This window comes from Methylobacterium sp. FW306-05-D, from assembly GCF_058782155.1.
This window is the reverse complement of the sequence record NZ_JBYSXL010000005.1, coordinates 44861-102236: the sequence shown is the minus strand read 5'-3', so window position 1 is coordinate 102236 and position 57376 is coordinate 44861. Positions and strand designations below refer to the sequence as shown.

Annotated in this window: 50 protein-coding genes and 1 tRNA gene (1 of these 51 only partly in view); 19 read left to right on the top strand and 32 right to left on the bottom strand. The window is 67.8% G+C overall.

Annotated features, from left to right (window positions below):
- From tuf (AC3WLN_RS03870) to AC3WLN_RS03825, 10 genes are all read right to left on the bottom strand, one after another.
- A protein-coding gene (gene tuf / locus AC3WLN_RS03870; protein WP_055949261.1) for an elongation factor Tu crosses the window boundary here: on the bottom strand, positions 1 to 946 show its 5' portion. 245 nt of this gene lie to the left of the window's left edge; the window shows 946 of its 1191 coding nt (coding positions 1–946); its start codon is at positions 944 to 946; its stop codon lies beyond the left edge, outside the window.
- 69 nt (positions 947 to 1015) lie between these two features.
- On the bottom strand, positions 1016 to 3091 hold the full coding sequence (fusA, locus tag AC3WLN_RS03865) for an elongation factor G (RefSeq protein WP_463779999.1): 2076 nt from the start codon (positions 3089 to 3091) through the stop codon (positions 1016 to 1018).
- Between the two features lie 30 nt (positions 3092 to 3121).
- Positions 3122 to 3592, bottom strand: coding sequence for a 30S ribosomal protein S7 (gene rpsG / locus AC3WLN_RS03860; RefSeq protein ID WP_056183508.1), 471 nt, complete (start codon positions 3590 to 3592; stop codon positions 3122 to 3124).
- A gap of 105 nt (positions 3593 to 3697) precedes the next feature.
- Entirely contained in the window at positions 3698 to 4069 is a 372-nt protein-coding gene (rpsL, locus tag AC3WLN_RS03855) for a 30S ribosomal protein S12 (protein WP_018044234.1), read from the bottom strand.
- 447 nt (positions 4070 to 4516) lie between these two features.
- Positions 4517 to 8725, bottom strand: coding sequence for a DNA-directed RNA polymerase subunit beta' (gene rpoC / locus AC3WLN_RS03850; protein ID WP_492479664.1), 4209 nt, complete (start codon positions 8723 to 8725; stop codon positions 4517 to 4519).
- A gap of 172 nt (positions 8726 to 8897) precedes the next feature.
- The gene (gene rpoB, locus AC3WLN_RS03845) at positions 8898 to 13022 is read right to left on the bottom strand and encodes a DNA-directed RNA polymerase subunit beta (RefSeq protein WP_492479662.1); all 4125 of its coding nucleotides are present in this window, start codon (positions 13020 to 13022) and stop codon (positions 8898 to 8900) included.
- 249 nt (positions 13023 to 13271) lie between these two features.
- Positions 13272 to 13646, bottom strand: coding sequence for a 50S ribosomal protein L7/L12 (gene rplL / locus AC3WLN_RS03840; protein ID WP_056183502.1), 375 nt, complete (start codon positions 13644 to 13646; stop codon positions 13272 to 13274).
- 57 nt (positions 13647 to 13703) lie between these two features.
- Positions 13704 to 14234, bottom strand: coding sequence for a 50S ribosomal protein L10 (rplJ, locus tag AC3WLN_RS03835; protein WP_243912332.1), 531 nt, complete (start codon positions 14232 to 14234; stop codon positions 13704 to 13706).
- 578 nt (positions 14235 to 14812) lie between these two features.
- The gene (locus tag AC3WLN_RS03830; RefSeq protein WP_492479659.1) at positions 14813 to 16438 is read right to left on the bottom strand and encodes a B12-binding domain-containing radical SAM protein; all 1626 of its coding nucleotides are present in this window, start codon (positions 16436 to 16438) and stop codon (positions 14813 to 14815) included.
- Between the two features lie 198 nt (positions 16439 to 16636).
- Positions 16637 to 17005: a hypothetical protein gene (locus tag AC3WLN_RS03825; RefSeq protein ID WP_492479657.1), complete on the bottom strand. Its 369-nt coding sequence runs from the start codon at positions 17003 to 17005 to the stop codon at positions 16637 to 16639.
- 299 nt (positions 17006 to 17304) lie between these two features.
- Here AC3WLN_RS03825 and AC3WLN_RS03820 point away from each other — a divergent pair, with 299 nt between their 5' ends.
- Both AC3WLN_RS03820 and AC3WLN_RS03815 read left to right on the top strand, forming a co-directional pair.
- Positions 17305 to 18261 (top strand): sulfurtransferase, encoded by a 957-nt coding sequence (locus tag AC3WLN_RS03820; protein WP_492479655.1) that lies wholly within the window; start codon positions 17305 to 17307, stop codon positions 18259 to 18261.
- Positions 18262 to 18285: 24 nt separating this feature from the next.
- Entirely contained in the window at positions 18286 to 19509 is a 1224-nt protein-coding gene (locus AC3WLN_RS03815; RefSeq protein WP_492479653.1) for a YeeE/YedE family protein, read from the top strand.
- A gap of 73 nt (positions 19510 to 19582) precedes the next feature.
- Here AC3WLN_RS03815 and rplA read toward each other — a convergent pair whose 3' ends face one another.
- The 8 genes from rplA to AC3WLN_RS03775 form a co-directional block, all read right to left on the bottom strand.
- A complete protein-coding gene (rplA, locus tag AC3WLN_RS03810; RefSeq protein ID WP_463780018.1) occupies positions 19583 to 20281 on the bottom strand; it encodes a 50S ribosomal protein L1 in 699 nt (232 codons plus the stop codon).
- Between the two features lie 12 nt (positions 20282 to 20293).
- Entirely contained in the window at positions 20294 to 20743 is a 450-nt protein-coding gene (gene rplK, locus AC3WLN_RS03805; RefSeq protein WP_018044245.1) for a 50S ribosomal protein L11, read from the bottom strand.
- Between the two features lie 219 nt (positions 20744 to 20962).
- Entirely contained in the window at positions 20963 to 21496 is a 534-nt protein-coding gene (gene nusG, locus AC3WLN_RS03800) for a transcription termination/antitermination protein NusG (protein WP_056183491.1), read from the bottom strand.
- 66 nt (positions 21497 to 21562) lie between these two features.
- Positions 21563 to 21865 (bottom strand): preprotein translocase subunit SecE, encoded by a 303-nt coding sequence (secE, locus tag AC3WLN_RS03795; RefSeq protein ID WP_492479649.1) that lies wholly within the window; start codon positions 21863 to 21865, stop codon positions 21563 to 21565.
- 216 nt (positions 21866 to 22081) lie between these two features.
- Positions 22082 to 22158: transfer RNA gene (locus tag AC3WLN_RS03790), tRNA-Trp, on the bottom strand.
- A gap of 215 nt (positions 22159 to 22373) precedes the next feature.
- Positions 22374 to 23564: an elongation factor Tu gene (gene tuf, locus AC3WLN_RS03785; protein WP_055949261.1), complete on the bottom strand. Its 1191-nt coding sequence runs from the start codon at positions 23562 to 23564 to the stop codon at positions 22374 to 22376.
- A 144-nt stretch (positions 23565 to 23708) separates the two neighbouring features.
- A complete protein-coding gene (locus AC3WLN_RS03780) occupies positions 23709 to 24170 on the bottom strand; it encodes a tellurite resistance TerB family protein (RefSeq protein WP_492479647.1) in 462 nt (153 codons plus the stop codon).
- A gap of 98 nt (positions 24171 to 24268) precedes the next feature.
- Positions 24269 to 24712 carry a DMT family transporter gene (locus AC3WLN_RS03775; RefSeq protein WP_492479645.1) on the bottom strand — a complete coding sequence of 148 codons (444 nt, stop codon included), beginning with the start codon at positions 24710 to 24712 and terminating at the stop codon, positions 24269 to 24271.
- A gap of 236 nt (positions 24713 to 24948) precedes the next feature.
- Between AC3WLN_RS03775 and AC3WLN_RS03770 the strand changes: the two genes are divergently transcribed.
- The gene (locus AC3WLN_RS03770) at positions 24949 to 25518 is read left to right on the top strand and encodes a biliverdin-producing heme oxygenase (RefSeq protein WP_492479643.1); all 570 of its coding nucleotides are present in this window, start codon (positions 24949 to 24951) and stop codon (positions 25516 to 25518) included.
- On the opposite strand, the gene AC3WLN_RS03765 is transcribed toward AC3WLN_RS03770, so the two are convergent.
- The 7 genes from AC3WLN_RS03765 to AC3WLN_RS03735 all read right to left on the bottom strand — a co-directional run bounded on the left by AC3WLN_RS03765 (position 25515) and on the right by AC3WLN_RS03735 (position 33596).
- Positions 25515 to 28076 (bottom strand): HWE histidine kinase domain-containing protein, encoded by a 2562-nt coding sequence (locus AC3WLN_RS03765; RefSeq protein WP_492479641.1) that lies wholly within the window; start codon positions 28074 to 28076, stop codon positions 25515 to 25517. The genes AC3WLN_RS03770 and AC3WLN_RS03765 overlap by 4 nt on opposite strands.
- 164 nt (positions 28077 to 28240) lie before the next feature.
- Positions 28241 to 28522: a hypothetical protein gene (locus tag AC3WLN_RS03760; RefSeq protein WP_492479639.1), complete on the bottom strand. Its 282-nt coding sequence runs from the start codon at positions 28520 to 28522 to the stop codon at positions 28241 to 28243.
- A gap of 22 nt (positions 28523 to 28544) precedes the next feature.
- Positions 28545 to 30509, bottom strand: a complete 1965-nt coding sequence (locus AC3WLN_RS03755; RefSeq protein WP_492479637.1) for an OmpA family protein — start codon at positions 30507 to 30509, stop codon at positions 28545 to 28547.
- Between the two features lie 90 nt (positions 30510 to 30599).
- Positions 30600 to 32423, bottom strand: a complete 1824-nt coding sequence (locus tag AC3WLN_RS03750) for an ABC-F family ATP-binding cassette domain-containing protein (protein ID WP_492479635.1) — start codon at positions 32421 to 32423, stop codon at positions 30600 to 30602.
- An 81-nt stretch (positions 32424 to 32504) separates the two neighbouring features.
- Entirely contained in the window at positions 32505 to 32732 is a 228-nt protein-coding gene (locus tag AC3WLN_RS03745) for a hypothetical protein (RefSeq protein ID WP_056480471.1), read from the bottom strand.
- Between the two features lie 121 nt (positions 32733 to 32853).
- Positions 32854 to 33168, bottom strand: a complete 315-nt coding sequence (locus AC3WLN_RS03740) for a polyhydroxyalkanoic acid system family protein (RefSeq protein ID WP_492479632.1) — start codon at positions 33166 to 33168, stop codon at positions 32854 to 32856.
- A 77-nt stretch (positions 33169 to 33245) separates the two neighbouring features.
- Positions 33246 to 33596, bottom strand: coding sequence for a septal ring lytic transglycosylase RlpA family protein (locus tag AC3WLN_RS03735; protein WP_431739903.1), 351 nt, complete (start codon positions 33594 to 33596; stop codon positions 33246 to 33248).
- 598 nt (positions 33597 to 34194) lie between these two features.
- Between AC3WLN_RS03735 and AC3WLN_RS03730 the strand changes: the two genes are divergently transcribed.
- Positions 34195 to 35406: a site-specific DNA-methyltransferase gene (locus AC3WLN_RS03730; RefSeq protein ID WP_492479630.1), complete on the top strand. Its 1212-nt coding sequence runs from the start codon at positions 34195 to 34197 to the stop codon at positions 35404 to 35406.
- Between the two features lie 10 nt (positions 35407 to 35416).
- Here AC3WLN_RS03730 and mutY read toward each other — a convergent pair whose 3' ends face one another.
- The gene (mutY, locus tag AC3WLN_RS03725; RefSeq protein ID WP_492479628.1) at positions 35417 to 36772 is read right to left on the bottom strand and encodes an A/G-specific adenine glycosylase; all 1356 of its coding nucleotides are present in this window, start codon (positions 36770 to 36772) and stop codon (positions 35417 to 35419) included.
- A gap of 159 nt (positions 36773 to 36931) precedes the next feature.
- Between mutY and AC3WLN_RS03720 the strand changes: the two genes are divergently transcribed.
- From AC3WLN_RS03720 to AC3WLN_RS03680, 9 genes are all read left to right on the top strand, one after another.
- Complete coding sequence (locus AC3WLN_RS03720) at positions 36932 to 37417, top strand: DUF721 domain-containing protein (protein WP_492479626.1); 486 nt, start codon at positions 36932 to 36934, stop codon at positions 37415 to 37417.
- Positions 37418 to 37506: 89 nt separating this feature from the next.
- Complete coding sequence (locus tag AC3WLN_RS03715) at positions 37507 to 38160, top strand: thioredoxin domain-containing protein (protein WP_492479624.1); 654 nt, start codon at positions 37507 to 37509, stop codon at positions 38158 to 38160.
- A 252-nt stretch (positions 38161 to 38412) separates the two neighbouring features.
- On the top strand, positions 38413 to 38787 hold the full coding sequence (locus AC3WLN_RS03710) for an AtpZ/AtpI family protein (RefSeq protein WP_492479622.1): 375 nt from the start codon (positions 38413 to 38415) through the stop codon (positions 38785 to 38787).
- A 115-nt stretch (positions 38788 to 38902) separates the two neighbouring features.
- A complete protein-coding gene (locus tag AC3WLN_RS03705; protein WP_463780069.1) occupies positions 38903 to 39658 on the top strand; it encodes a F0F1 ATP synthase subunit A in 756 nt (251 codons plus the stop codon).
- A gap of 109 nt (positions 39659 to 39767) precedes the next feature.
- The gene (locus AC3WLN_RS03700) at positions 39768 to 39995 is read left to right on the top strand and encodes a F0F1 ATP synthase subunit C (RefSeq protein WP_018044493.1); all 228 of its coding nucleotides are present in this window, start codon (positions 39768 to 39770) and stop codon (positions 39993 to 39995) included.
- A gap of 109 nt (positions 39996 to 40104) precedes the next feature.
- The gene (locus tag AC3WLN_RS03695; protein ID WP_492479619.1) at positions 40105 to 40668 is read left to right on the top strand and encodes a F0F1 ATP synthase subunit B family protein; all 564 of its coding nucleotides are present in this window, start codon (positions 40105 to 40107) and stop codon (positions 40666 to 40668) included.
- A gap of 93 nt (positions 40669 to 40761) precedes the next feature.
- Entirely contained in the window at positions 40762 to 41247 is a 486-nt protein-coding gene (locus AC3WLN_RS03690) for a F0F1 ATP synthase subunit B family protein (protein ID WP_492479702.1), read from the top strand.
- A gap of 128 nt (positions 41248 to 41375) precedes the next feature.
- Positions 41376 to 42302, top strand: coding sequence for an ABC transporter ATP-binding protein (locus AC3WLN_RS03685; RefSeq protein WP_492479617.1), 927 nt, complete (start codon positions 41376 to 41378; stop codon positions 42300 to 42302).
- Positions 42299 to 43060 carry an ABC transporter permease gene (locus tag AC3WLN_RS03680; protein ID WP_492479615.1) on the top strand — a complete coding sequence of 254 codons (762 nt, stop codon included), beginning with the start codon at positions 42299 to 42301 and terminating at the stop codon, positions 43058 to 43060. Before AC3WLN_RS03685 ends, AC3WLN_RS03680 begins: the two co-directional genes overlap by 4 nt.
- 16 nt (positions 43061 to 43076) lie before the next feature.
- Here the strand turns inward: AC3WLN_RS03680 and AC3WLN_RS03675 are convergent, their stop codons facing one another.
- Positions 43077 to 43841, bottom strand: coding sequence for an alpha/beta fold hydrolase (locus AC3WLN_RS03675; protein ID WP_492479700.1), 765 nt, complete (start codon positions 43839 to 43841; stop codon positions 43077 to 43079).
- A 151-nt stretch (positions 43842 to 43992) separates the two neighbouring features.
- Complete coding sequence (locus AC3WLN_RS03670) at positions 43993 to 45240, bottom strand: outer membrane beta-barrel protein (protein ID WP_492479613.1); 1248 nt, start codon at positions 45238 to 45240, stop codon at positions 43993 to 43995.
- 344 nt (positions 45241 to 45584) lie between these two features.
- Between AC3WLN_RS03670 and AC3WLN_RS03665 the strand changes: the two genes are divergently transcribed.
- Complete coding sequence (locus AC3WLN_RS03665; RefSeq protein ID WP_492479611.1) at positions 45585 to 46415, top strand: FkbM family methyltransferase; 831 nt, start codon at positions 45585 to 45587, stop codon at positions 46413 to 46415.
- A gap of 10 nt (positions 46416 to 46425) precedes the next feature.
- Here the strand turns inward: AC3WLN_RS03665 and sfsA are convergent, their stop codons facing one another.
- Positions 46426 to 47133: a DNA/RNA nuclease SfsA gene (gene sfsA, locus AC3WLN_RS03660; protein WP_492479609.1), complete on the bottom strand. Its 708-nt coding sequence runs from the start codon at positions 47131 to 47133 to the stop codon at positions 46426 to 46428.
- A gap of 164 nt (positions 47134 to 47297) precedes the next feature.
- Here sfsA and AC3WLN_RS03655 point away from each other — a divergent pair, with 164 nt between their 5' ends.
- Both AC3WLN_RS03655 and lexA read left to right on the top strand, forming a co-directional pair.
- Positions 47298 to 48065 (top strand): DUF937 domain-containing protein, encoded by a 768-nt coding sequence (locus AC3WLN_RS03655; RefSeq protein WP_492479607.1) that lies wholly within the window; start codon positions 47298 to 47300, stop codon positions 48063 to 48065.
- 253 nt (positions 48066 to 48318) lie between these two features.
- Positions 48319 to 49071, top strand: a complete 753-nt coding sequence (gene lexA / locus AC3WLN_RS03650; protein WP_492479605.1) for a transcriptional repressor LexA — start codon at positions 48319 to 48321, stop codon at positions 49069 to 49071.
- On the opposite strand, the gene AC3WLN_RS03645 is transcribed toward lexA, so the two are convergent.
- On the bottom strand, positions 49065 to 51335 hold the full coding sequence (locus AC3WLN_RS03645; protein WP_492479603.1) for a ComEC/Rec2 family competence protein: 2271 nt from the start codon (positions 51333 to 51335) through the stop codon (positions 49065 to 49067). The two genes, lexA and AC3WLN_RS03645, sit on opposite strands and share 7 nt — an antisense overlap.
- Before the next feature lie 174 nt (positions 51336 to 51509).
- On the opposite strand from AC3WLN_RS03645, the gene gltX reads away from it, so the two are divergent.
- Both gltX and gltA read left to right on the top strand, forming a co-directional pair.
- Entirely contained in the window at positions 51510 to 52931 is a 1422-nt protein-coding gene (gltX, locus tag AC3WLN_RS03640) for a glutamate--tRNA ligase (RefSeq protein ID WP_492479601.1), read from the top strand.
- A 248-nt stretch (positions 52932 to 53179) separates the two neighbouring features.
- A complete protein-coding gene (gene gltA, locus AC3WLN_RS03635) occupies positions 53180 to 54469 on the top strand; it encodes a citrate synthase (RefSeq protein WP_108037393.1) in 1290 nt (429 codons plus the stop codon).
- An 83-nt stretch (positions 54470 to 54552) separates the two neighbouring features.
- Here the strand turns inward: gltA and cmk are convergent, their stop codons facing one another.
- A complete protein-coding gene (cmk, locus tag AC3WLN_RS03630) occupies positions 54553 to 55185 on the bottom strand; it encodes a (d)CMP kinase (RefSeq protein ID WP_492479698.1) in 633 nt (210 codons plus the stop codon).
- Positions 55186 to 55190: 5 nt separating this feature from the next.
- Positions 55191 to 56540 (bottom strand): 3-phosphoshikimate 1-carboxyvinyltransferase, encoded by a 1350-nt coding sequence (gene aroA / locus AC3WLN_RS03625; RefSeq protein ID WP_492479598.1) that lies wholly within the window; start codon positions 56538 to 56540, stop codon positions 55191 to 55193.
- 276 nt (positions 56541 to 56816) lie between these two features.
- On the opposite strand from aroA, the gene AC3WLN_RS03620 reads away from it, so the two are divergent.
- The gene (locus tag AC3WLN_RS03620) at positions 56817 to 57209 is read left to right on the top strand and encodes a TIGR02300 family protein (protein ID WP_463780110.1); all 393 of its coding nucleotides are present in this window, start codon (positions 56817 to 56819) and stop codon (positions 57207 to 57209) included.
- Positions 57210 to 57376: the final 167 nt, after the last annotated feature.

Here is a 57376-nt window from a genome sequence, read left to right as displayed (position 1 = left end):
TGGTCAGGATGTAGGCCTCGGCCTTGAACTTGGTGTGGGGCTTGACCGAGCCGGGCTTGCACACGACCTGGCCGCGCTCCACGTCCTCGCGCTTGGTGCCGCGCAGCAGCACGCCGACGTTGTCGCCCGCCTGGCCCTGGTCCAGCAGCTTGCGGAACATCTCGACGCCCGTGACCGTCGTGGTCTGGGTGTCGCGGATGCCCACGATCTCCACCGTCTCGCCGACCTTGACGATGCCGCGCTCCACGCGACCCGTCACCACCGTGCCGCGGCCCGAGATCGAGAACACGTCCTCGATGGGCATCAGGAACGGCTTGTCGATCGGACGCTCCGGCTGCGGGATGTAGGCGTCCACAGACGCCATCAGGGCCAGCACGGCGTCGTGGCCGATCGCCTTGTCGCCGTTGTCCAGCGCCACCTTGGCCGAACCCTTGGTGATCGGGATGTCGTCGCCGGGGAAGTCGTACTTGGAGAGGAGCTCGCGCACCTCCATCTCGACGAGCTCGAGAAGCTCGGCGTCGTCGACCAGATCCACCTTGTTCAGGAACACCACCAGCGCCGGAACGCCGACCTGGCGGGCCAGCAGGATGTGCTCGCGCGTCTGCGGCATCGGGCCGTCGGCCGCCGACACCACCAGGATCGCGCCGTCCATCTGCGCCGCGCCCGTGATCATGTTCTTCACGTAGTCGGCGTGGCCCGGGCAATCCACGTGCGCGTAGTGCCGGTTCGTCGTCTCGTACTCCACGTGCGCCGTCGAGATCGTGATCCCGCGCGCCTTCTCCTCCGGCGCCTTGTCGATCTGGTCGTAGGCCGTGAACGTCGCCCCGCCCGTCTCGGCCAGAACCTTCGTGATCGCAGCCGTCAACGACGTCTTGCCGTGGTCCACGTGACCGATCGTGCCAATGTTGCAGTGCGGCTTCGTACGCGCGAATTTCTCTTTGGCCATGATAGCCTCCGTCTGATCTGATGTTGCGTCTGAAGGGGTGCGGGAGGCGCCCCGAGGGGCGCCGCCGGCTTAGGCGTACTTGGCGACGACCTTCTCGGCCTCGCCGCGCGGCACCTCTTCGTAATGGTCGAACTGCATGGTGAAGTTGGCGCGGCCCTGCGAGAAGGACCGGAGCTGGTTCACGTAGCCGAACATGTTGGCCAGCGGCACCATCGCGTTGATGACGTTCGCATTGCCGCGCATGTCCTGGCCCTGGATCTGGCCACGGCGGGAGTTGAGATCGCCGATCACCGAACCGGTATACTCTTCCGGCGAGACGACCTCGACCTTCATCACCGGCTCGAGGAGCACCGAGCCGCCCTTCTGAAGGGCCTCACGGAGCGCCGCCCGGGAGGCGATCTCGAAGGCGAGGGCTGACGAGTCGACGTCGTGGTAGGCGCCGTCGACGAGCTCGACCCGGATGTCCACCACGGGGAAGCCCGCCAGGATACCGGCGCCCAGCACCGAGTTGAGACCCTTCTCGACGCCCGGGATGTATTCCTTGGGCACCGCGCCGCCGATGATCTTCGAGGCGAACTCGAAGCCCTTGCCGGGCTCGTTCGGCTCGACCACGAACTTCACCCGGGCGAACTGACCGGTACCGCCGGTCTGCTTCTTGTGGGTGTAGTCGATCTCGGTCCGCTTCGTGAGCTTCTCGCGGTACGCCACCTGCGGCTGGCCGATATTCGCGTCGACCTTGTAGGTGCGGCGCAGGATGTCGACCTTGATGTCCAAGTGGAGCTCGCCCATCCCCTTCAGGATGGTCTGGCCCGATTCCTGGTCGGTGGAGACGCGGAAGGACGGGTCTTCGGCGGCGAGCTTCGAGAGCGCGATGCCGAGCTTCTCCTGGTCGGCCTTCGACTTTGGCTCGACGGCGATCTCGATGACGGGCTCGGGGAACTCCATCTTCTCGAGGATCACGGCCTTGACCGGGTCGCACAGGGTGTCGCCGGTGCGGGTGTCCTTGAGGCCGGCCAGGGCGACGATGTCGCCGGCATAGGCTTCCTTGACGTCCTCGCGGTTGTTGGCGTGCATAAGGAGCATGCGGCCGACACGCTCCTTCTTGTCGCGCGTCGAGTTGATGACGTTGGCGCCCGAGTCGATCTTGCCCGAGTAGACGCGGCAGAAGGTGATCGTGCCGACGTGCGGATCGTCCATGATCTTGAAGGCGAGCATGGAGAAGGGATCCGAATCCGTCGGGTGACGGACGGTCTCTTCCTCGGTCTTGAAGTCGATGCCCTTGATCTCGCCGCGGTCGGCTGGGGACGGCAGGTAGTCGACGACCGCGTCGAGCAGGGGCTGCACGCCCTTGTTCTTGAAGGCCGAGCCGCAGAGCACGGGATGGAAGGCGCGGCGCTGAACGGCCGTGCGGACGAGGCGGTGCATCGTTTCCTGGTCCGGCTCGACCCCGTCCAGATACGCGGCCATCGCGTCGTCATCCATCTCCACGCAGGCCTCGACGAGCTTGACGCGGTATTCGGCGGCCTGGTCGGCGAGGTCGGCCGGGATCTCGGTCTCCGAGAAGTCGGCGCCGAGCTGCTCGGACGTCCAGACGACGGCCTTCATCTTGATCAGGTCGATGACACCCTTGAAGGTGTTCTCGGCGCCGATCGGCAGCTGCAGGCAGACCGGCTTGCCGGCGACACGGTCGATGATGTCGGCCACGCACTTGAAGAAGTCCGCGCCGATCTTGTCCATCTTGTTGACGAACACCACGCGGGGAACGTCGTACTTGTCGGCCTGGCGCCAGACGGTCTCGGTCTGCGGTTCGACGCCCTGGTTGCCGTCGAGCACGCAGACGGCGCCGTCGAGCACACGGAGCGAGCGCTCTACCTCGATGGTGAAGTCCACGTGGCCGGGGGTGTCGATGATGTTCAGGCGCTTGTCGCGCCAGAAGCAGGTGGTGGCAGCCGAGGTGATCGTGATGCCACGCTCCTGCTCCTGCTCCATCCAGTCCATGGTCGCGGCGCCGTCGTGGACTTCGCCGATCTTATGGGACTTGCCGGTGTAGTAGAGAATCCGCTCGGTGGTCGTGGTCTTGCCGGCATCGATGTGAGCCATGATGCCGAAGTTGCGGTAGTCCTCGATCGCGTGCGTGCGGGGCATCGGATTGCTCCTGAAAGGGTCCGGGTCCGCTTACCAGCGGTAGTGCGAGAAGGCGCGGTTGGCTTCCGCCATCCGGTGCGTGTCTTCACGCTTCTTGACGGCGTTGCCGCGGTTGTTGGCGGCGTCGAGCAACTCGGCGGAAAGACGCTCGACCATGGTGCGGTCGTTGCGGCCGCGGGCGGCCTGGATCAGCCAACGGATGGCCAGCGCTTGGCGACGCTCGGTGCGCACCTCGACGGGGACCTGGTAGGTCGCGCCGCCGACGCGGCGGGAGCGGACTTCGATCGCCGGAGCGACGTTGTCGAGGGCGGCGCGGAAGACCTCGATCGGGTTGGCGCGGGCACGGTTCTCGACGATGTCGAAGGCACCGTAGACGATGCGCTCAGCGGTCGACTTCTTTCCCTCGTACATGATCGAGTTCATGAACTTGGTCAGCACGATGTCCCCGTACTTCGGGTCCGGGATGATCTCACGCTTCTCGGCAGAATGGCGGCGGGACATCGCTCGCTCCGTCTTAAACTTGGTCTTCTTGAAACCACCCTGCGCAGGCCGCCTTGAGCCTCTCCGAGGCCGGCGACATCCTTACAGGGTGCGCGAATATCGATCTTACTTCGGGCGCTTGGCGCCGTACTTGGAGCGGCGCTGCTTGCGACCCTTGACGCCCTGCGTGTCGAGCACGCCGCGCAGGATGTGGTAGCGCACGCCCGGAAGGTCCTTCACGCGGCCGCCGCGGATCATCACCACGGAGTGCTCCTGAAGGTTGTGACCCTCGCCCGGGATGTAACCGATGACCTCGAAACCGTTGGTCAGACGAACCTTGGCGACCTTGCGGAGCGCGGAGTTCGGCTTCTTCGGGGTCGTCGTATAGACGCGGGTGCAGACGCCACGCTTCTGCGGGCAGGCGTCGAGCGCCGGCACCTTGTTGCGGCTCTTCTGCGCCTTGCGCGGCTGAGCGATCAGCTGGTTGATCGTCGGCATGCCAATCCTCTCGAAACGCGTCACCTGCGTCGGTGACCGTCGAAATCCAAATCTCGTTCTGGCCGGCCCCGGCATCGCACATGAGCGTGCGACGAAACGCAAAACCGCGCCCCAGGCTGAATTCAGCCTTTGGCGCGCCGTTGCAAGCAGAGGATCACCTGCATCGAAGCAAGCGATCGTGCCGGGCTGACACGTGTTCGTCTGTTGAAGTCGAATGCGTTTAGGAAGCCTGGATCGAGGCTCTGGGCCTCACGATCGATTGCTGCCTACGGCCATCCGTTCAATGAGGGCCTGATAGAGGCGGATTCGCCCCGCGTCAACCCATTCCGTTACAAGTTCATGAAGTTGCGGGGCTCGGAGGCGCCGCAAATCCGGTTCTCGCGACCGCGCGAAAAAGGGGCCGCCCGGTGGGCAGCCCCTTTCCCTCAACGCGATGCTCCGTCGGGCCTATTCCGCGGCGGGCGGCAGCTCGGAGAGGGGCTGGGCCCCGCTCTCGGCGGCCTTCTGCTGGAGGATGAGGTTGTCGCGACGCCGCGCCACGGCGCGGATCTCGGCAGCCATGGAGCCCGTACCGGCGGGGATGAGAGACCCGACGATGACGTTCTCCTTGAGACCCTCAAGGTAGTCGATCTTGCCGTTGACGGCCGCCTCGGTGAGCACGCGGGTGGTTTCCTGGAACGAGGCCGCCGAGATGAACGACTTCGTCTGCAGGCTCGCCTTGGTGATGCCGAGGAGGACCGGCACGCCGATGACCGGCTTCTTGCCTTCGGCAAGCAGCTTCTCGTTGACCTCCGCCAGCTCCGTCCGGTCGATCTGGTCGCCGGTCAGGATGTCGGAATCGCCGCCATCGGTGATCTCGACCTTCTGCAGCATCTGCCGGACGATGACCTCGATGTGCTTGTCGTTGATCGACACGCCCTGAAGCCGGTAGACCTCCTGGATCTCGTTGACGAGGTAAGCCGCGAGTTCCTCCACGCCCTTGATCGCCAGGATGTCGTGCGGTGCCGGGTTGCCGTCGACGATGTAATCGCCGAGCTCGACCACGTCCCCGTCCTGAAGGTGGATGTGCTTGCCCTTCGGGATCAGGTACTCGACCGCCTCGGACCCGTCATGCGGCGTCAGCGTCAGGCGACGCTTGTTCTTGTAGTCGCGCCCGAACTGGATCGTGCCCGACTTCTCCGCGATGATGGCCGCGTCCTTCGGACGACGGGCCTCGAACAGCTCCGCCACCCGCGGCAGACCGCCGGTGATGTCGCGCGTCTTGGCCGAGTCGGCGGAGACGCGGGCGAGGATGTCGCCGGCCTTCACCTTCGCACCCGGGTCGTAGCCGATGATGGCATCGACGGGCAGGAAGTAGCGGGCGTCCGAACCACGCGGCAGCTTCATCGGCTTGCCGTCGGCATCGAGCACCAGCATCGCCGGCTTGAGGTCGGCGGTGCGGGCGGTTCCGCGCCAGTCGATGACGACGCGCTTGGCGATGCCGGTCGACTCGTCGGTGGTCTCGGTGATCGACTGACCGTCGATGAGATCCTCGTAGGCCACTACGCCGTCCGTCTCGGTGATGATCGGACGGGTGTAGGGGTCCCATTCGGCGATGCGCTGGCCGCGCTTGACGGTGTCGCCCTCGTCCACGCGCAGCTTCGCGCCGTATTGCAGGCGGTGGTTCGCGCGCTCGGTGCCGTCGGACCCGACGATGACGATGGAGACGTTGCGGCCGGTGGCGATGAGATCGCCATCCGAGTTCCGCGCCAGGGCGCGGTTCCGGATCTTGATCGTGCCCTCGAAGCTCGACTCGATGAAGGACGAGTCGGAGATCTGGGCGGCGCCGCCGATGTGGAAGGTGCGCATGGTGAGCTGTGTGCCCGGCTCGCCGATCGACTGCGCCGCGATGACGCCGACGGCCTCACCCATGTTGACGGGCGTGCCGCGGGCGAGATCGCGCCCGTAGCAGGTGGCGCAGACGCCGCTCTTGGTGGCGCAGACGAGCACCGAGCGGATCTTGACCTCCTGGATCCCGGCGGCCTGGATGGCCGGCAGGTGCTTCTCCTCGATGGTCTCGTTGGTCTTGACGATCACCGTGCCGTCGAGGGCCACCAGGTCCTCGGCGGTCGCCCGGCCGAGGATGCGGATGGCGAGCGGGGCCACGACCTGGCCCGCATCCACGATGGCGCGCATGCGGATGCCGTTGGTAGTGCCGCAATCGACTTCGCGGATCACGGCGTCCTGGGCCACGTCGACGAGACGACGGGTCAGGTAGCCCGAGTTCGCGGTCTTCAACGCCGTGTCCGCGAGGCCCTTGCGGGCGCCGTGGGTGGAGTTGAAGTACTCGAGCACGTCGAGGCCTTCCTTGAAGTTCGAGATGATCGGCGTCTCGATGATCTCGCCCGAGGGCTTGCTCATCAGGCCGCGCATGGCGGCGAGCTGGCGCATCTGCTCGCGGGAGCCGCGGGCGCCGGAATTCGCCATCATGTAGACCGAGTTGACCTGCTTGTCGGTCCCGTTCTCGTCCTTCTGGACCGCGGAGATCGCGGCCATCATCTCGTCGGCGAGGCGGGCCGAGCACTTGCCCCAGGCATCGACGACCTTGTTGTACTTCTCACCCTGGGTGATCAGGCCGTCGTTGAACTGCTGCTCGAACTCCTTGACCAGGTCGCGGGTCGACCCGACGATCGACCACTTGTTCGCCGGCACGACCATGTCGTCCTTGCCGAACGAGATGCCGGCCTTGAACGCGTGGTTGAAGCCCAGCGCCATGATCCGATCACAGAAGATCACCGACTCCTTCTGACCGCAGTGACGGTAGACGGTGTCGATCATCGCGGAGATCTCCTTCTTGGTCATCAGCTTGTTGACGACGTCGAAGGGCACCTTGGCGTGCTGCGGCAGGGCCGTGGACAGGATCACCCGGCCCGGCGTGGTGTCATAGGTCTTGGTCAGCGGCTCGCCGTCCGGGCCGATGCCGTTCCAGCGCCAGCGGATCTTCGTGTGCAGCTTGACGGTCTTGGCCGCCAGGGCGTGCTCGAGCTCACCGATGTTGCCGAAGACGCCCTGCATCGGGTTCTGCTTGTTGGTCGGGTCGAAGGCGCCGATCGCCCCCTCGGCCACGATCGACAGGTAGTAGAGACCGAGCACGATGTCCTGCGACGGCACGATGATCGGGTGACCGTTCGCCGGGTGCAGGATGTTGTTGGTCGACATCATCAGGACGCGCGCCTCCAACTGAGCCTCGAGGCTCAGGGGGACGTGCACGGCCATTTGGTCGCCGTCGAAATCCGCGTTGAAGGCGGTGCAGACCAGCGGGTGCAGCTGGATCGCCTTGCCCTCGATCAGCTTGGGCTCGAAGGCCTGGATGCCGAGGCGGTGCAGGGTCGGTGCGCGGTTCAGCATCACCGGGTGTTCGCGGATCACCTCGTCCAGGATATCCCAGACCTCGGGCTTCTCCTTCTCGACGAGTTTTTTCGCCTGCTTCACCGTGGCGGAGAAGCCCTTGGCGTCGAGGCGCGCGTAGATGAACGGCTTGAACAGCTCGAGCGCCATCTTCTTGGGCAGGCCGCACTGGTGCAGCTTCAGCTCCGGACCCACCACGATGACCGAGCGACCGGAATAATCGACGCGCTTGCCGAGCAGGTTCTGGCGGAAGCGACCCTGCTTGCCCTTCAGCATGTCGGCGAGCGACTTCAGCGGACGCTTGTTGGCGCCCGTGATCACGCGGCCGCGGCGACCGTTGTCAAACAGCGCGTCGACCGCCTCCTGAAGCATGCGCTTCTCGTTGCGGATGATGATGTCCGGCGCACGCAGCTCGATCAGCCGCTTCAGGCGGTTGTTGCGGTTGATGACGCGGCGGTAGAGGTCGTTCAGGTCGGACGTGGCGAAGCGGCCGCCGTCCAGGGGAACGAGCGGGCGCAGGTCCGGCGGGATCACCGGGACCACGGTGAGGATCATCCACTCGGGCTTGTTGCCCGACATCTGGAAGGCCTCGATGATCTTCAGGCGCTTGAGGAGCTTCTTGGGCTTCAGCTCGGAGGTGGTGGTGGCGATCTCCTCGCGCAGGGCGTCGGCGATGCCGTCGAGGTCGAGCTCCTGAAGGATCCGGCGGATGGCCTCGGCGCCGATCATGGCGGTGAAGCTGTCCTCGCCGTACTCCTCCTGGGCGCGCAGGTACTCCTCCTCCGACAGGAGCTGACGCTCCTTAAGGGGGGTGAGGCCCGGCTCGATCACGCAGTAGGACTCGAAGTAGAGGATCCGCTCGAGGTCCTTCAGGGCCATGTCGAGCAGCAGGCCGATGCGCGAGGGCAGCGACTTCAGGAACCAGATGTGGGCGACGGGCGCGGCGAGCTCGATATGGCCCATGCGATCGCGCCGGACGCGGGCCAGGGTGACCTCGACGCCGCACTTCTCACAGATGACGCCCTTGTACTTCATACGCTTGTACTTGCCGCACAAGCACTCGTAGTCCTTGATCGGTCCGAAGATGCGTGCGCAGAACAGGCCGTCACGCTCGGGCTTGAACGTGCGATAGTTGATCGTCTCGGGCTTCTTGATCTCGCCGAAAGACCACGAGAGGATCTTCTCCGGAGACGAGATCGAGATCTTGATCTGGTCGAAGCTCTGGGGCTGAGCCTGCTGGTTGAAAAGATTCATGACCTCTTGGTTCATGATCTACTCCTGCTGACGAGGCGCACCCTCCGCCGAGGGGCTGACCGCGTGCTGAAAACGGGTGCGGCGCGACGACCGGCCGGATCGTCGCTGACCGTAGAACGGGAGGCCCTGCCCCTCCCCGCTCCGACCGCGCCGGGGTCGAACCCGGCGCGGGAGCGTGATGCGGTGGTTATTCGGCCGCCTCTGCGGGCGGCTCGATCTGGTCGTTGGCGAGCTTCTTCGAGGAGGTGAGCTCCACGTTGAGGCCGAGCGAACGCATCTCCTTGACGAGCACGTTGAACGATTCGGGGATGCCGGCCTCGAAGGTGTCGTCGCCGCGCACGATGGCCTCGTAGACCTTGGTGCGGCCGGCGACGTCGTCCGACTTGACCGTGAGCATCTCCTGCAGCGTGTACGCCGCACCGTAGGCTTCGAGGGCCCAGACCTCCATCTCGCCGAAACGCTGACCGCCGAACTGCGCCTTTCCGCCCAGCGGCTGCTGGGTGACCAGGGAGTACGGGCCGATCGACCGGGCGTGGATCTTGTCGTCCACGAGGTGGTGCAGCTTCAGCATGTAGATGTAGCCCATCGTTACCTTGCGGTCGAAGGGCTCGCCCGTGCGGCCGTCATAGAGGGTCGACTGGGCCGACCGGTCGAGACCGGCCATCTCCAGCATCTGCTCGATGTCGGCTTCCTTGGCGCCGTTGAACACCGGAGTCGCCATCGGCACGCCGCGACGCACGTTGTTGGCAGCCTCGGCCAGCTCCTCGTCGGACAGGCCTTCGAGTTCGGACGGCGAGTAGATCGCCTTCATCTCGTCGCGGAGCGGCTCGATGTCCTGGCTGCGCAGGTAGGCATCCACCGCCTGGCTGACCTTGCGGCCGAGCCCGGCCGCGGCCCAACCGAGGTGGGTCTCGAGGATCTGACCGACGTTCATGCGCGAGGGCACGCCGAGCGGGTTCAGCACGATGTCGGCATGCGTCCCGTCCTCCAGGAACGGCATGTCCTCGATCGGCACGATCCGCGAGACGACGCCCTTGTTGCCGTGCCGTCCGGCCATCTTGTCGCCGGGTTGGATCTTGCGCTTCACCGCCACGAAGACCTTGACCATCTTCATGACGCCGGGCGGGAGCTCGTCGCCGCGCTGCAGCTTCTCGACCTTGTCGAGGAAGCGCTGCTCAAGGCGCTTCTTCGACTCGTCGTACTGCTTCTGCATCGCTTCCATCTCGGTCATGAGACGGTCGTCGATGACGGCGAACTGCCACCACTGCGAACGCGGGTACTCGCTCAGGAGTTCACGGGTGAGCGTAGTCTCCTTCTTGAAGCCCTTCGGACCGGCGATGGGCGCCTGGCCGATGAGCACCGTGGCGAGACGCGCGTAGGTGTTGCGATCCAGGATCGCCTGCTCGTCGTCGCGGTCCTTGGCGAGGCGCTCGATCTCCTCGCGCTCGATCGCCTGGGCGCGCTCGTCCTTGTCGACGCCGTGGCGGTTGAACACCCGGACCTCGACGATCGTGCCGGTCACGCCCGGGGGAACCCGGAGCGAGGTGTCGCGCACGTCGGACGCCTTCTCGCCGAAGATGGCGCGGAGGAGCTTCTCCTCCGGCGTCATCGGGCTCTCGCCCTTCGGCGTGATCTTTCCGCACAGGATGTCGCCGGCGTGGACCTCGGCGCCAATGTAGACGATGCCGGCCTCGTCGAGGTTCTTGAGCGCCTCCTCGGAGACGTTCGGGATGTCGCGGGTGATCTCTTCCGGTCCGAGCTTGGTGTCTCGGGCCATCACCTCGAACTCCTCGATGTGGATCGAGGTGAACACGTCATCCTTCACGATCCGCTCGGAGAGCAGGATCGAGTCCTCGAAGTTGTAGCCGTTCCACGGCATGAACGCGACGAGCACGTTCCGGCCGAGGGCGAGTTCGCCGAACTCCGTCGAGGGACCGTCGGCGATGATCTCGCCCTTCTTCACGGCCTCGCCGACGCGCACCAGCGGCTTCTGCGTGATGCAGGTCGACTGGTTGGAGCGCTGGAACTTCTGCAGGCGATAGATGTCGACGCCGGGCTTGTTGGCGTCGGCCTCCTCGGTGGCCCGGATGACGATACGGGTAGCGTCCACCTGATCGACGATACCGGTGCGGCGCGCCGCGATGGCGGCACCGGAGTCGCGGGCGACCACGGCCTCCATGCCGGTGCCGACGAAGGGCGCGTCGGCGCGGACCAGCGGCACCGCCTGGCGCTGCATGTTCGAGCCCATCAGCGCGCGGTTCGCGTCGTCGTTCTCGAGGAACGGGATGAGCGCGGCCGCGACCGAGACGAGCTGCTTCGGCGACACGTCCATGAGGTCGACGCGATCCGGCGGCACGACGATGACGTCGCCGGCCCGACGGCAGACCACGAGATCCTCCGTCAGCTTGAAGCTCTCGTCCATCTGCGCGTTGGCCTGGGCGACGTAGTACTTCGCCTCCTCCATCGCCGAGAGGTAGGCGACGTCAGTGGTGACGACGCCGTCCTTCACCCGCCGGAACGGGGTCTCGATGAAGCCGTATTTGTTCACCCGCGCGAAGGTGGCGAGCGAGTTGATCAGGCCGATGTTCGGGCCTTCCGGCGTCTCGATCGGGCAGATGCGGCCGTAATGGGTCGGGTGCACGTCGCGCACCTCGAAGCCGGCGCGCTCGCGGGTCAGGCCGCCCGGGCCAAGCGCCGAGAGGCGACGCTTGTGCGTCACTTCCGAGAGCGGGTTGGTCTGGTCCATGAACTGCGAGAGCTGCGACGAGCCGAAGAACTCGCGCACGGCGGCGGCGGCCGGCTTCGCATTGATGAGGTCCTGCGGCATCACCGTGTCGATGTCGACGGAAGACATCCGCTCCTTGATGGCGCGCTCCATGCGGAGCAGGCCGAGGCGATACTGGTTCTCCATCAGCTCGCCGACCGAGCGCACCCGGCGGTTGCCGAGATGGTCGATGTCGTCGATCTCGCCCTTGCCGTCGCGCAGGTCCACCAGCGCCTTGACGACCGCGAGCATGTCCTCGCGGCGCAGGGTGCGCACGGTGTCCTCGGCGTCGAGGTCGAGGCGCATGTTCATCTTCACGCGGCCGACGGCCGAGAGGTCGTAGCGCTCGGGGTCGAAGAACAGCGAGTGGAACATCGCCTCGGCGGTGTCGAGGGTCGGCGGCTCGCCGGGACGCATGACCCGGTAGATGTCGAACAGCGCGCCTTCGCGGCCGGAGTTCTTGTCCACCGCGAGGGTGTTGCGGATGTAGGGACCGACATTGATGTGGTCGATGTCGAGCACGGGCAGCTCGGACACGCCGACGTCCTCGAGGCTCTTGAGGAGCTTGTCGGAGATCTCGTCGCCGGCCTCGGCCCAGATCTCGCCGGTCTTGGCGTTGACCAGGTCCTCGGCGATGTACTGGCCGATCAGGTCCTCGTCGGTGGCCTTCAGGAACTGTACGCCGCGCTCGGCGATCTGCCGGGCGTTGCGGGCGTTCAGCTTCTTGCCGGCCTCGAGCACGACTTCACCGGACTCCGCATCGATCAGGTCGACGGAGGCCTTGAAGCCCTTCAGGCGCTCGGCGTCGTAGGGAACGCGCCAGTCGGCGCCGTCGCGGTCATAGACCACGCGATTGTAGAAGGTCGACAGGATCTCCTCGCCGTCGAGGCCGAGGGCGAACAGCAGCGACGTCACGGGGAGCTTGCGCTTCCGGTCGATGCGGACGTGCACGATGTCCTTGGCGTCGAACTCGACGTCGAGCCACGAGCCGCGATACGGAATGATGCGGGCGGCGAACAGCAGCTTGCCCGACGAATGGGTCTTGCCCTTGTCGTGGTCGAAGAACACGCCCGGGCTGCGGTGCATCTGGGAGACGATGACGCGCTCGGTGCCGTTGACGATGAAGGTCCCGTTCTCCGTCATCAGGGGCATGTCGCCCATGTAGACGTCCTGCTCCTTGATGTCCTTGACGGACTTCGCGCCGGTATCCGGGTCCACGTCGAACACGATCAGGCGGAGCGTGACCTTGAGCGGGGCCGCGAAGGTGATGCCGCGCTGGCGGCACTCGTCGACGTCGTATTTCGGCTGCTCGAACGTGTATTTCACGAATTCGAGGAGAGCCGTCGAGGAGAAGTCCGAGATCGGGAAGACCGACTTGAACACGGTCTGCAGGCCTTCGTCGCCCCGTCCGCCTTCTGGCTCATCCATGATCAGGAACTGGTCGTAGGACGCCTTCTGAACCTCGATGAGGTTCGGCATCTCGGCGACTTCCTTGATCTTGCCGAAGAATTTGCGAATCCGCTTGCGACCGACCAGCGTGTTGGCCATGGGTGACCTCGCTCCTACGTCCCGCGTACCGGGTGCCCGGGGAAGGCGTCTGCCTCCCGCAACCAGGCTTCGGGCCCGCCCCGCCGGACGACGCCTTCCCGAACTAAAAATCCCGTGGCCCTTGCGTGGGCCGGTCGGGCCGCCTGAAGCGACCATGGCCCACGGGCATGAACCCGCGGGCCGGTGGTGCCGTCAGGTCCGGAGGAACCCGACGGAAGACGATGGGCCGGACCGGCCCACCGACGTGTCTTACTTGAGCTCGACCTTGGCGCCAGCCTTCTCGAGCTGGGCCTTGAGCTTCTCGGCCTCTTCCTTGTTGACGGACTCCTTGACGGCCTTCGGAGCGCCCTCGACGAGGTCCTTGGCTTCCTTCAGGCCGAGGCCGGTGATCGCGCGGACCTCCTTGATGACCTCGATCTTCTTGTCGCCGGCCGCGGTGAGCATGACCGTGAACTCGGTCTGCTCCTCGGCGGCAGCGGCCGGGCCGGCGGCCGGGCCGGCGGCCACGGCGACGGCGGCGGCAGCCGAGACGCCCCACTTCTCTTCGAGCATCTTGGCGAGGTCGGCGGCCTCGAGAACGGTCAGCGAGGACAGGTCGTCGACGAGCTTGGCAAGATCAGCCATGTTAGTATTTCCTCAGATATCGATTTGAACGGATGGGTTGATAAGGGCGATGCGGCCTCAGGCCGCTTCGCTCTGAGCCTCGTCCTTGGTGGCATAGGCCCCGAACACGCGGGCGAGCTTGGCCGCCGGTGCGTTGACGACCTGGGCGATCTTGGTCGCGGGAGCCTGGATGAGGCCCACGATCTTGCCGCGCAGTTCGTCGAGGGACGGCAGCGAGGCGAGCGCCTTCACACCGTCCGGGTTCAGGGCAGTCGTGCCCATGGCGCCGCCGAGGATCACGAGCTTGTCGTTGGCCTTGGCGAAGTCCACCGCAACCTTGGCGGCCGCGACCGGGTCGCTCGAATAGGCGAGCAGGGTCGGGCCCTTCAGGAGGGGCTTGATGGAGGCGACGTCCGTGCCATCGAGAGCGATGTTGGCGAGGCGGTTCTTGGTGACCTTCACGGTGGCACCGGCCTGCTTCATCTGCGAGCGCAGCTTCTGCATGTCGGCGACCGTGAGGCCCTTGTAGTGGGCCACGACGACGACGGCGGTGTTCGCGAACACGCCGTTGAGCGTCGAGACGAGATCAGCTTTGGCTGTCCTGTCCACTCGGGCTCTCTCCGGTTGGCGGAACCCGAGAACGGGTCCGCCGGTTGCACATGCCGCCCGGGACGGAACTCGGCTTAACACGAAGCCGGAACGTCCTTGGCGACGCTTCACGGCCCTGTCCCCTACCGCCCCCCGGAACGGGTGGACGACATGGGTGAGATGGTTCAAACCGATGCCTGGCCCTGTCCGCGAGGAGCGAACCGGGCAAGGGCAATAGAATTTCGGTCTTCCCAGTCTGTGCAGGCTTGGGGATTAAGCCGGTGACCCGGCGCCTGCAGTCTCGGACAGGACATGGCCGGACAAAGCTCAGAAGGGGTTTTATGCCCCTCGAAGCCTTCCGGCCAACACCACCTGGTTGCCCAGGCGATCTCTCAATCGGAATGCGACCGATCGGCCGATTCCTTTCTCATGTATGAAAACGTTGAGCGGGGTCTATAGAGCCTTGCAAACAGCCTGCCAAGTGCCACCGAGCGATTATTCCGTCGCAGGAGACGCTTTTTCCTTGACGCCGTTGGTCGTCCCGGACCGCGATCCGGGACGATGGGGGCGGAGCCCATGCGACTTGTCAGGTCCGGTTGTCAGGTCGGCAGGAACCTGCGCGCTGCCCGCCACCAGGGCTCGCGCGCGTCGCGCTTCTGGTCGGCCTTGGCGGCGTAGAACGAGGCGTTGTGCTCGCCGCGCAGGGCTTCCCGGGTGAAGCGGATGAGGTGGTGGGCGACGAAGCCCATGTTGAACACCGCTTCGATCTGGCCGCGCTTCAGGGCATGGCCGGCGGCCCGCCAGAACACCCGCCGGTAGTCGGACAGGAGACCGACGCGCACCGCGATGTTGAAGCCGAGCACGAGGCCGCGGCGCAGGTTGGTGCGTGTGAGCTTGCCCTTCAACGGCGTCTTGATCCGGTTCGGATAGGTCACCTCCACCTGGTGCCGGAAGCGCTCGAAGATCTGCGCCGGCTCGTAGGCATGGGCGATGGCCCGGCGCCAGGACGCCACGACGTCGTCGTGCGGGCGCTTGAAGAGGACGTTCGATTCCAGCGCCGCATCGTGCACCAGACGGTTCTCCCGGGTCAGCCGGTCCCAGAGCGGCGTCTTCGGCAGGGCCTGCAGGAGGTTCATCGTCAGCACTGGCACGGCCGATTTGTCGATGAAGTCGATGAGCTTCTGCTCGGACTGGTCGGTGTCCGTGTCGAGACCGAGGATGATGCCCGAGGTCACCTCCAACCCGTAGCTGTTGAGGGTCTCGATCGCCTCGTACATCGGCACGGCGGCGTTGTGCTTCTTGTCGATCCCGGCGAGGGCATCCTCCTCCGGCGTCTCGATGCCGACGAAGACGGTCATGAAGTTGGCCTGCCGCATCAGCTCCAGGATGTCGGGCTGCTTGGCCATGTTCAGCGTCGCCTCGCAGGCGAACTGGAGCGGATAGGCGTTCTTCTTCTGCCACGCCACGAGGTGGGGCAGCATGTCCTTCGTCGCCTTGCGGTTGCCGATGAAGTTGTCGTCGACGAAGTAGACCACCGCTGGATGGCCCGGCTGGGCGATGATGGCATCGAGCTCGCCGAGCATCTGCTCGGGGCTCTTCAGGCGCGGCTGGCGGCCGTAGAGCTGCGGGATGTCGCAGAACTCGCAGCGATAGGGGCAGCCCGACGAGAACTGCAGCGAGCCGATGAGGTAGCGCTTGAGCGGGGCCGCCTCGTAGGCCGGGGCCGGGAAATCGGAGAGGGGCAGGCGCTCCTTGGTCTCCAGGCGCACCTGCGTCGCCGGGATCGAGACGTCACGGTCGAGGATCGCCACCAACTCGTCGGTGGCATCGCCGATCTCGCCGAGATGCAGGTAGTCGAATTCGGGATACTGCTCGGGGGAGCCGGAGACCGAGGGACCGCCCAGAACCGTGACCTTACCGGCCGCGTGCGCCCGCGCGTAGATGTCCCGGATCTGCGGGGCCTGGATGTGCATGCCCGACACGAACACCGCGTCGGCCCAGGCGAAGTCCGCCGGTCCCGCCCGCACGATGTTCTCGTCGATGAACCGGTACTCCCAGGTCTCCGGCATGTAGGCCGCGATGAGCAGCAGCCCCTGGGGCGGCATGAAGGCCTTCACGCCGCCCATCAGGGGGTAGGCGTGAGAGAAGGTCCCGAAGGACGGCGTATAAGCGGGAAAGACGCACAGGATGCGTCGCTTCGAGATCACGGAGAGGGTGCATCGCATGGGAGCATACCTAGCACAGGCATCCGCGAAGGCGTCACCCTCCCATGTTGATTTCTATGGCCTTCCGTCGATCGCACCCGCTCCCTGCCGGCGCCCGCCCTGCCCCTTCACGAGGCTTTGAACAAAACCCGTGTCGGAGGCGGGCCGGACCCGGGATGTCGGCGCGCCAGCCGGCGTCTGCGCCAGGGTGTCCGGGGCTCACTCGACCTGGGAATCCTCTCCCTCGATGGCGAGCCTCCGGAGAATCTGGAGCGCGCTCGCGAGCCGGGCAATCGGCGGGGACCCGAGAGCCGGGCGGACCCCGTTGGGCGCCGCGGCGGAATCGATGGCGAAGGCGCTTGCGGGCGAGACCGCCACCCCGTTGCGTGCCGCCGCCGCGGCGTAGTGGTCGGCGTTCCAGGCACCGGGAAGCGTCAGCCAGAGGTGATAGGCGTGCGGGTCGCCCTGGACATCGAGGCCGGACAGGGTCTCGCGGGCGAGGGTCTGGCGCGCCGCCGCATCCGTGCGCTTGGAGCGCCCGATCCGCCCGGCCAGACCGTCGTTGATCACGTGGATCGCCATCGCCAAGGAAGGCCGCTCCGCATCCCGACCGCGGCGTCATCCGAAGCGGTCGGTTTCCGGGCGGCCTCGCGGACGGTTGAGCGCCCGAGAAAATCCTGATTTTGTTGCCAGGCCTACGAAAAGGATGTTCTCTTGCTCAATATATCTTTGAAATAACCTGGTATTGCTCTCGATCGAATTCAGCAACACGATCGTACGGTCAAGTTCCGGGGCCTGGCACGGACATGTGTACGGCCAGACGGGTGCTGCCGGTGATCGCCGGCCCGGCCCGAACCCCGATGCCGTTCCACCGCTGGAGAGTGACCGTGTCCTACAGAATCCTCCTCGCTGCCCAGGTTGCCCTGGCTGTCCTGGCGTTGCCGACCCTCGGGGCTCGGGTGGTGCAATCCGCCGAGCAGAGCCAGGCTCGGTCGAGCCCCCTCGTCTCCACCGAGTGGCTCGAGGCCAACCTCGCCGACCCGAAGCTGCGCATCGTCGAGGTCAGCGTCGAGCCGGGCGTGTACGAGCGGGGCCACGTACCCGGCGCACAGAACGTTGTCTGGCACACCGACCTCGTGGAGACCGTGAGCCGCGACATCGCCGGGCCGGAGAAGTTCGCCGCCCTGGTCCGGCGCCTGGGCATCGACCGCGACACCACGGTGGTCCTCTACGGCGACAACAACAACTGGTTCGCCGCCTGGGGAGCCTGGGTCTTCGCCCAGTACGGCCTCGTCGACAACGTCAAGCTCCTCGATGGCGGACGCAAGAAGTGGGAGGCCGACAAGCGGCCGCTGGAGACACGGAGCCCGGACGTGGCAGCCTCGCGCTTCCCCGTCACGCCGGTCTCCGGCGCGCAGCGCGCGCGCCTCGCGGATGTGCTCGCCGTCGCCCGCAAGGAGCGCAACGAGGCGATCCTCGACATCCGCTCGCCGGACGAGTTCTCCGGCAAGGTCATCGCCCCGCCCGGCATCCAGGAACTCGCGATCCGGGCCGGCCACATCCCCGGTTCGGTGAACGTCCCCTGGGCCAAGGCCGTGAACCCGGACGGCACCATCAAGTCCGTGGCGGACTTGAAGAAGCTCTACGCAGAGGCGGGGATCGACGGCTCGAAGCCGGTGATCACCTCCTGCCGCATCGGCGAGCGCTCCAGCCATTCTTGGTTCGTCCTGAGCCGGATCCTCGGCTACCCGGTGCGCAACTACGACGGGTCCTGGACAGAGTACGGCAACACCGTGGGCGTGCCCGTGGTGAACCTCGCCGGGACGGTCTGGACCGGCAAGTAAGCGCCGTCGAAGCCCCGTCTCCCAGTGAGCGTCTCACCCCTCGCAAACCTCGGCGCGCCCCGGCCCCAGGCCGGGCGCGTCCCCGTTCCGCTGCGCGCCGTCCTCGCAGGACTGATCGGCGGGGGGCTGCTCCTTGCTGCCTGGTACCTCTCCGGGGAGCCCGGCAGCGGTCGGCTCGCCCTCTCCCTCACCTTCGGGACCGCGTTCGGCTTCGTGTTGCAGCGCGCCCGCTTCTGCTTCTTCTGCCTGTGGCGCGACCTGATCGACCGGGGCGATCCACGCGGGGCCCTGGGCATCCTGGCGGCTCTGGCCGTGGGCACGGTGGGCTATAGCGTCGTTCTCGGTGCTTGGCTCCCCGATCCCGCTGGTCCGCGCCTCGCCCCGGACGCGCATATCGGTCCCGTGGGGCCGGTCCTGGCCCTGGCGGGCGCCGTGTTCGGAAGCGGCATGGCGATCTCGGGCTCCTGCATCGGGGCGCATCTCTACCGGCTCGGCGAGGGCTCGCCGACGGCGCCCTTCGCCCTCGTGGGCACGGCGCTGGGCTTCGTTCTGGGGTTTGCCAGTTGGAACACGCTCTATCTCGCCAGCATCAGCGAGGCGCCGGTGCTCTGGTTGCCGCGGTACCTCGGCTATGCCGGCAGCATGGTCCTCACGCTCGGTATACTGGCGGCCCTGGCGCTGCCGCTCCTGCGGCGGCTGCCACCGGCGGTGACGATGGCGCCGCGGCGGGTCGATCCGCTGCGAGCGGTGTTCGCCGAGCGCTGGCCGACCTGGATCGGCGGCCTCGCGGTGGGCGCCATCGGGACGCTGGCCTATCTCCGGGTGGGGCCGCTCGGCGTCACCGCCGAGATCGGCGGGCGCAGCCGGCAGGCAGCGGCAACCCTCGGCCTCCTGCCCGAGCGCCTGGAAGGCCTCGACGGCTTTCGCGGCTGCGCCACGGCGATCCGGGACGCGGTGCTGACCCCGAACGGCTTGTTCGTCGCCGGGCTCGTGATCGCCTCCTTAGCGGCCGCCCTCGCGGCGGGGGAATTCCGTCCTGCGCGTCCGACCCGCCATCAGGCCGCGCGTGGTCTCCTCGGCGGACTCCTCCTCGGCTGGGGCGCGATGACGGGGCTCGGCTGCAGCGTCGGCACGCTGCTCTCCGGCATCATGGCGGGGGCGGTGTCGGGCTGGGTCTTCGGGGCGGCGATGTTCACCGGGCTCACCGCGACCCTGTTCGTGGGGCGACGCCTGCGTCTTCTGCCTTAGGGCCGGACATACGAAAACGCCCGACCGCGAGGCCGGGCGTTTCCATCAACTCTCGATCACGCCGGGGCGTGGATCAGGCGGTCAGCACCGTCGAGGGTTCGACCTTCACGCCCGGACCCATCGACGAGGTCACGGCGACGCGCTGGACGTACTGGCCCTTGGCACCGGCCGGCTTGGCCTTGGAGACCGCGTCGGCGAACGCCTTGATGTTCTCGACGAGCTTGTCGGCGTCGAACGAGACCTTGCCAATGCCGGCGTGGACGATGCCGGCCTTCTCGACGCGGAACTCGACCGAGCCGCCCTTGGCACCGGCGACGGCACCCTTCACGTCCATGGTCACGGTACCGACCTTCGGGTTCGGCATCAAACCGCGCGGGCCGAGCACCTTACCGAGACGGCCGACGAGCGGCATCAGGTCGGGAGTCGCGATGCAGCGATCGAACTCGATCTTGCCGCTCTGGACGATCTCGAGGAGGTCCTCGGCGCCCACGATGTCTGCGCCGGCGGCCTTGGCCTCGTCGGCCTTGGCGCCGCGGGCGAACACCGCCACCCGCACCGTGCGGCCGGAGCCGTTGGGCAGGTTGCAGACGCCGCGGACCATCTGGTCGGCGTGACGCGGGTCGACGCCGAGGTTCATCGAGATCTCGACGGTCTCGTCGAACTTGGCGCTGGCCTTCTCCTTCACGAGCTTGATCGCCTCGTCGATGGGATAGAGCTTGAGCGCGTCGATGCCCTCGCGGGCGGCGCGGATGCGCTTGCCTTCGTGTGCCATTGTGCCCTCCCCTTAAGCGACGACGTCGAGGCCCATGGCCCGAGCGGAGCCACGGATCATGGCGACGGCGGCGTCAACCGAGTCGCAGTTCAGGTCGGGCATCTTCTTCTCGGCGATCTCGCGCAGCTGCGCCTCGGTCACCTTGCCCACGGTCGGGCCCTTGCCCGGGGTCTTCGAGCCGGAAGCCGGCTTCTTGCCGATCTTCAGGCCGGCGGCCTTCTTCAGGAAGAAGGTGACCGGCGGCTGCTTCATCTCGAAGGTGAAGGAGCGGTCCTGGTACGCCGTGATGACGACCGGGATCGGGGTGCCCTTCTCGATCTGAGAGGTCTTCGCGTTGAAGGCCTTGCAGAATTCCATGATGTTGAGGCCGCGCTGACCGAGCGCGGGGCCGATGGGCGGCGACGGGTTCGCGGCGCCGGCCGGAACCTGAAGCTTCACGTAGCCCGTGATCTTCTTTGCCATAGGGACTGCTCCCAAAGAATGCCCGGCACCCGGCTGGCCTCAGCGCGGATGGAGCGGGCGGTTGCAGGTCGCGGTGCGGTCCGTGCGTCCCGGCGGCGAACCGGGCGGGCCTCCCGCGTGTGACACCGCCGCGGAGGACGGTGGTTTCGCACCCGGCCGGAGCCGGGCGGAATCGGATATCGAACAATCAGGATTGATTGATCCGAAAAAGCGAAAGAATCAGATCTTCTCGACCTGGCCGTATTCCAGCTCGACCGGCGTGGCGCGGCCGAAGATCGAGACGGCCACCTTGAGGCGCGACCGGCTTTCGTCGATCTCCTCGACGGTGCCGTTGAAAGAGGCGAAGGGACCGTCGGAGACGCGGACGGTCTCGCCGATCTCGAAGGAGACGGAGGGCTTCGGGCGATCGACGCCCTCGGCGACCTGGCCCTTGATGCGCTCGGCCTCGGCATCCGGGATCGGAACCGGCTTCGACTTGTCGGCGCCGAGGAAGCCCGTGACCTTGGGGGTGTTCTTGATGAGGTGGTAGACCTCGTCGGTCAGGTCGCACTTCACCAGGACGTAGCCGGGGAAGAACTTGCGCTCGGCATCGACCTTGCGGCCGCGACGCACCTCCACGACCTTCTCGGTCGGGACCATGACCTCGTCGAACAGTTCCATCAGGCCACGCTGGGCCGCCTGATCCTTGATGGACTGCGCGACCTTGTTCTCGAAATTCGAGTAGGCGTGGACGATGTACCAGCGCTTCGACACGGTTCTCACCAAATCCTGACGTCAGTCAGCCCGATCGCGCCGCAGCGCGCCCGGGCCGAGAAGTTGTTAGGCGCCGACCCCGAGGATCAGGGTCACGAGATAGCGCAGCGCCTGGTCCACCACCGTGAAGAAGAGGCTCGCCACCACCACCATGATGAACACCATCACGGTGGTCACCACGGTCTCCTTGCGGGTCGGCCACGTGACCTTGCGGCCCTCGTCGCGAACCTGGCTCAGGAACTCGGCCGGGCCGACGCGCTTCTGCGCGGGACGCGCGGGCGGGGTCGCCCGAGGGGGCGTCGGCGTGGTGGAGCCGCGCTGCGGGGTGCGCGCGAGATCCACTTTCTTCGATGCTTCGTTCGATGCCATGGCGCCAACAACAGGGAGATCGGCCCGAGTTTCGGGAAAGCGCGACGCGGCGGCTCCGGGGAGGAGCCTGCATCGACGGCCTTCATCGATCTCGGAAGGCGACCGCTCTAACGCAAGTCGCCGGGCTTGTCGACTGCGCCCGGCCGGACTTCGCTGATGAGCGATCTGCTGGAAGGGAAGAGGTCTGGGAGGGTCGACAGGTCTGATGCGGCCAAATGGCAGGAGTGGAGGGACTCGAACCCGCAACCTCCGGTTTTGGAGACCGGCGCTCTGACCAGTTGAGCTACACTCCTATGCGGAGAACGAGTCCCCCGCCGCGGCGCTGCTATAGACCGGCCGAGACGGCTTCGCAATGGTCAAAACAGCATCGTCGGCGAAGAACCTTCGCGGCGGCGCGCGGACCGGCGCCCCCCTCGAAAACGACGACGGCGCCCCGGACCGAACCGGGGCGCCGTGTGGTGCGGGTGACGGGCCGGACGCTCCCGAAGGACGTCCGGCCGGGCCGTTCCTACTCGTTGATGGCGGCGACGACGCCTGCGCCGACGGTTCGGCCGCCTTCACGGATGGCGAAGCGCAGCTTTTCTTCCATGGCGACCGGCACGATCAGGGTGACGTCCATGGTCACGCTGTCGCCGGGCATCACCATCTCGGTGCCCTCGGGCAGGACGCACACGCCGGTCACGTCCGTGGTGCGGAAGTAGAACTGCGGGCGGTAGTTGGTGAAGAACGGCGTGTGGCGACCGCCCTCCTCCTTGGTCAGGATGTAGGCCTCGGCCTTGAACTTGGTGTGGGGCTTGACCGAGCCGGGCTTGCACACGACCTGGCCGCGCTCCACGTCCTCGCGCTTGGTGCCGCGCAGCAGCACGCCGACGTTGTCGCCCGCCTGGCCCTGGTCCAGCAGCTTGCGGAACATCTCGACGCCCGTGACCGTCGTGGTCTGGGTGTCGCGGATGCCCACGATCTCCACCGTCTCGCCGACCTTGACGATGCCGCGCTCCACGCGACCCGTCACCACCGTGCCGCGGCCCGAGATCGAGAACACGTCCTCGATGGGCATCAGGAACGGCTTGTCGATCGGACGCTCCGGCTGCGGGATGTAGGCGTCCACAGACGCCATCAGGGCCAGCACGGCGTCGTGGCCGATCGCCTTGTCGCCGTTGTCCAGCGCCACCTTGGCCGAACCCTTGGTGATCGGGATGTCGTCGCCGGGGAAGTCGTACTTGGAGAGGAGCTCGCGCACCTCCATCTCGACGAGCTCGAGAAGCTCGGCGTCGTCGACCAGATCCACCTTGTTCAGGAACACCACCAGCGCCGGAACGCCGACCTGGCGGGCCAGCAGGATGTGCTCGCGCGTCTGCGGCATCGGGCCGTCGGCCGCCGACACCACCAGGATCGCGCCGTCCATCTGCGCCGCGCCCGTGATCATGTTCTTCACGTAGTCGGCGTGGCCCGGGCAATCCACGTGCGCGTAGTGCCGGTTCGTCGTCTCGTACTCCACGTGCGCCGTCGAGATCGTGATCCCGCGCGCCTTCTCCTCCGGCGCCTTGTCGATCTGGTCGTAGGCCGTGAACGTCGCCCCGCCCGTCTCGGCCAGAACCTTCGTGATCGCAGCCGTCAACGACGTCTTGCCGTGGTCCACGTGACCGATCGTGCCAATGTTGCAGTGCGGCTTCGTACGCGCGAATTTCTCTTTGGCCATCGTCTCTTTCCTGCGGCAAGCTCACACGAGCGGTCGCCCGGGCTGTCGCTCGACGAGGTGTCGAGCCGGGCGAAAGACGGGGGCCCGCTTAGAGGCTTGCCGTCCTTTGATCAAGGGCCTTGCGAAACAAGCCCTTTCGTCGGCCTACGGAACCGGGCGCCGCACGGGCGAGGCGGCGAGCAGCGCGGCCCGGTCCAGCCCCAGGGCGGCAGCGATCTCCTCCAACGCCCGCGCCTCCACGTCGGCGATGCCGTCGAGGTCGGCGACGTCCGCCGCGACGAGGAAGGTCGCCTCGCGCTCCTCCTGTCCGCGCCCCTCGATGGCGGCCACGCGGCGGAGGTTCTCGGCCCGCCCCGCCCGGGTCCGGGCACGGGCGATGCCGTCGTAGAGTTCGCTCTCCAGCATCAGCCGGTCATAGCCCTTCTCGAGGATCGGGTTGGCCTGCAGGCCGGCGAGAGCCGTGTCGAATTCCGCGCTGGCGACCTCGCCGTCGGCGACCATCACGTTGGCGGTGGCCGAGACCATCGCCTGCATGAGGACCTTGTCGCCGGCATAGGCGGTCACGGTCTGGCTGAAGCGGCTGACGATGTCCTGGAAGATGTTCATGGGAACTCTGGAGACCGAAGTATCGGGGTTTGCACGGCATCGACGCCGGCTCAGCCATCGCGGTTCCGCGCCCCGATGACAAGCCGCACCAGCTCCTCTCAGAACAGTGCCACCAGGGCGATGCCGCCGATCATCAGCAGCCCGCCGAGCGCGCGCCAGAGGGTGACCGGATGCTGGTCGAATCCGACCCATCCGAAATGGTCGAGCAGGATCGAGGTGACGACACCGGCGGTGACGAGGAGGCCGAGATAGGGCGCGGCGCCGATCTGCTGCGCGACGAACAGCTGCGAGAGGATGAGGAGCGCACCGATGACGCCACCGAACCAGGCCCAGGACGGCACGGCCCGGATGTCGCCGAGGTTCGGCAGGGCGAAGCGACCGAGCAGGAGGCCGACGACGAGCAGGGTCACCCCGCCCACCAGCGACACGACGATCCCCGCGGCGAAGGGCTGCGCCAGGTTCTTGGAGAGGGTCGCGTTCACGCCCGACTGCACCGCGTTGGCGATGCCGGCTAGGAAAGCGAAGCCGTAGAGGAACCACATGGACAATCCTGGGGCTTCAGCGCAGCGGACCGGGCCACGCGGACGGGGCCGGACCAGGGAGGTAGCCTGTGATAAGTCATTGGCGAGGGATCGGGATCGTCCGAGGGTTCGCGATCGTCTAAGAACGGCCGCTCCGCCGAACAGCAAGGGATCCCGGTATGGATGGGACGGCCACATCGTCCGTCGACACAGGCGAACCGAGGCCCGCTGAAGCAAGGCCTGCCAAAGTGGGAGCGGTGGAGGCGGGCGCGGCCGGCCCGGGGGATCTCCGCTTCACGCTGCGCGCGGCCACCGACGCGGCGCATCGTCGTCTCGACGCGGGGTTTGCCGCGCACGACCTGACCCGGCGCGACGCTTACGGGACGTTCCTGTCGGCGATGCACGGTCCATTCCTGCAGATCGAGGCCTGGCTCGATGGAGCCGATCCGGCCGACCTGCCGCCGGACTGGCCAGCGCGCCGACGCTCCGATGCCCTGAACGCCGACCTGCGCGCGCTGGCGATCGCGGCGCCCGACGCCGTTCTCGGCCCCCTCGCCCCGACCTTGTCGGGGGCCGAGGCGCCGGGACTCCTGTATGTGCTCGAGGGTTCGCGTCTCGGCGGGCAGGTCCTGCTGCGCCAGGTCCTCGCCAGTCCGGATCCGGTGGTGCGCGAGAACGCCCGCTTCCTTGGGCACGGCGCCGGCGCCCGCCTTTGGCCCAGCTTCGTCGCCTGGCTCTGCACACGCCCCACGGACGCCCACGCCGACGCGATCCGCGGCGCGCAGCGCGCCTTCGCGCTGTTCGAGGCCGCCCAGCTGCGCGGCTAGGCCGGCACCGGCGTGCTCGCGAGGGCGCGGCGCAGGATGTCGGCGGTGTAGGGCTTCTTGATCATCGGCACGGCGCCGAGTTCGGGCGGGATGCGGAAGCTCTCGCCGTAGCCTGTGGCGAAGACGAACGGAATGCCGGCGGCGATCAGGCGTCGGGCGACCGGCAGGCTCGTCTCGGCACCGAGATTGACGTCGAGGAGGGCGAAGCTAGGGCGCGCCGCCTCGATCTGCCGCAGGGCTTCGTGCACCGAGCCCGCCATGTCCACCGCGCTCGCCCCGAGGGTGGAGAGGATCTCCTCGGCTTCGAGCGCGATGATCATGTTGTCCTCGACCACCAGCACGGTGCCGGACAGGGTCTTCCCGTCGAGTTCCGGCACCCGCTCGCGCTCGCGCGCCGGCTGCGCGGCCACGGCCGGAGCGGCGCGGAGGTAGCGCGACGGCACGGCGAAGCGACCACGCAGGCCGGTGAGTTCGTAGGTGATCTCGGCCTCGCCCTTCAACTCGTAGGGGATCGACCGCTCGATCAGCGTGGTCCCGAAGCCGCGTCGGCGCGGCGGCTTGACCGGGGGGCCGCCGCTCTCGCGCCAATGGATGACGAGGCACTCCGCGGCGTCGCGCTCCCACACCACGTCGACCTGCCCGGCCGCCTCGGACAGGGCGCCGTACTTGGCCGAATTCGTCATCAACTCGTGAATGACGAGGGCGAGGGTCGAGAAGGCCTGCGGTTCGAGGAGGACGTCGACGCCCTCCAGGCGGACGCGGCCGGCCTGCTGGTCGAGATAGGCCTCGGCCTCCAGGGTGATGAGGTCGCGCAGGGAGCCCGGTCCCCAGTTCGTGGTGGTGATCTGGTCGTGCGCCCGGGCGAGCGCCTGGATACGCTCGCCGATGACGCCGGCGAAATCCTCGACGCTGTCCGCCCCGGAACGGCTCTGGGCGACGATGCCCCGGATGAGGTTGAGGATGTTGCGGACCCGGTGGTTCAGCTCCGCGATCAGCAGTTCCTGGCGTTCCTGCGCCGTCTTGCGCTCCTTCTCGGCGGAATCCGTGAGGCGCAGAATGACTTCGAGCAGCGTGATGCGCAGGGCCTCGGCGATGCGCAGGTCGGCCGGGCTCCAGGGTGCGGCCTGGCCGCGGACCACTTCGGTCCAGGCCTCGAAGCTCTTGCGCGGCGTCAGGCGCAGGCCGTTCGGGCCGAGGCTCGCCGGCTTCTCCGGATTGCCGGCCCAGGTCACGGTGCGGGCGATCTCCCGACGGAAGAACACCAGGAAATCCCGCGGCGCCCGCGAGATCGGGATCGCCAGGAGGCCGGCCGCCCGCTCGGCGTAATCGGCGGCGGGCGGATGGACCGCGCCGATCTCGTGCGTCGCGAAGGCGCGGCTCGTCGCCGTGCGGTTGAGGAAGCGCACCAGGCCGGTGAATTCCTCCGCCGTCGGCGTCGCACCCCGCAGGGTGATCTCGCCGTTCACCCAGACGCCGATGCCGTCGCAGGTGACGATACCTGCGATGTCCTCGAGGAAGTCGGTGATGTTCTCCAGGCTCGTCCCGCCGGAGGCGAGGGCGCCCATGAGCCGGTCGTGCAGGGCGCGGGAGCTGCCCTCGTAGGCGGCCTCCGCCTCGCGCTCCCGGCTCTCCAGGATCAGCGAGAACATCTGTCCGAACAGCTCGGCGCCCGTCCGGCGCTCCAGGGAGATGTGACGCGGTTCGGTGTGGTGACAGGCGAACAGACCCCAGAGCTTGCCGCCGCGCAGGATCGACACGGACAGCGAGGCCGCCACCCCCATGTTGCGCAGGTATTCGAGATGGATCGGCGACACCGTGCGCAGGGTGCTCATCGAGAGGTCGAGGGAACGCCCGTCGGGGTCGCGCTGCGGCAGCACCGCAACGGCCTCGGCATCGACATCGGCGATGATGCGCAGCCAGTTCCGCTCGTAGAGGGCGCGCGCCTGCTTCGGGATGTCGGAGGCCGGGTAATGCAGGCCGAGATAGGGCGACAGGCTGGAGCGCGCCGATTCGGCGATCACCACGCCGGACCCGTCGGGGTCGAACCGGTAGACCATGACCCGGTCGAACCCGGTCAGGGCCCGCATCTGGCGCACGGCCTCGCGGCAGAAGGGCTCGAAGCCGATGGTCTGCTGCAGGCGCCCGACCATGCTGCGGACCAGATTGCCGGCGTTGAGGTGCTCGGTGACGCTCGGCTCGGCCTCGATGACGATGGCGCCGCCCGAGAGATGCAGGGCGATGTCGAAGGGCCTGCCGTCCGGCTGTAGGGCCGTGCCGAAGACGCGATCGATTGCATCGGGTCCGCGGAGCGCCTGGAGGTGGCCGCGGATCAGGTGGATCGCTTCCCCGTCGATGAGATCGGCCAGCGGCAGGCCGAGCAGGTCCATGCCGGCGTGCCCGAGCCAGTCCGAGGCGTTCTTGGACGCTCGGACGACGATCCAGTCCGGCGATACGGCGATCAGGAAGCCGAAAGGCTGAACCGCACCGAGGACATGGATCGGTTCACGGTCGCAGGACGTCAGGTCCACGGCCTGGGCTTGTTCTGAATGATCGGTCATCAAGTTTTCTGATTCGCCGGTTCCGCATCTGTTCGGAGAAGCGCGTCGGGAACAACGACAAGCCGATGGGAAAGTCTCCCCGACGGTCGGGCAGCGAACACACTTTCCGGTCGACCGTGGTTCGTATGCCACAGGCGGAGCCGGAATCGATCCCCTACGGCCTGCTAGGGTCGAGGAGCGGCCCGGTCCGTCAGGGCGGCGATGAGCGTGGCTCCGATGAGGTAGCCCGTGAGACCGAGCGCCCCGCATTCGAGCCAGAAGCCGGTGCGGCCCGGGACGAGGCCCGAGGCTGCGAGTGCGCCGGCGACGGGGGCCGACACGACGAGCGCCAGGGCGGCCCATCGGGCACCGGGCGTTCGGGGCAGGCCCGTCGCCCAGCCGACGGCGCAGCCGAGCAGGACACCGGCCGCCAGGAGCGGCCAGAGCATCGTCGCCAGGAGAGTCACGATATCGACCTCGCTTGAACGGTCATGAGCGGCTCGCGATCCCGATCCCCAGCCCCGCCGGCCGCTGCGCGCCCGCTGGCCCGACGGAGACCTGCTCCGGGCGAAGGCCGGCCTGCAGAAGGTACTCCACGATGGCGTTGGCGCGGGCCTGCGCGAGGTCGGGGGCAGGCTCCGCGGGGATCGTGGGCTTCGTCTCGGGCTTCGGGGCCTTGTCCTTCGATGCCGTCCGGCCGGATGCCTTGTCTCCCGCGCCTTTGGCCGGCGTCTTGCCGAGATCCTTGGGCTCCTTCCTGGCTGCGTCCTTGGTCGTCTCCAGCGAGGCGGTACTCTCCACCGCCGTCTCGGCGAGTGGTTTGGGAGCGGCAGCGGCCCCCGTCGGGTCGAGATGGCCCGTGACCACGAGGCGCAGGGTCGGACAGGTCCTGCCCAGGCCGGCGATCCCATCGAGAAGCGGATAGAAGGCCGGCTTCAGGATCGTGCTTCCCGGCGGGAATACCAGGGCCTGGCCGGCGAGACTGCCCTCGAGCGCGGCGGCGCAGGCTTCCGGCGAGCGGGTCGGCGCCGCATCCGGGCTCGTCACCGCGACCTCCGCGGTCCAGCCCGGCGGCATCGCGGCCGACAGGTCGTCGGCGACGCGCCGGGAGCCCTGCGCGTAGGGGCTCTCGCCCGTCAGGGTGACCGAGCGATCGGCGATCCGGCCCTCGCCCCGGGCGACCAGGGCGAGGGCCACCGCGGTGGCGCGCAGCACGCGGGCGAGTTCGGGCGGAGCGCCCTCGCCGAGACGGGTGCGATCAATCAGGCGCTCGCGAAACAGGCGCGGCCGCAGGGTCCCGAGCAAAGCCTCCCGCGCTTCGGCATCCGGCAGGTGGCCCGTGACCGTCACGGCCTCCGCATCGCGCCGAAGCGCGACCCGGTAGGGCGAGAGCGGCCGGGTCGTCAGGGCCACGCCATCCCGGCTCAGGCCGGCGGGCATTCCGTCCCGCAGCAGCGCCTCGATTTCGGGAATGGCCTGGGCGTCGAGGGCGACCCCGTTCAAGGAGACTCGCCCCTCGGCGACGCTGACGCTGCCCTCCTGGATCAGCCCGGCGAGCCGCAGGGCGAATCGGGCCATCGCGCCGGGATCGACGTCCGCTGGAAGCCCACGGGCATTGCGCATCCGGTCCTCGACCTGCCCCGTCTCCGACGCCTGCACCGCCTGAGCCCGGATCTCGGCGCGCGCGACCTCGGAGACCACGTGGCCCGAGAGGGCGACGGCACCTCCGGGCTCGCGGGTGACGACGAAGTGGAAATCCGGGACGATCGCCGGCAGGATCTCGATCCGGCCGAGGCTGTAGCCGGTGGGCGGGGCGGTCAGGGCGGCCCGCAGGGTCTCGTCGTCGGCAATCGATGCCGCCTCGCCGACGACCGAGAGGCGCGTGTCTTCCAGCATCACCCGGCCGCCGGGTGCGAGGGCGCGCAGCCGTGCCAGGGCATAGCCGGCAGCCGCGGTGAAATCGGGCGGCGCCCCGAGGGCGGCACGGGTGCGGTCGCGCAGGGCCGTTCCGGGCTCGAGGGCGGGCGTGAGCTGATCGGCCAGGGCTCCGGCGCCGATCTCGGCCGGCCGCACGCCCGTCAGGTCGACGCCGTCCCGGGTGCGGGTCGCGACCCAGACGAAGGGGGCGGCCAACTCGACGATTCCGACCGGGCCGACGACGCGCCGAACACCCTCGATCGCTGCGAGCCGCCGATGGGCCGCGTCGCGGGCCGCGGCATCGGGCGCCTCGCCGGTGACCAGGAGGTCGCGGCCCTCGGCCGCCACGCGCAGCCATGGCTCGGCGCCCGGCACGGCCGTCGCTCGCGCCACCGCGTCGGCCTCCGCCCCGAGCCGCGCTTCGAGGCGCGGCGTGATCCAGGCGGCGGAAAGGCCGAGGATCAGGGCCAGCCCGGGCAGGCCGGCGGCCCAGCCGAGACGGCGGCATCGGTCGCGGAGTACGGAAGCGGCGGACACGTCGGACCCCGATGACAGGCGGCGCGCGGGAGCGAACGCCGGGATGGTATCCCACATGCCGTTCGCGGCATCATGAAGGCCGGGCGCCGTTCAGGCGTCGCGCAGCATCTCGAGTTCGAGCCAGCGGTCCTCGGCCTTGGCCAATTCCGTCTCGGCGACGCCCAGGAGATCCGAGGCCTTCGCGAAGCGGGCCGGGTCGCGGGCATAGAGGCCCGGATCGGCCAGGACCTCGCGCAGCTTGGCGATGTCTGATTCGAGCTTCTTCATCCGATCCGGCAGGGTCTTCAGCTCGTGCTGGTCCTTGAACCCAAGTTTCGACTTGCCGGCGGGCGCTCCCGCATCGCCGGCCCTGGCGCGATCCTTCGCGTCGGCGCGGGCCTCCGCCTTCTCGGCGCGCCCTGCCGCCGCCCGGGCCTGCACGCCCTCGCCGCGCTGGGCGATCATGTCGGTGTAGCCGCCGGCATACTCGACCCAGCGGCCCTCTCCCTCGCTCACCAGTACGCTGCCCACGACCCGGTCGAGGAAGTCGCGGTCGTGGCTCACCAGGATCAGCGTGCCGGAGTAATCCGCCAGCATCTCCTGCAGCAGGTCGAGGGTCTCGAGATCGAGGTCATTGGTGGGCTCGTCGAGGACGAGAAGGTTGGCGGGCTGGGCGAGCGCGCGGGCGATGAGCAGGCGGTTCCGCTCGCCGCCGGAGAGGACGCTGACCGGGGTGCGGGCCTGCTCGGGGGCGAACAGGAAGTCCTTGAGGTAGCCGATGACGTGCCGGCTGACGCCGCCGACCATCACCGAATCGCCGCTGCCGCCGGTGAGGACCTCCGTCACCGTCATGGTCGGCTCCAGCACGGCACGCGCCTGATCGAGGAGCATCATCTTCAGGTTGGTGCCGAGCGCCACCGTGCCGGAATCGGGCGCGAGCTGCCCGGTGAGCAGGTTGATCAGCGTGGTCTTGCCGGCGCCGTTGGCCCCGACGATGCCGAGGCGGTCGCCGCGCATCACCCGGAGCGAGAGATCGTCGACGATCCTGCGCGCGCCATAAGCCTTGGCCGCATGCTTGGCCTCGATCACCAGGGCGCCGGAGCTCTCGGCCTCGGTGGAGGTCATGGTCGCCGTGCCGACGGGGCGGCGGTCCTCCCGGCGCTCCTTGCGCAGGGCGTGGAGGTTGCCGAGGCGACGCACGTTGCGCTTGCGCCGGGCGGTGACGCCGTAGCGCAGCCAATGCTCCTCGTCGGCGATCTTGCGCTCCAGCTTGTGCCGGTCGCGCTCCTCCTCCTCGAAGAAGGCGTCGCGCCAGGCCTCGAAGGTGGAGAAGCCCTGCTCGATCCGGCGGGTGACGCCGCGGTCGAGCCAGATCGTGGTCTTCGACAGGGCCGAGAGGAAGCGCCGGTCGTGGCTGATCAGCACCAGCGCGCCGCGCACGCTCTTCAACTCGGATTCCAGCCACTCGATGGCCGGCAGGTCGAGGTGGTTGGTGGGCTCGTCGAGGAGCAGGATGTCGGGTTCCGGCGCCAGCGCCTGAGCGAGGGCGACCCGCCGCCCCTCCCCGCCCGAGAGACTCTTCGGGTTCTCGGCGCCGGTCATCCCGAGGCTCTCGAGGAGGTAGCGCGCCCGGTAGGCGTCGTCCCCATGGGTCAGGCCGGATTCGACGAAATCGAGAGTCGTCTCGAAGTCCGAAAAGTCCGGCTCCTGCGCCAGGTAGCGGATCGTGGTCCCGGGCTGGACGAAGCGCATGCCCCGGTCGGGCTCGACGAGGCCCGCGGCGATCTTCATCAGGGTGGACTTGCCCGAGCCGTTGCGGCCGACGAGGCAGGTGCGTTCGCCCGGAGAAATCGCGAGTTCGGCGCGCTCGATCAGCGGAGTGCCGCCGAAGGTGAGTGCGACGTCTTGGAGGGTGAGGAGCGGAGGAGCGGCCATGGGGCCGGCTTATGGCAGTGACCGCGCCTCCGAACAAACCCGCAATCGGGATCCTCGAACCGACCCACGGTCGCGGCACGCTCACATGGTGGGATTGGCCGGACCGGTGGGCATCGGATCGGGTGCGATGGCCGGGCCGATATCCGGATCGTTGACCGGAATCTCGGTCGGCGTCACGTCGGGCGCCTCGGTCGGAGTCGTACCCGGCACGTCGGTGCCGGGGGTGTCGGGGCCGGGTGCCGGGGTCTGAGGCGCCTCGTAGGGCGTCTCGGGGACCGGGGCTTCCGGGATCGGGCCGGGGTTCGACATCGCTTGCGCCTCTCACATGCCTCAGGGAACGGACGGGTGGAACAGTCCGTCGCCGAGGGTGGTTCCGGGCGCGATGCGGCCCGGTCTGGTGACGTCAAAGCCCCGTCACGTCAGAGACCCGTCACTTCTTGGTCAGGAGGAGGTTGCCCTCGCTGCCGAGTTTCTTCTGGATCTGATGCGCGAACAGCGCCAGCAGGAGGGGTAGCCGGACCTCGACCCGAACCGTTTCGGCTCGGACATCCACCTGCCCGTCGACCTTCTGCCCGAGGGCCGCCATGGCGAAGTCGAGGCGGTCGTCGGTCCAGGCCATCTTCTCCACGGCAACGCCTGCCTTGGCAAACAGACCGTCCGCCTGGGTGATGCCGTCCGCAATGCGCCGACGGGCCTCGGCCAGGCCGAGTTCATGGGGGATTTCGACGATCAGCGGCTTTGCCATGGGGATCTGAGCTCTCGGTTCCGCCAGCCAGATGGGGCCGGCCGGTCCCTCTCACAACGCCGACCGGCCCGATAGGCTCAGTTCACCACGCTGAGGGCGACATAGGTCGTGCCGCCCATGCCGAGGGCGCGGGCCGAGCCCTTAGCGAGATCGATGATCCGGCCGCGGACGAACGGGCCGCGATCGTTGATGCGCACCACCACCGAACGGCCGTTGCGCTTGTTCTCGACCCGGACCCGGGTGCCGAACGGCAACGTGCGATGGGCGGCGGTCATCCCGTTCGGATTGAAGCGCTCGCCATTCGCCGTCCGATGGCCGCTCGCATACCAGGAGGCGGCGCCGCTCTGGGCGCTGGCTGGATGAACGGCGGCGAGTGTCACGACGGTCCCGATGATGGCAGCGGCCCCACGAACAGGCTTGATGGTCATCCGCATTCCCTTTGTTGTTTCGGATGGCCGGCAAAATGAAGCGGATCGGGGCCAAAATGAGACCGGTTCAATTGTGGCACCAGCTGCCAAATTTGAGGCTATAACGCTTTTTTAATCTCTGGTTGTGTGTGGCCATATTGTCTAAGATCGACATGTTTTCCGGTGACGAACGGGGATTGTTGGAGAAGCTTGCGCGTGCTCGAAAAGCCTTCGCCACCGGCTCCCGATCGCAACGTCGGGGTGCGGAAAAGGGATTGAGCGTTGCGCTCAGCGAAACCCTGTCCTGCGTAGGCTCATGGCGGGGGAAGGAAGAATAATTTTCTCTCGCTGCGGCTCGATAGGACCGTGCAGACCCAATCCGGACTGCAGATGGCGGCCTCTTCTATGCAGTCTTCATCTCACGAGCTCGGTCGCGAAAACTGTCCGATACGGGCGGTCGATATTGCGGAGCACGGATATTAGCCTTGGGAGGCCAAGAAAGTGCTGCTCGGCAAAAACTGCAGCCCCAAATCGAGACGCCTTGTCCGCATCCCGGCAACCCGGCCTTTACGTTAACGGGGCCAAGGTCTGCCGGTCAGTCGCGTAACCGGTGTTTGCCATGGCTTCCCTGCGTACCGCGGTTGCCGACACCGTCGCCCGGAAAAGTGTCTCGCGTACCGGGCGGCCCGTGTCGGCGCCGCGGATGGGTCTCGTACCCTCCGCCAAGCGTCTTCCTCTCGAAGACCGCCTCCCGCTCGACGAGATTCTCGTCGGAGACTGCATCGCTGCGATGAACGCCCTGCCGGCGTCGAGCGTCGACTGCGTCTTCGCCGATCCGCCCTACAATCTCCAGCTCGGGGAAGGTTCGCTCCTGCGTCCCGACCAGAGCCGGGTCGATGCGGTGGACGACGACTGGGACAAGTTCTCGACCTTCGCCGCCTACGATGCCTTCACCCGCGAATGGCTCGCCGCTGCGCGCCGGGTGATGAAGCCGAACGCCACCCTGTGGGTCATCGGCTCCTACCACAACATCTTTCGGGTCGGCGCCACGCTGCAGGATCTCGGCTACTGGATCCTCAACGACATCGTCTGGCGCAAGGCCAACCCGATGCCGAACTTCCGCGGCAAGCGCTTCACCAACGCGCACGAGACCCTGATCTGGGCCTCCCGTTCGGCGGAGTCGAAGGGCTACACCTTCCATTACGAGGCGCTGAAGGGCGGAAACGACGACGTCCAGATGCGCTCCGACTGGTTCATTCCCCTCTGCACCGGCGACGAGCGCCTGAAAGGCGCCGACGGCCAGAAGGTGCATCCGACCCAGAAGCCGGAGGCGCTGCTGGCCCGCACGCTCCTCTCGGCGACCAACCCGGGCGACGTGGTGCTCGATCCGTTCTTCGGTACCGGCACCACCGGCGCCGTTGCCAAACGCCTCGGCCGCCACTTCATCGGCATCGAGCGCGAGACGGTCTACGCTCAGGCTGCCCGCGCGCGCATCGACGCCGTCGAGCCCCTGTCTCAGGCGGCCCTGCTGGTGGCCCCGAGCAAGCGCGCCGAGCCCCGTGTCGCCTTCCTCAGCGTCATCGAGGCCGGGCATATCCGGGCTGGCGAGACCCTGACCGACGCTCGCGGCCGCCACAGCGCCATCGTTCGGCCGGACGGCACCCTGATGGCCGGACCGGCCACGGGTTCGATCCACAAGATCGGCGCCCTGGTTCAGGGCTTCCCCGCCTGCAACGGCTGGGACTTCTGGCACGCGACGCGGAACGGCAAGCCGGTGCTCATCGACGTCTTCCGGACCAAGATGCGTTCCGCCATGGGCTCGGCCGCCTGACGCTCCGCGCTCAGCGCGTCCGCGGCCGTCCCCGCTTGCGGGGCGCGGCCGGCGGTATCGCCTCGGGCGGGCCATCGAATGCGTCCCCGCTCTCGTCGCGGACCGGAGCCGGCGCCGGGCGCGGAGCCGGCTTCGGCACCGGACGGAACCGTGGCGACGGGGCGGTTGCCTCCGGTTCGGGCTCGGCGAAGAGCGGCGTATCGGCCACGCTGCGCATGGCCTTCGGCCTGCCGCGCTGGGCGACCTTCCCCGAAACCGGTTCCGCCGCCTCGGGTTTCGGGTCGAAGGCGTGCGCCAGGACCTTCTTCATCACGCCCGGCAGCGGTTCGGCGTCGAGGTCACGGCGCGGCGTGAAGCGCAGGCCCGGCGGCGGAGCGGTGCTGAGCGCCACCTTGGCGACGAACACCGTCAATTCCAGCGGGAAATGCGTGAAGCCGTGCCGCACGAGGCCCGGCAGCCGTTTCCAGCGCGCGTCGAGGGGCGCGTCGAGGAGTGCCTGAGCCGGATCGTAATCGGGCTCCCAGGGGCTCATCGGCGGCTCGGCCATCGAGCCCAGCAGTCCCTCGGGCGGGCGGGTCCGCAGCAGGACCGCCTCGTCGCCGCTGCGAATCGCCACGAAGGCCGCACCCCGCCGGAGGCTCCCCTTCACGGCCTTCACCTTCCTGGGGAAGGTTTCCTGCAGCCCCAGCGCCCGGGCGCGGCAGGGCGCCATCCATGGACAGAGGGCGCAAGCCGGGCGCTTGGGCGTGCACAGGGTGGCACCGAGATCCATCGCCGCCTGGGCAAAATCGCCCGGACGCTCCTCGGGAACCAGGGCCTGAGTCACCGTGCGGATCTCGGCGCGGGCCGCCGGCAACGCGGTCTCGATGGCGAAGAGCCGGGTCATCACCCGCTCGACATTGCCGTCCACCGCCGCCTCCGGCCGGTCGAACGCGATCGCCGCGACGGCGCCCGCCGTGTAGGCGCCGATGCCCGGCAGCTTGCGCAGGGATGCAGCCGTGTCGGGAAACCGCCCGGCCGCCGCCACTGCCTTGGCGCAGGCGTGAAGGTTACGGGCGCGGGAATAGTAGCCGAGACCGGCCCAGGCCGACATCACGGCCTCCTCGGGGGCCGCCGCAAGGTCCTCGACGGTGGGAAAGCGCGCCAGGAACTTCGCGAAATAGGGTTTGACCGCCGCGATCGTGGTCTGCTGCAGCATCACCTCCGAGAGCCAGACCCGGTACGGATCGGGCGTCTCGCCCGGCAGCGCCCGCCAGGGCAGGACGCGGCGGTGCCGGTCATACCAGGTCAGAAGATCCGCGGCCTCGGGGGCGGGAGCTATGGTGTGGGGCACGGGCACCGGCGCGTGATGGGGTTGCCCGTCCATAGACCGCCGACCCGATGCGTCCAAGGCCGACCTGTCGGGGTATCACCCCCAGGCCGGATCGCGGCGATCCGCTTCGACCCGACGGAACGGCGTGCTAACCATTGGGGACGATACCGAAGCCTCGGTCCGATCCCGGTCGGACGCACGGAAATCCTGCGCATGGCGCGTGTCAAACCCCTCGCCGAACTGCTCGAGAGCTGCATCGGTCCCGCCTTCGCGGCACAGGGGTTCGCCTCCACCGACATCCTGGCCGCCTGGCCGGAGATCGTGGGCGAGCGGCTCGCGCGCTATTGCCAGCCCTCCAAGCTCGAATGGCCGCGCCGGCGCCGGCGCGAGGAGGAGGGGCGCCCCGATCCCGGCACGCTCGTGGTCCGGGTCGAGGGCGTGTTCGCCCTCGAACTTCAGCATCTGGCGCCGGTGGTGATCCAGCGCATCAACGCACATTACGGCTGGGCCTGCGTCGGCAAGATCGTGATGCGCCAGGGCCGCGTCGACCGGATCGGCCGCCGCCCGGCGCCGCCCGTGGTCGATCCCGTCCGCCGCGGCGAAGTGGCGCTCGCGGTCCAGACGATCGAGCACGACGCTCTGCGCGAGGCCCTCGACCGCCTCGGGACGGCGATCGTCGCGACGACGCACAAGCGCTAGGGGCGCCACGCGCCGCCTTGTCAGGACGCCTGCAGGATTCTACCGCATCGCTCCAGACGATTTGGTCCGCGACCGGAGCCCTCCCGATCATGATCACCCGACGCGATGCCCTGAAAGCCACCGGCCTTGCGGTCGGCGCCGCGGTTCTCCTGCCCCGGTTCACCCTCCCGGCGTTGGCCGAGGACGTCAATCTCTCGACCCTGATGGAGCCCGGCCCGCTCGGCGACGTCTGGCTCGGGCCGAAGGACGCCAGGGTCACCATCATCGAGTACGCCTCGATGACCTGTTCCCACTGCGCCGCCTTCCACAAGTACACATGGCCGGCCCTGAAGGAGCGCTACATCGACACCAACAAGGTGCGCTTCACGCTGCGCGAGTTCCCGCTCGATCCGCTCGCCACCGCCGCGTTCATGCTCGCCCGCTGCGATGGGGATGCGAAGTACTATCCCATCACGGATCTGCTCTTCGACCAGCAGCAGGCCTGGGCCTACGTGCAGAAGCCACAATCGCCGGTGGATGCCCTGGAGCAGATGCTGCGCCAGGCGGGCTTCTCGAAGGAGAAGTTCGAGGCCTGCCTGAAGGACCAGAAGCTCTACAGCGCGGTCAACACGGTGAAGCAGAAGGGGATGGACACCTTCAAGGTCGATTCGACTCCGACGTTCTTCATCAACGGCGAGCGCTTCAAGGGCGAGATGACCATCGAGGGCATGGAGAAGGTCATCAAGCCCCTCCTGGGTGCCTGACGTTTCCGACGCCATTCCAACGCACGCGTGGCTTGAGATGCGCCGCTTGGTGGGCGTCGTGCCACCCCTCGGCGGCCCTTTGGACGAACACCTGGGGGAAGATCGGCAAAACGCCGATTTCTCTTGGTACGACAGGATCTTACGTGAGGTTGGGGGCGCCTTGACACCCAAGGTAGGCGAAACTATGGTGCGCCCCGCTTGAAGGAGGCGTTCCGCCGGTTCCCTCCGCTCTCGCCAATGTGAGTTCTCGCCGTGAGCGGCAACGAAACAGGGGACGAAGGCGGGGACGGGCGGAAGAAAGCACTGGACGCGGACCTCTCTCAGAGGCTCAAACGTCTTGAGACGCAGATTGAGCGGAAGCGGCCGAGCGCCACTCCCGATCATTCGACGCGTCCCGGTCCTGCGGCCGGGCCTTCTCCTCTCGGCCAGGCGATGCGGCTCTCGACCGAGTTCATCGCGGGCGTCCTCGCCGGGGGCATTCTCGGTTGGATGTTCGATCGTTACCTGGGGACGAAACCCTGGGGGCTGATCGTCCTGCTGATGTTGGGGTTCGCCACCGGCGTCTACAACGTCATGCGCGTCTCGGGTGCTCTTCCCAGGACGCCGACGAAGGATCAGGACCGATAGCGGTCCTCGAGGATCGCCGCATACGCGGCGGACCGAATTCGAATCATGCCGCGCGTGCGGCACCGGTGGTGGCGGGTCCTCAGACCTGCCGAGAGTCAGAAGGGCGGGAGCGGCAATGGCCGTAAAGATGGATCCGATCCACCAGTTCGAGCTCAAGCCGCTGGTTTCCTTCGGTCATATCGGCAATCAGGAGATCGCGTTCACCCAGTCCGCGCTCTACATGTTCGCTGCCGTCGGAATCATCGCGCTGATCACCGTGGTGGCCACCGCCCGCCGCTCGGTGGTGCCGGGCCGCATGCAGTCGATGGCCGAAGTGTTCTACGAGTTCATCGGTTCGACCCTGCGCCAGTCCGCCGGTCATGGTTCCGAGCGGTTCATGCCGCTGATCTTCTCGCTCTTCATGTTCGTGCTCGTCCTGAACATGCTCGGCATGATCCCCTACGCCTTCGCGGTGACCAGCCACATCATCGTCACCTTCGCGCTCGCGCTGCTCGTGATCGGCACCGTCATCGTGTACGGCTTCATGGCCCACGGCACGAAGTTCCTGAAGGTGTTCGTTCCGTCGGGCGTGCCCGGCTGGCTCATGCCGATGATCGTCGCCATCGAGATCGTGTCCTTCATCTCGCGCCCGATCAGCCTCGCCGTCCGTCTCTTCGCCAACGTGCTCGCCGGCCACATCGCGCTGAAGATCTTCGCGGGCTTCGTCCCGGCCCTGCTCGCCGCCGGTGCCTGGGGCGCCATCTCGCCGCTGCCGCTGGCCCTCAGCGTCGCCGTCACGGCCCTCGAATTCCTCGTCGCCGGTCTGCAGGCCTACGTCTTCGCGACGCTCGCCTCGATCTATCTCAGCGACGCCCTGCATCCCGGCCACTGAGCCGGGTCCTCCCGGCCATCGGCCGGGACACCCCCTTCCGTCCCCGGCCCGCGGTCGCAGGCCGGATTTCTCTCCACGCAACGACGACACGGACACCAGGAGCAATTTGATGGATCCCTTAGCTGCCAAGTACATCGGTGCCGGCCTCGCCTGTCTCGGCATGGCGGGCGCCGCCATCGGCCTCGGCAACCTCTTCGGCCAGTTCTACGCCGGCGCGCTCCGCAACCCGTCGGCCGCCGACGGCCAGCGCGGCAACCTGCTCCTCGGCTTCGCCCTCACGGAAGCGCTCGGCATCTTCTCGCTGCTCGTCGCGCTGCTGCTCCTGTTCGCCGTCTAAGACACGCTCGTCGTCTCGGATCTCGAACCGATACCGGACCGGACGCCGCCTCCCCCAGGGATGGCAGAGGCGTCCGGTCCCCACTCCCTGAATTTACGCGAAGGACGTCATGGCTCAGCCGGCCCATTCGACCGCAACGCATGAAGGCTTCGCCGCGACGCCGGCCGCCGAGCACGGCGGCGGCTTCCCGCCCTTCGAGAGCCACACCTTCGCGTCCCAGCTGATCTGGCTCGCCCTCGCCTTCGGGCTGCTCTACTACCTGATGGACAAGATCGCGCTGCCGCGCATCCAGGCCATCTTGCACGACCGCGCCGTGCGCCTGTCGAGCGATCTCGACGAGGCACAGCGCCTGAAGGCCGAGGCGGATGCCGCCGGGGCGGCCTACGCGAAATCCCTCAGCGACGCGCAGGCCAAGGCCCAGGCCATCGCCCTCGAGACCCGCACGGCCCTGACCCAGGAAGCCGAGACCAAGCGCAAGGCGCTGGAGGCCGAGCTGAACGCCCGCATCGCCGCCTCCGAGGCGACCCTGCGGACCCGCACCGCCGAGGCCATGGACAACGTCCGCGGCATCGCCGGCGAGACCGCTTCGGCCATCGTCGAGCGCCTGACCGGGCTCAGCCCGGACGAGGCTGCGCTGGCCAAGGCCCTCAACAGCGTCGCCTTCCCGCACTGAAGCGGGACGCCAAACCACACCTGACCGGCAGGACCCGAGGGTCGAAGACCCCGCCGGACCGCCGGACACCATCGAGTTGGGACGACGAGCATGTTGTTGGAAGCCGAATTCTGGGTCGCAGTCGCCTTTGTCCTATTCATGGCCGTGGTCTGGAAGGTCGGCGGCTTCAACCAGATCACCAAGGCCCTCGATGGGCGCGCCAAGCGCGTCCGCCACGAACTCGACGAGGCGCGTCGCCTGCGTGAGGAGGCCGCCGGCGTCCTGGCCGATTACAAGAAGCGCCGCACCGAGGCCGAGCGCGAGGCCGAGGCCATCGTGGCCTCCGCCCGCGAAGAGGCCCAGCGCATCGCCGACGAGGGCCATGCCCGCCTGAACGACTTCATCGCGCGCCGGACCAAGTCGGCCGAGACCAAGATCGCCCAGGCCGAGGTCCAGGCGACCGCTCAGGTCCGCGCGGCCGCCGCCGACGCTGCGGTGAAGGTCTCCGAGGTCATCCTGCGCGAGCGCATGCAGGGTGAGACGGCGGAAGGCCTGGTTCGCCAAAGCCTCGGCGAAGTCAGGACCCGCCTGCGGGCCTGATCCCTCCCTCTGCGACACCAGGGAAAGCCGCCGCGAGGCGGCTTTCGCGTTTTCAGGGCCGATCCGCGACGGCCGCGTGCTAGAAGGCCGCCCCGATCGCGCCGGCGCCATGCCGCAGCGGAGTTCCGATGCAGCCGATCATCTCGATCCAGAACCTGTCGAAGGTCTACGCCTCAGGGCTCAAAGCCCTCGACGGCATCAGCCTCGACATCGCCGAAGGGGAGATCTTCGCCCTGCTCGGTCCGAACGGAGCCGGCAAGACGACGCTGATCAGCATCCTCTGCGGCATCGTCACGGCGAGCGGCGGCCGCATTCTCGCCGGCGGGCACGATATAACTCGGAATTATCGCCAGGCCCGCCGCCTGATCGGCCTCGTGCCGCAGGAACTCACCACCGACGCTTTCGAGACGGTGTGGGCGACGACGAGCTTCAGCCGCGGTCTCTACGGCCTTCGTCCGGATCCTGTACAGATCGAGCGCGTGCTGCGCGATCTGTCGCTCTGGGAGAAGCGCGATGCGCGAATCATGACGCTGTCGGGCGGCATGAAGCGCCGTGTTCTCATCGCGAAGGCGCTGAGCCACGAGCCGCGGATCCTGTTCCTCGACGAGCCCACCGCCGGTGTCGACGTCGAACTGCGCCGGGACATGTGGCGCCTCGTGCGCTCCCTGCGCGACAAGGGCGTCACCATCATCCTGACCACCCACTACATCGACGAAGCCGAGGAGATGGCCGATCGCATCGGGGTGATCCGCAAGGGCGAGATCATCCTGGTGGAGGAGAAGGCAGAACTGATGCGTAAGCTCGGCAAGAAGCAGATGACCCTGAATCTGCAGGAGCCGCTCACCGCCCTCCCCCCGACTCTGGCACGGCACGACCTGACTCTGAAGCCGGACGGCCAGGATCTCATCTACACCTACGACACCAAGGGCGAGCGGACCGGCATCACGGCGCTCCTGGCGGACCTCGCGGCCGCCGGCATCCGTTTCCGCGACCTCCAGACCAGCCAGTCCTCGCTGGAGGAAATCTTCGTCGACCTCGTGAAGGAACGCGCATGAACTGGTACGCGGTCCGCGCCATCTACGGCTTCGAGATGGCGCGCTTCTGGCGCACGGCGCTGCAGAGCATTGTCGCCCCGGTCATCGCCACCTCGCTGTACTTCGTGGTCTTCGGTGCAGCCATCGGCTCGCGCGTCGCCTCGGTGGACGGGGTCGCCTACGGCGCCTTCATCGTCCCCGGCCTGATGATGCTCTCGCTGCTGACGCAGAGTATCGCCAACGCCTCCTTCGGCATCTACTTTCCGCGCTTCGCCGGAACGATCTACGAGATCCTGTCGGCCCCGGTCTCGCCCCTCGAGATCGTGCTCGGCTATGTCGGCGCGGCGGCCTCCAAATCGATTCTCATCGGACTCATCATCCTGGCGACTGCCGCCCTGTTCGTGCCCCTGCGCATCGAGCATCCCTTCGTGATGGTGCTGTTCCTGCTCCTGACGGCGGTGACATTCAGCCTGTTCGGCTTCCTGATCGGCCTGTGGGCGGACGGCTTCGAGAAGCTGCAACTGGTGCCGCTCCTCATCGTCACCCCGCTGACCTTCCTCGGCGGCAGCTTCTACGCCATCGAGATGCTGCCGCCGTTCTGGCGGGCGGTGAGCCTCGCCAACCCGGTGGTCTATCTGATCAGCGGTTTCCGGTGGTCGTTTTTCGGCACCTCGGATGTCGGCGTGGGCATCAGCTTCGCCATGGCGCTGGTCTTCCTCGTTCTTTGCTTGGCCGGCGTGACCTGGATCTTCCGGACCGGCTACCGCTTGAAGAGTTGAGGCGCCGAGCGTCCCGTCAGGGTCGCTTGGCCAGGAACTCGAGCACGCCCGTGCGGTGGCCGCGGTCGCCGACGGCGGTGCTGTGATCGCGGTTCGGCAGTTCGAGGGCGGCGGCGTTCGGGAACAGGGCCGCCAGCGCCGGGCCGGAGCCCGAGACTGTGTCGAGGGTGCCGGTGGTCACGAGGGTGGGCGCCTGGATCTCTGCGACCTCGGCGCGCGACAGGGCCTGGCGGGAGCCGCGCATGCAGGCGGCGAGCGCCCGTAGATCGCTCTTCGTCTGCTCGGCGAAGGTGCGGAAGGCGGCGGCGGTCGGGTTCGGTGCCGGCGCCCCGGGCTCCGCCTCCAGGGCCTCGGCGATGCCGTCCGGCAGGCCCTTGCCCTCCACGAGGTGCAGGCCGAGGCCGCCGAGCAGCAGCGAACGGACGCGCTCCGGCGCATCGAGGGCCAGGAAGGCCGCGATGCGCGCGCCCATCGAGTAGCCCATGATGTCGGCTCGGCGGATGCCGAGATGGTCGAGCAGGCGGCGGGCGTCCTGGGCCATGAGGTCCGCGCCGTAAGCCTCCGGATCGTAGAGCTTCTGACTCTCGCCGTGGCCCCGGTTGTCGAAGGCGATCGTGCGGTAGCCGGCCTGAGTCAGGGTCCGGACCCAGAGCGTGTTGACCCAGTTCACCCCATGGTTCGAGGCGAAGCCGTGGATCAGCAGGATCGGATCGCCCGACCCGCCGACGGCTGGGACGTCGATATAGGCGAGGGTGACACCGTCGGAATCGAAGCTCTGCATGGGCTCGGGCCTTATCGGTCGGGGCATGATCCTGCTTCCTTGAACCGCCGGACGTGCCGACGGAAGCCCCTGCCTGACGTGCCCCCGCAAATGAAAGCGGCGGCAGGTTGCCCCGCCGCCGCATGTCGTCGAACCGGACCGACCGATTGGATCAGAAGGTGATACCGGTCTCGATCATATAGCGCTCCTGCGAGGTCTTCAGGCCGCTGCGGCCGAAGCCGGCACCGGGCGCGATATCGTAGAGCTGCACGGTCGAGAATTCGCCGCGGAGGAAGTAGCGGTCGAAGGTGAAGGTCGGAGTCACCGTGAAGGAGAAGGCCGAGCTGCCGGCGCCGTAGAGGACGGGGGTCCGACCGAACGGGTCAGAGCGATTGCCACTCTGGGTGATGTACTCGACGCGGCCGGCCAGCGAGAAATTGTCCGTGAATGCGTAGCCGGCCAGTAATGCCGCGCCGAAGGTTTCCGCTCCGAGGAGACCGAGGACGGCGTTCCGCTCGACGTTGGTGTACTGGACATAGGGCGTCACGATCCAGGGGCCGTCGGCATAGGTGTAGTTGGCGCTGATGATGCTGCTGTTCTGGACCGAAAGCGGCGTTGCGAACTGGAAGCGCAGGCTGCGCGCCGACGCGTTGTAGCTGCTGAAATGCGTGCCGCCATTGATGCCGATCGTGTTGGCAGCGTCGAGCTTGTAGGTGATCGCACCTGTGACCCAGTTGATCTCGCCGGAGTAGAAGCCATCAGTCGCAGCGAACGAAGCAGACAGCGGGCCGTCGCTGTAGTTCACCTGCACGCCCTGGTTGATCACGTTCTCCTGGTTGAACAGGAGGCCGCGCGAGATGTTCAGGTTCTGGAAGGTGAAGGGCAGCTCCGAACCGATCAGGGTCGGCATGCGGCCGCCCTGAACCGACCAGTTGTCGTTGATCACGTACTTGCCGAACGCGATCGGGACCGGCGAGTAGAGAAGGTCCGTCTGGTCGAAGGTGCCGTAGACCGGCAGGCCGAGGCCCGGGATCGTGTAGGCGCCGAAGGCGGCGTAGAACTGGAACGGACCGTCCGCCTTCTGGACGAAGCCCATCAGGTTGGAGAAGTCGACCCGCCCACTGCGATCGGCGGGGACGCCGGGGGGAGCGATGATGCCGGAGAATGGGTTCGACTGCGTGTAGGCGTAGCCCGTCACCGCACCACCCACATAGATGTCGCCGAACGCGCCGAGCGTCAGGCAGGACGGGTTCGGGTTCTGCTTGATGAAGCCGCCATAGGCCGGGAAGGTGATTTCGGCCTTGCACGGTGCGGGCGGGGCGGGAACGGCCAGGACCTTCGCCGGCATGTCGGCTGCGAAGGCGCAGACCGAGGACATCAGGACGGCGGAGAGGGCGAGGAGCGAGCGGTGCATGGCCATGGGAACTCTGCGGGAGGATCTGCGTTGCGGTGACGTTCTCAAAGGTTCCCCGCTACGGCAAAGCTATCCTTTGTGCAGGCGCCTACTTTTGAGGCAATTCCGGCCTGAGGTGCTGGGTTTGCGTCGTGGTGTTGCCACAATGGAACAGGTCGGAGCACCGAAATTCAGTCCAGCCGGTCTCCTCGCCTGTCGCGGCGATGCCCGGAAACGGTCGAAGCCAGTTTCGACGATCGTCCGAAGGTCGACGCTTCGGAATGCTCCCCGTCCAAGCGAGCCGTCCTCCGCCGTTCGATCGTGTCGCCTTCGCTTGCCGCCGCGCGCGCGCGCTGGCATCAGCAGGCACGATGAAAGATACCCAGCCCTACGGCACCTACGCTCCCACCGGCCTCGTCGCCCGCATCGCCCGCCAGACCGGGCGGATCTCCTATGCCAGCTGGGCCGGCCGGCGCCTCGCCCTGTTTCTGCGACGGGTGGCGATCGGCCTTCTGCAGGGGGCGCCCCTCGACGTGGAGCGCTACGGCGCTCGTATGCGGCTCTACCCCTACAACAACAACTGCGAGAAGAAGGTGCTCTTCACCCCGCAGTTCTTCGATCCGGAAGAGCGTGCGTTGCTGCGTGCGAAGCTCCAGCCCGGCTGCACCTTCCTCGATATCGGCGCGAATATCGGGGCCTATGCGTTGTTCGTCGCGGCCTTCGCGGGGCCGCGCGCGCGCATCCTCGCGGTGGAGCCGCAGCCGGACGTCTTCGACCGCCTCACCTACAACATCGGCCAGAACCCGTTTGGGACGGTCAAGGCGGTGGCCTGCGCCGTCGCCGACAAGGCCGGTGAACTCACGCTGTTCGTCGATCCCCGCAACCGGGGCGAATCGAGCCTGAAGATCGTCGGAACGAACGAAGGGGCACAGATCCGTGTGCCGGCGGTGCCCCTGTTCGATCTCGCCCGCGGTGAGGGCATCGAGCGCATCGACGCGATGAAGCTCGACGTCGAGGGGGCCGAGGACCTGATCCTGGAGCCGTTCCTGCGGGCCGCTCCCGCCGCGCTCCACCCGCTGCTGCTGATCGTCGAAAATGGCACCGATCAGTGGCAGATCGACCTGCCCGCCCTCTTGGAGCAGCACGGCTATCGCCGGATCGCCCGGACGCGCTTGAACCTGATCTTCGAGCGCGCCGCCTGACGAGGGCGCGCTACAGGACCGGAATGGCATCCGCGAGGGTGATCCCCTGGGGATCGATCCGGCAGCGATAGGCATGCACCGCGACACCGGCCGATCGGGCGGCCTGGAACGCCCGGTCGAAGGCGGGGTCTAGGTCCCGTGCCGCGTCGAACCGCTCCGCCCACATCTGGACCACGATCACAACCATGGCGCGGCCGCCGGCTCCCACGACGCCGGCGAGGTCCGCCATGTGGCGAGCGCTGCGGGCGGCGACGCAATCGGGAAATTCCGCGAGGCCCGGGCTTCGCATCAGGTGGCAGTTCTTCACCTCGACATGACAGGGGGGCATCCCCTCGCCTGTGGCGAAGAAATCGACCCGGCTCGCCTGTGCGTAGCGGACTTCCGGACGGAGACCCGAATAGCCTGCCAGCGCCGGTAGGGTGGTGTCGGCGAAGGCTTCCGCCACCAGAGCGTTCGGTCGCATCGTGTTGATGCCCACCCATTGCCGGCCGCCCGGCAGGTTTGCCTCAACCAGCTCCCAGGAATAGGCGAGCTTGCGGGTCGGGCTCCGCGCCTCGGACAGAAGGGCTCGTGCGCCCGGAACGGCGAGACCCAGCATCGCTCCGGGATTGGGGCAGTGAGCCGTCACGAGGGTCCCGTCGGCCAACTCCAGATCGGCGAGGAACCGCTTGTAGCGCCGCACGAGACGGCCCTCGATCAGGGGCGCGGGGAAGCGCATCGGCGTGTCCTGGGCAAGAAACAGGTTGATGCCGCCGGGCCTCGGCGTGGAATCGGGCAGCCGTGAGGCACTCGGGCTGGTCAGTGCTCATCGGATGCGACAGACTTCGCGCGGTACACCCGGGTCGATAACCGGGAAAACCGCTGTTCGTCCGCGAGGCCGCCATGTTCAATCTGTTCGACATCCTCCAGGCGCAGGCGGGCGCCAACGCGCAGGGATTCGGACGGCAATTTGGGCTCTCGCCGGAACAGAGCCTGCGCGCGATGGAGGCGCTGCTGCCGGCCCTGACCATGGGGTTGCAGCGCAACGTCGCCCACGATCCGACAGGCTTCGCCCACCTATTCAACCTCGTCGGTCCGACCGCGTCCCCGGCACCGAGCGCGACGCCGCCGATGGACATGCTGGTCAAGCAGCTGTTCGGGTCGACGCATCTCAGCCAGGCGGTGCTGCAGCAGGCCGCGACAGTCAGCGGCGTGGCGATGCCGGCCCTAAAGCAGATGCTGCCCGTCATGGCCGGCATGGTGGTGGCCGGAATCGTCCACGTGATGATCAATCAGACTCCATCGCCTGCGCCGGCCCCGCGCGCCGAGGCGAACCCGTTCGGCTTCGCCCCCAATGCCTGGTCGCAGATGATGGAGGCTTTCCTGAAGTCCGGCGGCAACGCGACCAGCCCGACACCGCCCGCTCCTCAGGCGCGGTCGCGCCCTGCGCAGCCCCGGCTCACGGCTCCCACGCCCGCCGTGCCGGACAAGGCGGCCTCGGATGCCCCCTTCGACCTGATGCAGCAGATGTTCCAGACGGGCCTCGAGGTACAGCAGGAGAACGCACGCGCCATGCAGCGGCTGTTCGATACCTTCTGGCAGGACCCCCGCGGTCCCACCGATTCCGGAACCGACGCCGCATCGAAGGCGGAACGCAGCGGGAAACGATAGCGGACTTCGCGTTCCGTTCGCCTGGACCGCGCCGACCTCGATTCGATCTCGACGGCGCTCATTCACCCTGAGCGATCCCCTCAAAATGGCGGTCGGCGGCGTCCGCGAAACCCGTCCTCGCCGGAACAATCGTCGGGCTACCCGCGCTTTCGGCAGGAACCCTTGCAGAACACTTACGGAACGTTTAACGTGTTCGTGTTTTGTTTCTGATGCCGCTCGCCGCGATCCCCGGCGCCAACGAAGAGTGTCCCGCATGTTGACGCGTAAGCAGCTGGACCTGCTCCAGTTCATCCAGCTCCGGATGCGCGAGAGCGGCGTTCCCCCCTCCTTCGACGAAATGAAGGACGCTCTCGACCTCAAGTCGAAGTCTGGCATCCATCGGTTGATCACGGCGCTGGAGGAGCGCGGCTTTCTGCGTCGTCTCCCGAACCGGGCAAGGGCCATCGAAGTCATCCGGATGCCGGAGAGCCTCGGTGGGAGCGCCGGTGCCCCGCGTGTCGCTCCTACACCCGAGGTCCGCCGCTTCACGCCGAGCGTGGTCGAGGGCGGCAAGGGCAAGGGTCTGCCGGCCGGTGCCGCGGTCTCCCGCCTGCCGACGACGCAGGCCACCGACGAGAGCGGGCGTGCGGTGACCATCCCGGTGATGGGCCGGATCGCGGCCGGTACGCCCATCTCCGCCATTCAGGAGCAGAGCCACTCGGTGACGATGTCACCGGATTTCCTGGCTGGTGGCGAGCACTACGCCCTCGAGGTGCGCGGCGATTCGATGATCGAGGCGGGCATACTGGACGGCGATCTCGTGGTCATCCGCAAGCAGGACACGGCCAATACGGGCGACATCATCGTGGCTCTGATCGACGATGAGGAGGCGACCCTGAAGCGCCTGCGCCGACGCGGCTCCTCCATCGCCCTCGAAGCGGCGAACCCGGCCTATGAGACGCGCGTGCTCGGGCCGGACCGGGTCCAGATCCAGGGGCGTCTGGTCAGCCTCGTTCGTCGTTACTGAAGAATCCCGTCGCTCGGTTCGTCGCCGGGCGGATCGGAGTCCAGAAGCTCGCGCTCGGGCGCCTTTCGATTCGGTGAAGGGTCTGCCTGAGGGGGCGAGAGGTTGTCCTCCTTCCTCGGCGGTGTCGCCCGCCACGGCACGCTGTCGCCGGGACGCTTGACCGTGGTGACGATGGGTCCATCTCGGGCGAGGCGGATCGCCGTCGCACCGTGCGCCGTCAGGAAGTGCCGATCAAGGATCAACGCGGCGCCGCAGCCGGGTGGCGCGGCTTGCCGAGTGATCAGGATCTCGGTGCGTGCGCAATCTTCCGGAAGCGCCCGTTTGTCGTTGACGAGGGCAAGGCTGCGTCCATCCGGCGTGGTCAGGGTGCAGCCGAGGCCATCGCACAGCGCGCCTCGGAAGGCACTGACCTCTTCCGCCCGGCGTCCGTCCCCGTCGGCCTTGAGCCATTGGCCGAGTACGAAGGGCGGTGGGCGGCCGAAGATCGCGAGTTGCCCGTTGCGCTCGCGGATGGCTCCGCCTGCCCCTTCGCGATCGATGTAGATATCGTTTCGCTCCGGAAAGGTAGCGAGGACGACGCCGATTGCTGCCGGGCAGAGACCGAGCCAGCGCAGTGACGAGGCCGGCAGGGTCAGGATGATCAGCGCCGAGGCCATGAGCGCGAGGGGACCGGCGCCGAAGGCTGGCACCACCAGAACCGCGTTCCCGAATCCCGCGATCCAGGTCGAGATGGTCAGCATACCACGGACCGCGAGGCCCATCGCCCACCAGACCGGCTGATCCAGCGCGAACGGATAGGCGAGAATGCCGAGGACCGCCGACGGCATCACGGCCAGGGAGACGAGCGGCAGGGTGAGCGCGTTGCCCACGAGTCCGAAGGGCTGCACCGTCTGGAAGTGATAGGTCGCGAAGGGGGCTGTGGCGATCTGGGCCACGAGCGTCGTTGCCAGGGTCCCGAGGATCGCCGTCGTGACGAGGGCGAACAGGCGCGGCAGCCAGCCTGCGCCATCGCGACCGAGGGCGCTCCCCGCGATCAATGGCGCGCAAGCGATCAGGCCGGCGACCGCTCCGAACGACATCTGGAAGCTTGGTCCGAGAAGGCCCTCCGGTTCGCGGGCTAGTGCGATCAGGGCGGCGATCGCCAGATTGCGCATGCTGAGGGCCGGCCGGTCGACCAGGATCGCGCCGAGCATGACTAGGGTCATGATCAGCGACCGTTCGGCGGCGATGTCCCATCCGGAAAACACGCAATAGGCCGTCACGCCCACCATGGCGACGGCGGACGCGATCTTCTTAATCGGCCAATGCAGCGCTGCGAACGGCACCACGGCGAGCAGCGCCCGCACGAGCCAGAACACCACCCCGGCCGCCAAGACCATGTGCAGGCCCGAGATCGAGACCACGTGGTAGATGCCCGCGGCCCGCAGGATGTCGTTGGTCTCCCCGTTGATGAGTCCCCGCTTGCCGGTCACCAACGCCGCCGCGACCGCCCCGGCCTGTCCGCCATTGGCGTCGGTGATCTGGCGTGTCAGGGCATTCCGTGCCGCATCGACGGCGGCGGCGAGACGGATCTGCCGATCGGTCGTCTCGGCCACCGGACGCACCTCGACCTTCCCGACGAGGGAGCCGACAGCGCCGATCTCGCGGAAGAAGGCGTCGCGCGCGAAGTCGTAGCCACCCGGCCGGGCCGCTTCCGGGGGTGGGAGCAGGCGCGCCGTCGCGGCGATACGATCGCCCGGCTTCAGGGTGTTCGCCTTGCGATAGGAGACGCGCACCCGGGCCGGGCGGAGTTCGGCCCCTAGGGTGCCGAAGCTCTCCACCCGAATGATCAGGCGCGCACCCTCTTCACGCTCGTCCAGGCCTTCAATGGTGCCGACAAGGGGGGCGATCGTCGTGCGGGCCAGGATCGGACCGGTCACGCGCTGCACCCGTGCCGTCGCCGCAGCGAACCCGAGGAACGCCGCAATGGCCGCGAGGACCAGGGCGAGTCCGACGGGGCGATCCCCCAGGAACGGAGTCGTCGCGGCCAGCAACGCCGCGGCGACGAGCGGCGCGACCAGCGACGGAGTGCCCTGTGTCCCGAGGAAGAAGACGAGGATGCCGCAGCCGAACGCCACCGCGAGCCAGGCGAAGAGCCGGCGCTGCTCGATCTCGCGCGTCCAGCCCGCGCGGAGCCAGGCGAGGACGACCTCGGCGCCCGGCCGACGCGCGGCGAAGCGGCGGGTGAGACGCCCCATCGCTGCCGTCGCGCGTGCCTGCACCATCGCGTCTTCCTTCGGCTGCTGCCCGCAAGCCCGCGCCCCGCAGCCGCCGATCCGCCCTGCGATCTTTGGAACATGACGATTTCTTAACGCTTGCTTCCGCGCATGCTACACGCGCGGTTCCGGGCCGGTCGATCCGCCTCCCGCCCGTTTCACGAGCAAATCAAGTCCAGATTGATGTCGTCAGCCGTCGTCACGCGTTTCGCGCCCTCGCCCACGGGCTACCTCCATATCGGCGGGGCCCGCACGGCCCTGTTCAATTGGCTCTATGCCCGCCATTTCGGCGGCCGCATGCTGCTGCGCATCGAGGACACCGACCGTGAACGCTCGACGCAAGGCGCGATCGACGCGATCCTCGACGGCATGCGCTGGCTCGGCCTCGATTGGGACGGTGACGTCATCTACCAGTACGCCCGGGCCGCCCGTCACCGGGAGGCCGCCGAGGGCCTGCTGGCCTCCGGCAACGCGTATCGCTGCTACGCGACGCCCGAGGAATTGACGGCCATGCGTGAGGCCGCCCGGGCCGAGGGGCGGCCACTGCGCTATGACGGCCGCTGGCGCGACCGTGACCCGTCCGAGGCGCCGGCAGGCGTCAAACCGGTGATTCGCCTGCGCGCGCCCACCGACGGTGAGACGGTGGTCGAGGACGGCGTGCAGGGGCGCGTCGTCTGGCAGAACAAGGATCTCGACGACCTCGTGCTGCTGCGCTCGGACGGCAACCCGACCTACATGCTCGCGGTGGTGGTCGACGACCACGACATGGGCGTGACCCAGGTCATCCGCGGCGACGACCACCTGACCAATGCCGCGCGTCAGCGCCAGATCTACGATGCCCTCGGCTGGGAGGCGCCTGCCATGGCGCATATCCCGCTGATTCATGGTGCCGACGGGGCCAAGCTCTCGAAGCGCCACGGTGCGCTCGGCGTCGACGCCTATCGCGACCTCGGCTACCTGCCGAGCGCGCTGCGCAACTACTTGGTGCGTCTCGGCTGGAGCCATGGCGACCAGGAGGTGTTCTCCACCGAAGAGATGATCGCCGCCTTCGACCTGAAGGCGATCGGCCGCTCGCCGGCGCGGTTCGATTTCGCCAAGCTCGAGAACCTCAACGGCCTCTACATCCGTGGCGCGACCGACGCGGACCTTGTGGCGGCGATCGACGACGTGCTGCCGGCTCTCGGCCCGGCGCGCGGCATCACCGTGCCCATGAGCCCCGCTCTCCGCGAAACCCTCACCGCCGCGATGCCCGGTTTGAAGGAGCGCGCCAAGACCCTCGTCGAACTCCTGGACAGCGCCTACTACCTCACCGCCGCACGGCCCCTCGTGCTTGACGACAAGGCGAAGGGTCTGCTTGGCGACGAGGCCCGCGGCCGCCTCGGCGCTCTCCTGCCCGCCCTCGCGTCGCTGCCGGCGTGGACGGCCTCGGCCACCGAGGGCGCGGTCCGTCAGTTCGCGGAGGCCAACGGACTGAAGCTCGGCCAGATCGCGCAGCCTCTGCGGGCGGCGCTCACCGGGCGCGCAACCTCGCCGCCTGTCTTCGACGTGATGGCCGTTCTCGGCCGCGAGGAATGTCTCGGTCGCCTGCGCGATCGGATCGCCTGACGCCGCAGCGCACAAAAGTGCAGATTCTCTCGGTCGATGCGCGCGGAGGAATGACAAATCGGCCCGGATTTCGCTTCGACAACGAGGTGAGACGGGCCGTCGGTTGATGACGGTCCGCCGATCCGCTACCCCCATGCTCGTGTGAGCAAGTGCAGCATGCGCTGTCTTTGCACCCCGGACCCGGGTGGTCGATTGCATCGCCACGCGGGCCGCCGCCGCCCCGCTGCCACGAAAGGGTCCAGGTCTCCATGAGCGCCTCCAGCACGATCACCGTGGGCGACAACCACGTCGAGCTTCCGATCAAGACCGGCACCATCGGTCCGGACGTCATCGACATCGGCAAGCTCTACGCGAAGACGGGCAAGTTCACCTTCGACCCCGGCTTCACCTCCACCGCCTCCTGCGAGTCGAAGATCACCTACATCGACGGCGATGCGGGCGTTCTCCTCTACCGCGGCTACCCCATTGAGCAGATCGCCGAGCACGGCGACTTCCTCGAGACATGCTATCTGATGCTGTTCGGCGAGTTGCCGACTCCGGCCCAGAAGGCGGATTTCGACTATCGGATCACGCGCCACACGATGGTGCATGACCAGATGAACCGCTTCTTCCAGGGCTTCCGCCGCGATGCGCACCCGATGGCCATTATGGTCGCCTGCGTCGGCGCGCTCTCGGCTTTCTATCACGACTCCACCGACATCTCGGACGACCAGCAACGCATGGTCGCCTCGATGCGGATGATCGCCAAGATGCCGACCCTCGCTGCGATGGCCTATAAGTACTCGATCGGCCAGCCGTTCGTGTATCCGAAGAACGACCTCGATTACACCTCGAACTTCCTGCGGATGTGCTTCGCGGTGCCCTGCGAGGAGTTCAAGGTCAATCCGATCTTCGCCCGTGCGTTGGACCGGATCTTCATCCTGCACGCCGACCACGAACAGAACGCCTCGACTTCGACGGTTCGCCTCGCCGGCTCTTCGGGGGCCAACCCCTTCGCCTGTATCGCGGCCGGCATCGCCTGCCTCTGGGGACCCGCTCATGGCGGCGCCAACGAGGCGGCCCTGAAGATGCTCGAGGAGATCGGCCATCCGGAGAACGTCGCCAAGTACGTGGCCAAGGCCAAGGACAAGAACGATCCGTTCCGCCTCATGGGCTTCGGCCACCGCGTCTACAAGAACTACGATCCGCGCGCGCGCATCATGCAGAAGACCACCCACGAGGTGCTCGGACAGCTCGGTATCAAGGACGATCCGCTGCTCGAGGTCGCGGTGCAGCTAGAGCAGATCGCCCTAAAGGACGACTACTTCATCGAGAAGAAGCTCTACCCGAATATCGATTTCTACTCGGGCATCACCCTGAAGGCGATGGGCTTCCCCACCTCGATGTTCACGGTGCTGTTCGCCCTGGCCCGCACGACTGGCTGGATCGCGCAGTGGGCCGAGATGATCGAGGACCCCTCGCAGAAGATCGGCCGGCCGCGCCAGCTCTACATCGGTCCCGACAAGCGCGAATACACCCCGATCGATCAGCGCGCCTGATCCGCCCGCCTCGCCGGTAGAACCCCGGCGAGGCGTTTCCTCACGATGGTAGCGCGTCGGCGAGGTCGTGTCGGCCCGGCCGCTCAGTGCGGGCGGGCGCGATCCACGACCTCGCGGGCGGCCGCGAAGGCCTCGTCGGCATCGAGGTCGGTGGTGTCGAGGATGACGGCGTCGGCGGCCGCCTTCAGCGGCGCCGTCGAGCGCTGTGCGTCCCGCGCGTCCCGCGCCACGATGTCGGCCAGGATGGCCCCGAGGCTCGCCGATTCGCCCCGCCGCAGCAATTCGAGGTGGCGCCGCCGCGCCCGCTCCTCCGGAGCCGCCGTGATGAAGAGCTTCACCTGCGCGTTCGGACAGACCACGGTCCCGATATCCCGTCCATCCAGCACCGCGCCGGCGGCGTTGCCGGCAAAGCGCTGCTGCCAGGCGAGGAGGGCCGCCCGCACGGCGGGCACTGCCGAGATGCGCGAAGCCGCTTCGCCCATCGCGCGCTCGCGCAGGCGCGGATCGGCGAGCCGGTCGGCGATCAGGCTGGAGGCCGCCCGCGCAGCCGCCTGATGGTCGTCGAGGTTTCGGCCGGCATCGATGACCGTGAGGGCGACGGCCCGATACAGCAAGCCCGTATCGAGGTGCGGCAGGCCGTAATGGGTGGCCAGCCGCTTGGCCAGGGTTCCCTTGCCCGAGGCGGCGGGTCCGTCGATCGCGATCACCATCGGCATCGCGCTCAACCCTCGATCCGGCCGCCGAGACCCTGCATCGTCGGCAGGAAGCTCGGGAAGCTCGTGGCGATCATCGCACCGTCATCCACCGTGACCGGTTCGCGTGTGGCGAGCCCCATCACCAGGAACGCCATGGCGATGCGGTGGTCGAGATGGGTCGCCACCGTGCCGCCGCCCCGCGCCCGCTCGCCGGTGCCATGCACGACGAGATCGTCGCCCTCGACGACGTAGGCGACGCCGTTGGCGCTCAGCCCGTCCGCCACCGCCGTCAGGCGATCGGATTCCTTCACCCGCAATTCGTGCAGTCCGCGCATCCGGGTGGTGCCTTCGGCGAAGGCGGCCGCCACGGCGAGCACCGGGTATTCGTCGATCATCGAGGGCGCCCGCTCCGGCGGCACGTCGACGCCCTTGAGGCGGCTCGCCCGCACGCGCAGGTCGGCGACGGTCTCGCCGCCCTCGTCCCGCTCGCGCAGCCGCTCGATATCGGCGCCCATCTCGATCAGGGTGGTGATCAGTCCGATCCGCAAGGGGTTCATCATGACGCCTTCCAGCGTCACCTCGGAGCCCGGGACGATCAGCGCCGCCACCAGGGGGAACGCCGCCGAGGACGGGTCTGCCGGCACGACAACCTTGGTTCCGCGCAGGGCAGGCTGGCCCGTGAGGGTGATCGTCCGTCCATGGCCGTCGGGCCCGTGCGGCGTCACCGTCACCTCGGCGCCGAACAGGCGCAGCATCCGCTCCGTATGGTCCCGGGTGGCGGCCACTTCGATCACCGTCGTGGTCCCCGGGGCGTTCAGCCCGGCCAGCAGCACCGCCGACTTGATCTGGGCGGAGGCCACCGGCGTCTCGTAGGTGATCGGGATCGCCTCGCGGGGTCCGCGCAGCGTGAGCGGCACGCGGCCGCCCGGTTCCTCGCTCACCACCTCGGCCCCCATCCGGACCAGCGGGTCGAGGATACGGCGCATCGGCCGCTTGCGCAGGGAAGCATCGCCATCGAACGTCGCGGTGACGGGCTGGCCGCCGACGACGCCCATCATCAGGCGAGAACCGGTTCCGGCATTGCCGAAGTCGAGTACGTCCTCAGGGTCGCTCAGGCAGCCGATACCGACGCCCCGCAGGCGCCAGCGTCCTTCGCCGACCCGTTCCACGTCCGCGCCGAGGGCCTTGGCGGCGGCAGCGGTGCGCAGCACGTCGTCGCCTTCGAGCAGGCCCTCGACATTCGTCTCGCCGATGCTGAGGAGGCCGAGGATCATCGCGCGGTGCGAGATGGATTTGTCCCCCGGCGGACGCAGGCTGCCCTGCAGAGGCAGGCCCGCATGGGCGGTCAGAGGTTGCGGCGTGGAATCGTGGGACACGGGCGTCGACTTTTCGGCTGGGCGCTGGGGCACCTGCGGGCTTCACGCAGGCGCCGAGGTCTCAGGGGCCGGTGAATTCATGGGGCCGGTTAACATGCGTCGCCGCCGCCGTCATCCGATGGGGGCACATCCCGGCCGCCTGAGCTTGGAAAACCTCCGTGGAAAGCCGGAAGCAGGCATGGAACGCCCACGATTCTCAAGGGAATTTGACAGGAGCGTCCCACGCGACTAACGGGGCGCCTCTCCCAAAAGATCGCACGTACTAGAGGTTCGCCCGTGGCCAGACCGGAACTCGGCTTGAAGCGTCAATGCATGAGCTGCGGCGCCAAGTTCTACGACCTCGACAACGACCCGCCGACCTGCCCGAAATGCGGAACGATCTACCAGGTCGCCGCCGCCTCCAGCCGCGCCGCTCCGGCCCTGGCGGCCCGGGCTTCCGCGGCCCCGGCCGATGACGACGAGGATACGGACGCCGAGAAGGGCGGGCCGGAGATCGTGTCCCTCGACGAGGTCGAGGCGGCCGAGGACGACGCCGATACGACGACCGAGGACGTCGATGGCGACAGCAACGACGATGCCGACGACACCTTCCTCGAGGAGGAGGACACCGGCGACGACGACGTGGCCGACCTCATCGACGGCGACATCGAGAACGACGAGGAGAGCTGACCTCCGCGGAAACCCTCTCCGACCCGCCGGGAAAAAAGTTTGCCGGCGGGCCACAAAGGGGGTTGAGGCGGCGGACAAGCCCCAGTACATGACCGCTATCGACGGCGGGCGACGCGCCAGCCGACGAGGACCGCCCCGGATTTCCAGAGACCGGGGTGTTGAGAGTG

Excerpts from the sequence above, each read along its gene's own strand:
- fusA (WP_463779999.1), bottom strand. The coding sequence starts at position 3,091 with ATGCCCCGCACGCACGCGATCGAGGACTACCGCAACTTCGGCATCATG.
- rpsG (WP_056183508.1), bottom strand. The coding sequence starts at position 3,592 with ATGTCCCGCCGCCATTCTGCCGAGAAGCGTGAGATCATCCCGGACCCG.
- rpsL (WP_018044234.1), bottom strand. The coding sequence starts at position 4,069 with ATGCCGACGATCAACCAGCTGATCGCTCAGCCGCGCAAGGCGCAGAAG.
- rpoC (WP_492479664.1), bottom strand. The coding sequence starts at position 8,725 with ATGAACCAAGAGGTCATGAATCTTTTCAACCAGCAGGCTCAGCCCCAG.
- rpoB (WP_492479662.1), bottom strand. The coding sequence starts at position 13,022 with ATGGCCAACACGCTGGTCGGTCGCAAGCGGATTCGCAAATTCTTCGGC.
- rplL (WP_056183502.1), bottom strand. The coding sequence starts at position 13,646 with ATGGCTGATCTTGCCAAGCTCGTCGACGACCTGTCCTCGCTGACCGTT.
- AC3WLN_RS03830 (WP_492479659.1), bottom strand. The coding sequence starts at position 16,438 with ATGCGATGCACCCTCTCCGTGATCTCGAAGCGACGCATCCTGTGCGTC.
- rplA (WP_463780018.1), bottom strand. The coding sequence starts at position 20,281 with ATGGCACACGAAGGCAAGCGCATCCGCGCCGCCCGCGAGGGCATCGAC.
- rplK (WP_018044245.1), bottom strand. The coding sequence starts at position 20,743 with ATGGCAAAGAAGATCACGGGCTACGTGAAGCTTCAGGTTCCGGCCGGC.
- secE (WP_492479649.1), bottom strand. The coding sequence starts at position 21,865 with ATGGCATCGAACGAAGCATCGAAGAAAGTGGATCTCGCGCGCACCCCG.
- tuf (WP_055949261.1), bottom strand. The coding sequence starts at position 23,564 with ATGGCCAAAGAGAAATTCGCGCGTACGAAGCCGCACTGCAACATTGGC.
- AC3WLN_RS03780 (WP_492479647.1), bottom strand. The coding sequence starts at position 24,170 with ATGAACATCTTCCAGGACATCGTCAGCCGCTTCAGCCAGACCGTGACC.
- AC3WLN_RS03775 (WP_492479645.1), bottom strand. The coding sequence starts at position 24,712 with ATGTGGTTCCTCTACGGCTTCGCTTTCCTAGCCGGCATCGCCAACGCG.
- AC3WLN_RS03765 (WP_492479641.1), bottom strand. The coding sequence starts at position 28,076 with ATGACCGATCATTCAGAACAAGCCCAGGCCGTGGACCTGACGTCCTGC.
- AC3WLN_RS03750 (WP_492479635.1), bottom strand. The coding sequence starts at position 32,423 with ATGGCCGCTCCTCCGCTCCTCACCCTCCAAGACGTCGCACTCACCTTC.
- AC3WLN_RS03745 (WP_056480471.1), bottom strand. The coding sequence starts at position 32,732 with ATGTCGAACCCCGGCCCGATCCCGGAAGCCCCGGTCCCCGAGACGCCC.
- AC3WLN_RS03740 (WP_492479632.1), bottom strand. The coding sequence starts at position 33,168 with ATGGCAAAGCCGCTGATCGTCGAAATCCCCCATGAACTCGGCCTGGCC.
- AC3WLN_RS03735 (WP_431739903.1), bottom strand. The coding sequence starts at position 33,596 with ATGACCATCAAGCCTGTTCGTGGGGCCGCTGCCATCATCGGGACCGTC.
- AC3WLN_RS03730 (WP_492479630.1), top strand. The coding sequence starts at position 34,195 with ATGGCTTCCCTGCGTACCGCGGTTGCCGACACCGTCGCCCGGAAAAGT.
- mutY (WP_492479628.1), bottom strand. The coding sequence starts at position 36,772 with ATGGACGGGCAACCCCATCACGCGCCGGTGCCCGTGCCCCACACCATA.
- AC3WLN_RS03720 (WP_492479626.1), top strand. The coding sequence starts at position 36,932 with ATGGCGCGTGTCAAACCCCTCGCCGAACTGCTCGAGAGCTGCATCGGT.
- AC3WLN_RS03715 (WP_492479624.1), top strand. The coding sequence starts at position 37,507 with ATGATCACCCGACGCGATGCCCTGAAAGCCACCGGCCTTGCGGTCGGC.
- AC3WLN_RS03705 (WP_463780069.1), top strand. The coding sequence starts at position 38,903 with ATGGCCGTAAAGATGGATCCGATCCACCAGTTCGAGCTCAAGCCGCTG.
- AC3WLN_RS03700 (WP_018044493.1), top strand. The coding sequence starts at position 39,768 with ATGGATCCCTTAGCTGCCAAGTACATCGGTGCCGGCCTCGCCTGTCTC.
- AC3WLN_RS03695 (WP_492479619.1), top strand. The coding sequence starts at position 40,105 with ATGGCTCAGCCGGCCCATTCGACCGCAACGCATGAAGGCTTCGCCGCG.
- AC3WLN_RS03685 (WP_492479617.1), top strand. The coding sequence starts at position 41,376 with ATGCAGCCGATCATCTCGATCCAGAACCTGTCGAAGGTCTACGCCTCA.
- AC3WLN_RS03680 (WP_492479615.1), top strand. The coding sequence starts at position 42,299 with ATGAACTGGTACGCGGTCCGCGCCATCTACGGCTTCGAGATGGCGCGC.
- AC3WLN_RS03675 (WP_492479700.1), bottom strand. The coding sequence starts at position 43,841 with ATGCAGAGCTTCGATTCCGACGGTGTCACCCTCGCCTATATCGACGTC.
- AC3WLN_RS03670 (WP_492479613.1), bottom strand. The coding sequence starts at position 45,240 with ATGGCCATGCACCGCTCGCTCCTCGCCCTCTCCGCCGTCCTGATGTCC.
- AC3WLN_RS03665 (WP_492479611.1), top strand. The coding sequence starts at position 45,585 with ATGAAAGATACCCAGCCCTACGGCACCTACGCTCCCACCGGCCTCGTC.
- sfsA (WP_492479609.1), bottom strand. The coding sequence starts at position 47,133 with ATGCGCTTCCCCGCGCCCCTGATCGAGGGCCGTCTCGTGCGGCGCTAC.
- AC3WLN_RS03655 (WP_492479607.1), top strand. The coding sequence starts at position 47,298 with ATGTTCAATCTGTTCGACATCCTCCAGGCGCAGGCGGGCGCCAACGCG.
- lexA (WP_492479605.1), top strand. The coding sequence starts at position 48,319 with ATGTTGACGCGTAAGCAGCTGGACCTGCTCCAGTTCATCCAGCTCCGG.
- AC3WLN_RS03645 (WP_492479603.1), bottom strand. The coding sequence starts at position 51,335 with ATGGTGCAGGCACGCGCGACGGCAGCGATGGGGCGTCTCACCCGCCGC.
- gltX (WP_492479601.1), top strand. The coding sequence starts at position 51,510 with ATGTCGTCAGCCGTCGTCACGCGTTTCGCGCCCTCGCCCACGGGCTAC.
- gltA (WP_108037393.1), top strand. The coding sequence starts at position 53,180 with ATGAGCGCCTCCAGCACGATCACCGTGGGCGACAACCACGTCGAGCTT.
- cmk (WP_492479698.1), bottom strand. The coding sequence starts at position 55,185 with ATGCCGATGGTGATCGCGATCGACGGACCCGCCGCCTCGGGCAAGGGA.